Consider the following 57,671-nt stretch of genomic DNA (forward strand, 5'->3'; position numbering starts at 1 on the left):
TGGGGAATCAAAAGTATTTTTTGCCTCATCCACATATTTATTCAAAGTGAGCTGTAAAACATTCACAACTGCTCGAGATTGAAATCCTAAGAAACCAATATCTTCAGAATTTAAATCTAAAACTTCTAATTGGCTAAGCTGATGCTGCAATCTTTGGATATTAAGATTGTAACCTGATCTTTGATCATTAGAAGCACCTTCATTAGCTTCAGAAGGATAAAGAATCAAACATGTAGGGATCGAAGGAATAGAAGCACCTTCAGCAGACTCTTCTAAAGATTTTTTCACATTTTCTACTTCTGTAGATCCTTTTGAAGGGAGTTGATGTGCGTTATTAGCTACCTTAAAGAGTTCTTGTTGAGAACCACCTTTTAAGCATCTTCCTAACTGATCTTTTGCTTCTCGACATTTCTCAGAGAATTGACTTTTCTGTTCTTCGGATAAAGTAAGACCTTCTGCTAATAGTTTAGAAATATCCCAAGGACCATTTTTCATTGCGATACCAACGCAAATGGGACCAAACTCATCTCTTTGATTTTGGATAAATCCAGATAAATCGTCGTATTTCTCTTCAGATCCAACTTGATCATCTGGGGTGATCATACAAGTGCAAAGGCAATCAAAAAAGCATAGGAAAGGACTCCAACAATTATCTGCACACCAGGGTCTGCAAGAATCTTGACAGAACTGGCTTGTACGTTGAACTCTCGCAGAATTTAAAGCATCGGAAACAAGATCTCCAGCAGCTCGAATCGTATCTAATAATGATGGATCACCCACTTTCAAATTAAATTCTGAAGAGGATCCAGGTTGTGTTGTAATCCCATTTAAAGAAACTGTTTCTTCTGTATAGGCATCTTGATTTGAGCGGCAGCTCATGCTAATCCCAGGGCAGCACATAATTTACTCCATAAATAACAATGTTTTTACTAAGAATCCTCATACTGTTGATGATTCTTAATCCCATGCTAAATGGCTTTATGCACTTTTAAAGTCGTTTTGAAGAGGGTTCATAAGGGTTATTCATTCTTATGAAATTAGGGAGTATACATTGCTAAGTTTGAAGAAATTTTAAGAAACCAAAGCGTGGATTATCCTCATTTTCTGTGCTAAAAAGCATTTAGGCGGGCACATGGTATTCAAGAAATTATTTTAAGTCTATAATTTTTTTTTGAATTTAAGTAGTCTCTTATTCCAAGAAACCACTTAAACAAGTTTGATGAAAAGGATCTACATCCCGCTGTTAAATTTTTTCATAGCAGTAAATATCTCCTGCAGACCACCAGAGCTGGCGAGAAGTTGTCTTTGCTGGAAGATCTCATCATCATCCTCGCCATCGATCATTTTCTTTAGCCAATCACCCTCATGGTCAGGTTCATAATCTCCCATAGGAGTATTCACGCTATGTTGACGTGTGAGGACTTTGTGTCGTAATGGACTAGTCTTGCCTGTTGTAGTTGTTGAAGTAGTCGATATTGTGGTTTTAGCATAAACATGAGTTTTCTCTGAGGTTTGTTGAGACGTGATTGTTTTTTGTTTCGGTCTAGCACCACCAACAGCTTCAAGTGAACTTTTGGTTGGTGCAGGGGCGGTAGTTGAGGTCTGTGTCTGTTGTTGCTTTTGGGTATAACTTCGTAAAGATCTTTTATATATTTTTACAAACGGATTCTCTGGATCATCATGTTTTACTTCGGTAGTCCCATCTTGATCCACAGGAACATAACCACAGCAAAGCAAAATTAACATCATGAGTTTGATAAAGCTGTTTATATCGAAGGAGACAGATCCGCCACATGTCACCAGTGGAGAATTCTCTCCAGCAACTAAGCAGAGAAAGATTTCGAATATTACAGTAACTAGATGAGCATCTTTAGCACCTAGACACCCTATTGCTCCTGTTTCTAGTGATGCTACTTCAAGCTTGGAAAGATATTTTGTCATTTTTTTCTTATTATATCTTGTAGCTGTAGCCTGAGTATAGTCTTCATTTGATTGTGATTGGAGAAAAAATGAAGGTCTACGCAGGTCTAACTGCATTGGATCTGGCGTGGAAGGTAATGTTGAATCAGTTTTTGCTGCAGCCTCTAAAACCCAGCATTTTGGAGGGTGGGGTTTATGCTCAGGATTTTTCCACGCTTGATTTCCCATAATTTTAAGTAAAGTGGGTAAGACATTGTCTACGTTCTGCGGATCATCAAGAATATTCATACATTGATTATGGAAGTATTTTTGAGAAAGATTATTAAAGCTTCCTGTAAGCTGTTTTTTAGCTTTTTTACACTCTTGATCTAGCTTTTTCTCATCGTCTGTAGATAAATCTTGTCCCTGTTTTACCAGCTCATGAGCGTCCCAACTCAATTGTTGTATAGCCATAGCTAGGCTTAAAGGACCGTATTTATGATCCATATTTCTCATGATATCGGGAATATTAGTATCCACAGGCGTTTCTAAAATACAGCAGGCTTTAAAGCAGGCGCAAAACCAACTTCCAAAACATCCACAACGCTTAACGCATGGGTCATTGCAGTGATCATAACAGACCATACAGCCTTTTTGTACTTGAGGGTTATGAATGATATGTTGCGTTGTGTTTACTATCGTTTCGATTTGTGCGGCAGCAGATTCAACACCGTCTTCTTTTCCGAAAGAAATTTTTAATTCTGTTTTTGATTGGGTGGAATGTGGTTGTTGTGTAACTAACGGTATAGATTGCGGATTCGTACTTGATTGAGCTCCATCAGTTTGATCTTGAGTTGTTCTCTGAAAACTGCATGAAAAACCAGGAATACTCGGGAAACCAGGAAAGCACATATTATCACCTCTTTTAAAAGCTGTTCAAAGCTGTGCACTCGTGATGTATTTCTTACGCATAGCTAGCTTTCTAAATACATAAGGAAAAACAGCCGAAATCTGTCTTTTGAGTTCACAACTAATAAAAACGAACCTTTTTGTTTTTTCAGCGCTCATGGGGAAGAGCTCATAGAAATTTCCTATCTCTAAAAAGCTTTTGTTTCTGACCCTCAGAACTTTAAATGGGGGCAATACTATCAAATAATTTTTTTAAAATCTATTTTTTCAAAAAAAAACTTTACATTCTAGTTAAGTTGAAAGAGACGAGACTTGGGATTTTTTGTGAAATTTGTATTTTGAGAACGGAAGAAAAAATGGTTGAGACTAGGCTGTAGGCAGGAGAAATTTTTCTTTAGATAAAATTTTTCTTGTTGATTTTATTTCAAAAAATTCCTATGACCTTTCCCCTTATTATAACCAGAACGTGGTAAATCACGATGAGATTGCTGAAATATCTTGCTGAAGGTGCAATAGTTGCGATTGCACTCTTAGGTGTGTTGACTACAGCTGAAGCTGCAAAGAAAAAGCCCTTGCCAATGACAATGGCCTATTCTTTTGGCGATATTTTCTCACATTTGGAAAAAAGCAATGAAGAGACGTTGTTTTGCATTAACGTAGATAGCGTAATTCAACATAAGCATATAGGTTCTCCAGGTTGGTATCAAAGTAGGTTAACCAAGTTGTCCAAGCGTTATGGAGATTTTTTCCAAGCAAAAAAACAGGCCAATGAAGAGCAGATTATTATCGATACACTAACAAGGAAAGAATGTTTAGAAGCTAATGTTGCTGATCAGTTTTCCCGTATACTTTCTGAGTGTCGATGTTCTGTGTTGGGAATTTCTTCACTAGGAATTGAAGGGGTTGCTTCAACCTTAAAAAGTCTTAAAGACTGTGATCTAGAAATACATTCTCGAGCATTCTCTACGGAAGATTTTTTCTTAGAAACGGGAATAAAGTGTTGTGATTCTGCGTTAGTGCAGGAAGGAGTTTTGTTTTGTGGAGCTTCAGAGCTTTCGGAAGCTATGAAACAATTGTTTATTTATGAAAATAAAATACCAAAAAATATTGTATTTTTGAGTGATAATGCTGAAGAGATCAAATCTTTAGGTAGAGAGTGTATAGATTTTGGGATCTCATTTTTTGGTATAGTATATTATCCTGCTGCGGAAACTCTATTTTCCTATGTATATCCGTATTCAGCAGCTGTAGAGATTCAAGAAGAACAGGCATTGACGGTTATATCCGATGCTACCGCGCAATTATCTCTAGATTCTCTTAATCAAAAGAGTTAACATCATTTATCTGAAACAAGCCTTTAGTGTCCTCTCTGTCCCCCTGAGAGGATGCTTGGGGCCCTTTTTAATTTCTTTTCACATAGAAAAAAGTTCAACAGATAACTTTATATAAAAAGATATTTCCTCCTAAAGAAATGCTCCGTACAATGAGATGATTTTTTTCTTTGAGAGCATTGCTATGAAGATAGTATTTTTTATCACGTTTTTCTTTTCCATATTTTCCTTAGAAGCAAGTATTATCAAAGTTTCTGATGTGCAAGCTATCAATAAATATGCAAAAAAAGGTTCTTTAGTTTTACTAGCGTTAGATGAAACCGTTGTATTTCCTAAACAAATGTTAGGAACAACAGCATGGTTTCAAGAACGTTTGGAAAAATTGAAAAAAGAAGAATCGGATTTTGATCCTATTGAAAAAGTTTTTGGTGAAAAAGTTGCTGTGTCTTTCGCTATAGACTACGAGCTTATTCATCCTGAAGTTCCTAAGGCTATAGCTGCCTTATCATTATCTGAAGCTTGGGTAATGGGAGTTTCCCAATTATCGATACCCATAGCAAGTCATTTTCTCCGTTCTGCTGTTGCTTTAGGATTAGGATTTTCAGCATGCTTACCTGCTCGTAGTGACGGGTGGATGCAACACCTAAAAACATTCGGAAGACCTGAACATGCCATGTTTATAGAAGACCAGGTACTCTTTACAGGAGGTCTTATTAACACAATTACCATGGAAGAAGTTCTTTCTACTCTATTTGCAACTTTAGAGACTCTTCCGCAGCAAGTGATCTATTTAGATGCAAATAAAGATAATCTAATTTCTGCAGAGGCAGCTTGTAAACAAGCCAACGTCTATTTTATAGGTATGCACTACAGCCCAGCTGTAAAACGTATAAAAGAATATAAATCAGATATTGCGAATTTACAATGGCTTCAGCTACACAACCAACTTTCTGATAAGTATTTTCAAGCTTTGCTTACCTATGTGATTGGCCCCGAAGGCCAAGGATAAAGTCTTGAGAAAATTAAGGAAAAGTCTCCAAAAATAACATTGAGAGACTTTTCCTTAATTTTTAATCATTTAAAAAATAGAAAACGGAAGAGAAGGGATTCGAACCCCCGGTTCCTGTAAGAGAACTTCTGATTTCGAATCAGATGCATTCGACCACTCTGCCACTCTTCCTTGAACATACTAGTGTAGGCATTCCTCGCTAGGAAATCAAGCTCAACCATAATTTTCTCTATACCCCCTAAAGCACTAAAAACAAGATCGTATGGCTCTATTTTGCGTTTTTGTATTTCTATGTCTTAAAACAGATTTTCAAGGCTGTTTATTGAAAATAAAAGAGATGAAATCTCTTTTGTTTATATGGTGAGTATAAAAAAAATTAATTAGAATTATCAGTTTCTGGATAAGCGAGTTAATAAAATTAAACGTATAAAAATCATATTAAAAGTACATTTTTTAATTTAAAATGAATTATAGATTTTTGGATTTTTATTTTATCATGTCGCAGCCGCTATATACGAATAGACTTATCAGTGAAAAATCTCCGTATTTGCTTCTTTATGCTCATACGCCAGTGAATTGGTACCCATGGGGTAGTGAGGCTTTTGATCTTGCTATCGAACAAGATAAGCCGATTTTCCTTTCCATTGGTTGTGCACACTCACGATGGTGTCAAGTGATGCTTCAGGAGAGTTTTGAAAATCCTGAAGTCGCTGCCATGCTAAATGAGCATTTTATTAATATCAAAGTAGATAAAGAGGAACTTCCTCATGTGGCGAATCTTTATTTTGATCTTGCGCAAATGCTTTCTATCTCTGAAGAGCATCAAAATTCTTCTTCTTGGCCTCTGAATGTATTTTTAACTCCTGATTTATTGCCATTTTTCTCAGCAAATTACTTAGGGGCTGAGGTAAAATTAGGCGTACCTTCGTTTTCACAAACAATAGAGAAACTCAATTTGATGTGGCAGGATCCTGAAGAACGCGAGGTTCTTGTTCATCAGGCACATAAAATCCTTGAAATAGCTTCATTTATAGAGAGATGTTCAAGAAAAGAGATGTTGGAAGAGGGGACTTTGCGTAAGACAGTAGAGGCGCTATACAAGGATGTTGATCCTCATTATGGAGGAGTGAAGGCATTCCCAAAAACCCCGCCCGCGCTATTAAGTCAGTTTTTCTTACGTTATGGGGTGGAATATCAGGATAACAGAAGTTTATTTTTCGTAGATCGTTCTTTGGATATGATGGCTAAAGGAGGGATTTTTGATCACTTGGGTGGGGGATTTTACTGCTATACTATAGACGATAAGTGGTTGATTCCTTGTTTTGAAAAACGCCTTATTGATAATGCCTTATTAGTGCTTGATTATCTTGATGCTGGTATATGTCTTAAAAAACCTGAGTATCTCTCCATAGCTAAGCAAACCTTACGTTATATCCTTTCCGAGCTTTATAACTCTGAAGTGGGAGCGTTTTATACCTCAGAACACGGAGAACATTGGGGAACTTCTGAAGGGAGATATGCTACCTGGTCAGGAGAGGAAATTCGTGAAGTGCTTGGAGAAAAAGCTGAGCTGTTTTGTGAATATTATGGGATTTCTCGAGAAGGATTTTGTAATGGAAGAAATATCTTACATATCCCTTCTCATATCGATATTGAGGAAATCGCAGATAAATATGGGTGTAGTGTTGAAGAGTTTCATGAAATTATCGATAGGCTAAAAGAAAAATTACGTCTCCATAGAGATACTAAAGCGCGCCCTTTTAAAGATGATCAATCATTAACATTTCAAAACAGCTGGATGCTCTATACGTTAGCCTATGCAGGCAGAATCCTTGGAGATTCTTCCTATATAGATATAGCGAAGAAATGTGGGGAGTTCATCTGTAAGAATTTATGTAAGCATTCTACCTTAATGCGTCGATGGCGCGATGGTGATGCTAAGTATTCCGGAGGTTTAGAAGATTACGCAGGGGTGATTTTAGGAGCTCTCGCACTTTATGAGACAGGGTGCGGTGCACAATGGTTGCTACTGGCCGAAGATCTTATGAAAGAGGTAATCCTATCTTTTCGTTCAGAAAGTGGGGGATTTTACACTACAGATGGGAGGGATCCTGCACTACTTTTAAAACAGGAGAATCTCTCTGATGGAGAGACAATATCCGGAAATGCTCTTGTTTGCCAAGCATTGATAAAATTGCATATGCTTACAGAAAAGAAGCACTATCTTACTTATGCCGAAGATATCTTACAAATTGCCCAAGCTAGATGGCATACCCATAAATTTTCTTCTTTAGGAAATTTATTAGCAGCACAGGCATATTTTTCACGTAATCATCAAAAAATTCTTATTTCTTTAGCTAGCGATAGCGATCGTGAAGCTGTTTTATCTTGCTTTGCAGGATTATTTCTCCCTCAAGTTTCTGTTGTATGGATGAGTGCCAAAGATCGTGAATCTCTGGAAGAGATTCTTCCTGAATATGAGCACTGTCTAATCCCTAAGGAAGGACAAGCATCCACGGTTATTTGTCTGTTAGAATCAGGAATGGGAAGAAAATTTTCTAATATTGAAGAGTTTCGTTCTTATCTAACTTCAAAATAACTCTTTGTATTTCATGTATTTCACATGAAGATTTTTCTCTAAGTGGTCAAAATTTGGTTAATTTCTTATAGTTAATCCCTAGACACGTCAACCATTGGGGAGTAGCAAATCATGAAGAACAAAACACTAAGCGTTTTCTCTTTGGTGGGTTTAGTTTGTTCGCCGGGATTTTTATTGGGGCATGAAAGTTCTCTTCCTACGCAACGCGAGTATCAAAATCTTACTGAGAGAGTCCCTGAAGATCCTGCAGGAATTGCTATTCATGATCGTGTACTATTTAAAATTGATGAAGAGAATGTCGTCACTACTTTAGATGTTATCCAAAAGTTAAATCTGCTTTTTGCTTCTTCTTACCCTCAGCTCATAGATTCTTATCCAGCACGTTCACAATATTATACGGCGATGTGGCCGGTAGTCTTAGAGTCCGTGATTGACGAGTTTTTGATGGTTGCTGATGCTAAGGCTAAAAAAATTTATGTAGATCCTACTACGGTGAATCAAGAAATTGAAGCGATGTTTGGTAGGGATTTGTCTTGCTTTTACGTGCATTTCGATATGACTCCTGAAGATATATTCAATGTAGTAAATCGTACATTGATTGCTCAGAGAGTGATGGGCATGATGGTACGCTCTAAAGTTATGTTAAAAGTTACCCCAGGAAAAATTCGAGAGCATTATAATCAGTTGGCTCAGGAAGCAGCAAAGACTATAGTATGGAAATATCGCGTAGTCACAATTAAAGCGGCTACAGAATCGTTGTCAAGTCAGATTGCTGATAAGATATGTGCACGGCTAAATGAAACACAAAGTTGGAATAAAGAGCGCCTATCTGCTCTGGCACTTTCTCAAGGAGGACAGTTTGTCTGTTCCGAAGAGTTTATGCGTAATGATAAGGAGCTTTCCGATGCTCATAAAACAGAGTTATCTAGCGTGGACTATCCTATAGCTATTTGTAGTCAGCCTAAAGCACATAAATCTGGATACAAACTTTATGTGCTTCTTGATAAATCTACAATGGCATTGCAGTCTTTAGAAGAAATGGAAACGCAGATTAAGCAAACGTTATTTATGAATTATGCTGAAACGATAGAGAGCCAGTATAAAATGAAATTACGTTCTCGTTATGGCTTCGATTCTTCTATGATTGCTAAATTGCTTTCTGAAGAAGCTCCACCGCTATTTTCATTGCTTTAGGAGATCACTTGTCGCGTAGTTCTCCAGAACAACTTACTAAATTTTTAGCTCAGGTTCATGGTCGTCCTAAAAAAGGCCTTTCACAGAACTTTCTAATAGATGGAAATATCCTAAGAAAAATCCTTTCTGTTTCTTGTGTAGAGGCAGGAGATTGGGTTTTAGAAATAGGACCAGGATTCGGAGCTCTTACCGAAGTGCTCGTCAATCAGGGAGCTCATGTTATTGCTTTAGAAAAAGATTCCATGTTTGAGGAAACATTAAAGCAACTTCCTATAGATTTAGAAATTACAGACGCCTGTAAATACCCTCTATCACAACTGCAAACTAAAGGTTGTCAAGGGAAAGGAAGGGTGGTTGCAAACCTTCCTTATCATATTACAACACCTTTATTAACGAAATTGTTCTTAGAAATTCCTAACCAATGGAAAACAGTCACAGTAATGATGCAAGATGAAGTCGCCCGTCGTATTACCGCTCAGCCGGGAGGGAAGGAATACGGGTCTTTGACTATCTTTTTGCAGTTTTTTGCTGACGTGCGTTACGCTTTTAAAGTCAGCCCAGGCTGTTTTTTACCCAAACCTCAGGTATCCTCAGCAGTTGTCCATATGATAGTGAAAGATACCTTTCCTCTAGAAACTTCTCTTCAAAAGCAATTTTTTTCTCTCACTCGGGCAGCCTTCGGGCAGAGAAGAAAGCTTTTAGCGAATTCTCTTAAAGATCTTTATCCTAAAGAACAAGTTTTTGAAGCTCTAAATCAATTAAAATTTTCTGAAAAAACTCGTCCGGAAACACTTTCTCTCGATGATTATCTAAAACTTTTTCACCTTCTATCCTCATTTATTAAATAAGCTTCGATACCTTCTTAAGGAAGATTTAAGCTTTATATATTTAAAATATAAATTAAATATATGAAGTTTTAATTTCATCTTTTTATTAGTGATTTTTTTATTTTATAAAGGCATTTTTTTTAACGAAAAAGAAAGAAACAGAAAGCACAATATGGTATTATTTTTCGTCGAGATTACAGAAGAATGAGGGTTTAACCCTTAAGATTTTGTTTCTAATAAATATTTCAATAAACATTCTAGGAATCTCTCATGGAGACTTGGTTATATTATTCCAAAGTGCGTACGCGTAATTACATTCCCTGCCTTCCCATTTTATCTCCAATCATGTTGCAAGCGGATCAATGTCTTCCTACGTTATATTTATCACCCTTTAGCCGTTGCTGTGGAACGACTACATTTGTAGCTTCTGTAACAGGTTAGCTGATAAAAGAGGGTGTCTAGAAAATTTCATAATTTCCAAGCAAATCATATTTAGACAATACTCAGCTTGTTAGACGGGGATTTTTTTGTGCGGAAGTTAAAGTGGGTGAGAATACGTTTAACCATACTATCAGTATCTAGTCCTACCCTTTTTAATAAGTTATCTTTATCCCCATGAGAAAAAATAGCATCGGGAATCCCAAAGTGTAGGATATCGACTTTAAAACTATAGGTGGCTAGGAAATCATTAAATTCTGAAGCTAGACCTCCACGGATAGAGTGCTCTTCTATAATGATGACTTTAGAATGATGCATCAATAGAATGCTAAAGAGGTTATTATCAAAAGGTTTAATGAATATAGGATCAACAACAGTTGCAGAAATTCCGTGAGCGAGTAACTGCAATTTTATCGATAAGGCAGCGCTACACATATGCCCAAGACCTACGATCAATACATCCTCGCCCTGACTGAGGATTTCTCCTAATCCCGGATCGCGACGCATATTGACATCTGTAGCTATAGGGTCACCTTGAAGTGCTGCGATATTAGGATAGCGAATTGCACAAGGACGTGTCCATTGAAGTGAAGATTGAAGCAGTTGTTGGAAAACTATTGCGCTCCTTGGCTGGCAGATAATCATATTGGGCATAGCACGAAGAAAACACAAATCGTAAATGCCATGATGGCTGCAGCCATCGTCATAAGCTAAACCTGCACGATCTATAGCGAAGATTACTGGTAAACTTTGTAAACATACGTCATGGAATACATTATCCATAGCACGATGTAAGAATGTAGAGTAAATAGAACAAATAACAGGAACATTAGCTTTAGCAATTCCTGCTGAAAATGTTACGGCATGGCCCTCAGCAATACCAACATCAACAAAACGTTCTGGGAATTTCTCTTTAAACGTTTCTAATCGTGATCCCAAAGACATTGCTGGAGTAATAACATGTAAATTCGGAAAGCTTTCCCCAAGAGAGCAGAGTGTTTTTCCAAAGATATCAGGATAGGTAAGCTGTGGCTTAACCGCGGGAAGTAGCTTATCTTCTGCAGCAGTATTAAAATTTGCCTTTACTCCGTGATATTTAGAGGGGTTTTCTTGGGCGATTTCTAAGCCCTTACCCTTTTTTGTACAGACATGAATAAGAATAGGGAAAGGTAGATCGCGTACTGTTTGAAATAAAGATATTAACTTTTTTATATTGTGGCCGTCTACAGGTCCCATGTAGGCTAAGTTAAACTGCTCGAAAATAGGAATTGGACAAAAGAAAGATTTCAAGCAAGTAGATACTTTGTGTGAACGCCTGGCTATAGTATTACCATAACGTGGGATCTTCATTAACCACTTTTCTAGTTTTCTAGAAAGTAAGCTAAACTTGGGATGGTGTATCCAGCGAGATAAACTCTTGGACATGACACCCACATTTTGAGAGATAGACATGTTATTGTCATTTAAAATGACAATGAATTTAGATAAGTCAGGATTTATATTATTCAAAGCTTCTAAAGTTAGTCCGCAGGACAAAGCTGCGTCACCAAGAATAGGAAGAACATGAGTTCTAGAATTTTCTGTAGCCTTTGCCATCCCTAAAGCTAACGAAAGTGCGTTACCTGCATGACCTGAGAAAAAAAGGTCATGAACACTTTCGAAAGGGGAGGTAAATCCACTCAAACCATGATCATGACGGATCCGATTGAATTCTGTAGTATTTCTTCCAGTAAGTAATTTATGAGGATAGGCTTGATGACCGACATCAAAGATAAATTTATCCTCAGGAGAGGAGAAAACATAATGCAAAGCTATCGTTAATTCAATAATACCTAAATTAGAGGCTAGATGCCCTCCAGTTTTGGTAAGAACAGAAATAATTTTATGACGCATTTGCTCAGCAAGAAGAGAAAGCTCAGCAAAAGAAAGCTTTTTTAGATCTGCAGGAGAGGATATCTGACTTAAAATAGAGGAAATTTGAGAAGTCATGGCTTTGTAGTCATAGCAAATGTTTGTAAAACAGGCTGGTCTAATGTATCTTTTAGAATCGTGCCATTAGACTGTACGGAAAGAATATAACATTGTTGATCTTTGAGTAGGATCTGATCTAAACTCTCGTGTATTAGAGAAAACATTTTCTCATATGCAACTAAAATATCATCCAAAGAATCAAGAGAATCTAAGTGATTTTGTAAAGAACGAAGTTCTTGAGTTGCGGAATCTAAATCCTTAGGGGACATCGCTCACTCTACAATTAATGTGCGAAAGATTCTTCAGAAAGAAGATCTTCATTTCGCTTTTCTGATAACTCACGTACACGTTCTTCAGCTTTATGAATACGGGACTCACAAATGCGCATTAGCGCATCTGCTTCTTCATAAAGTTTTAAAGAAGAATCTAAAGAGGTTGAAGGTTGATTCATAAGATCTACGATCTCTTCTAACCTTTCCATAGCCTTTTCAAAGGGAATTTCTTCCATAGTTTAAGACTCTTGAGTTTCAAAATTCTGAATATCCGTTACAGTAAGAGTGGCTTCCCCATCCTGTAGTCGTAATCTTACACAACTATGTTTATGTAAGGTTTTTGCCGAGATAATAGCGAAATTTTCATTAAAGTCAAAGAGCATAGCATAACCACGTTTCAAAACATTTTTAGGATTTAATGAACTCAGTTGTTTAGAGACCGTGTGATATTTTTCCTGATTTCTTTCTACAAGGTGGTGTAGGGAAAGTATAAAATTTTCACGAGTACGAAAATAATACGCTCGATGCTCATATACAGTATTGATAAAAATACTAATCAAACGTTTCTTTAAAAGATTAAGAGAATGTTTTTCCTTAATAAATTGCTGATCTAATTTAATTTTAAAATGTTTTAATAGTATTTGCTTATGCTCTAAAGATTGATGGAAATATCTTAGGCGTTGATATAAAGCTCTATGAATTTGTTGTTTCCAAGGATCTAATCTTTGAGCAAACTGCTGTGTATTATGAAAAATAAGATTTTTTTTCATATGTGCGCAAAGATGTTTTAAAGCGAGTAGGCGATTGTGGAAAGCCTGAACGATCATTTTCCAAAGATCATGAAGGCGATACGTTATACGTTGTAACACATCACTTTGCAGCCACCGTGTATATTGTGAATAGCGCTGTTTGCATTGTGAAAGTTTTGTTTGTATAGACCGCTCTACGGATAAGCAAAGATAATCTAAAGATTGCTGCGCTGAATGGAAAAAATCTATGTGATCTAAATAACGCTTCCATTGCTGAATTTGTTTTGTTTTTCCTGAAAGAAGTTGCTGTGCATGTGCATTCAGGTAGTGTAAATAACTTTTAAATACTTGGATTTGCTCTTGACTACTTTGACAAACAATTTCTGCAGCAGCAGAAGGTGTGGGAGCACGGACATCTGCAGCAAAATCACATAGTGTATAGTCGGTTTCATGACCCACAGCGGAAATGATGGGAATCGAACTAGCATCTATCGCTTTTATGATGATTTCTTCATTGAAAGCCCAGAGATCTTCAATGCTGCCACCACCGCGTGCTAAAATAAGAACATCAGCTAATCGTTCTTGATTTATCACCTCAATAGCTTGAGAAATCTCTTTTGCTGCAGTTGTTCCTTGGACTGTTACAGGATAAATAAGAAGTTTGTATTGATAACAGCGACGGGAAAGAATACGTAGAATATCTTGAATTACTGCACCCGTAGGGCTGGTAATCACTCCGATACATTTAGGAATATTAGGAAGGGTTTGTTTTTTCTCTATAGCAAAATAACCTTCAGCAGCTAGACGCTTCTTAGTCTCTTCAAATTTTTGTAAAAGATCTCCCTCTCCAGCATAAACTAAAGCATGGGCTACAATTTGGTATTGACCTCGTGGAGCATATACGGTGAGTTTTCCATGAATGATTACAGAATCACCATCTTTAGGACGACGATCGAAATATTTACTTTTAAAATGGAAAAAAGCTCCGTTTAAAAAAGATTTATTATCTTTAATCCCGAAATATAAATGTCCGCTAGGCTGTAGCGAGACATTACTTAATTCTCCTTTCACGACGATGTGGCAAAAATTTGACTCAAGAAGATTCTTTATGGATTCTGTAAGAGTGGTTACTGCTTGAGGAGAAGATGAGGTTGTCATACCCTGGAATGCCAAGAGGTTTCAAGTTCTATTTATTTTAAAAATAAAGTACCTTCTTAGTAGAAAACTAGCAAGAGCGGTGAATTCGTGTCTATAGTGAGACATGAGCTTTAAGTAACAAATTGAGGACATAGATGGAACGTAAGAGTTATGTTTTTGGTAATTGGAAAATGTATAAGACAGTCAAAGAAGCTAAAGAGTACATAGCTGTCTTAGGCCCACTTCTTAAAGAAACATTACCTGCATCTGTAGTCGGCATTACTCCGGCATTCACGGCATTGAGCGCTTGTAGCGAGGTGATAAAAAATTCTAACTATCCTATTTGGTTGGGGGCTCAAAATGTTCACCAGGACACTTCTGGAGCTTTTACCGGAGAAATTTCCATGCCTATGCTTAAAGAATTTAACGTGGATTACGTTCTTTTAGGACATTCAGAATGTCGCCATATCTTTCACGAAGAAGATGCTACAATTGCTCTTAAAGTTGGGGCTGCATCCCGTGAGGGAGTTCTCCCTGTGTTATGTATTGGAGAGACTTTAGAAGTCAGAGAAAAAGGCACGACAAAAGATGTTTTATCTAATCAGTTGATATTAGGCCTGGCTCAACTTCCTGAAACGTCTTCTGTAATCATTGCTTATGAACCTGTTTGGGCAATAGGTACGGGTAAAGTTGCCTCAAGCGCAGATGTACAAGAAGTTCATGCGTTTTGTCGTGAGGTTCTTGCTAAGATCTTCTCTAAGGAAAAAGCGGATACAATTTCTATCCTTTACGGAGGTTCTGTAAAGGCAGATAATGCTGAGGGATTTGCTCATTGTCCGGATGTAGACGGTTTATTGGTTGGAGGAGCCTCTTTGGATCCTAAAGTTTTTGCCAGTGTTATAGAGAATTTTAATCTCTAGATTTTGTGGTATTAAAAAATTTATTGCCTTTTGAAGCCGTAGTTGATGAAAAATTTTCATAAATTATGTTAGGGTTTTGTCTGAGAATAGTGTTTCAAAGCAATAAAATGTTTTTCAATATGGTGATTAATTTAGTTTTATAAGAGAATGTCATTTGAGCCTTTTTAGGAATTTTTACAGTTTCTTGAGAAACCTGCGTAGAAAAAGCTTTTTTACATATTGAGAAGCGCTTTGTTTTTTGGAGACTGTAGGATAAGAAGACAATGAATTAAAGGGCTAGGAATTCATCCCCAAGTAAGTTTGTTGATTTAGGAGAAGCGTCGTGACTGGCTTGTTTTATTCATTTTTATTTATTTTTCTGCTTTTGTGCGTAATCCTTTGTGGACTGATTTTGATTCAAGAAAGCAAGAGCATGGGATTAGGCTCATCTTTTGGTGTCGACTCTGGAGATTCTGTTTTTGGCGTATCGACCCCAGATATTTTAAAGAAAGTAACAGCTTGGCTTGCCGTAGCTTTTTGTTTTAGTTGCTTACTTTTGTCTTTTGCTACAACACACTTAGGAAAAAATTCTCAAGAGCTCCCTGCAAATGCTCTGGAACAAGTTTCTCCAGATGGAGAGGAAATCCCTAACGAATAACATCTTTACAAAGATGATAAACCTTTATGTAAGGTGAGCTATTTATTCTTAGGAAATAAATTTTAAACAGTCATGATCTTATGAAAAAAATCTTCTATATATTGTGTTTCTGTGGTCTACTGCCTGTCACTACAATGTTTTCTGTAGAAGAAGTTCAGGAAGAGATAGAGCATCCTTCATCATTACCTACGGTCTGTCCCTTCTATTTAATAGAAGAAGCTAATTAGTAGCTTAATCTGTGGGTGATAAATAATGATTAGAGAATTAGAATACTATGGCAGCCATATATTGCGTAGAAAGGCTGATATAATTCCCGAAATTACTGCTGAGATTCGTCAGTTAGTTCAGGATATGTATGAAACTATGGTAGCTCATAAAGGTGTAGGCCTAGCTGCTCCTCAAGTAGGGGAAAGTGTAAGCCTTTTTGTTATGTGCGTTGAGGGGGAAACAGAGGACGGAGATTTGATCTTCTGTGATTTCCCTAGGGTATATATTAATCCTGTTCTTTCTAATATTGCTGAAGATCTTGTTATCGGTAGAGAAGGTTGTTTATCTATCCCTGGTTTGCGTGGGGATGTTTATCGTCCTCAAAGTGTCACCATAACGGCTATTAATCTTGATGGTCAAGAATTTACAGAGAATTTAGAAGGGTTTCCTGCACGTATCATCATGCATGAAAACGATCACCTTCACGGTGTTTTATACATTGATAAGATGGAAGAACCTAAAGATCCTAAGAAATTTAAGGCGGCATTAGAAAAAATACGACGTCGTTATAATGCTAATTTAAAAGAAGACGATCGAGCTTCTTAACTGAGAGTTATATTTATTATTCCAAGGATTTCTTTAAATCTTAACTAGGATCCTTATCTTTCTTATCCAGTATTATTTATTAAACGGGCGTTTAGGTTTATCTAGTTTTAGATAGAAGAAGAAGCGGTTATCCGCTTCTCGTTTTTCATATACGGAATATAGCTGCCAATGTTCAAAGACTTTTGTTCCTAAAATCATCTGGTATTCAAGATAACTTGGTGTACTTGTCCTATGCCAGCCATATCTTAATGTTAAATGGTAATTCCAACAGGGATGAGGACGAACAAAAACCTTTCCTAAAATGAGATTCCTACGATCAGATAGAGGAGAATTAAAAAGCTCTTCAGGAGAGCGGCTAACATCTAAGATATAGTTTTCCCTGTCACATTTAAGAAGGCTATATTTACTTCTATGAAGGAACTCTAGGGTTAAACCTATATTATCACTTCCTACCCATTGCCAAAGGAGATTCATGTGATCCCAGCAATGTTTTTTCCATATCCATTCAGCATCTAGAGATAAAGTATTTTTACGATCTAAAGGTAGAGAAATCGTACACGCTGTTTTTGGAAATGTTGATCTAGCAAATGTATTTTTAAAGATTTGCGTTGTCCAGAGTTTTGCCGATGCCCGGGGAGCACTAGGGGAAACCCTATTTAATATGAAAGACTCTACGCCAACTTTACATAAATGTAGAGAGGAAAAGGCATCATTTATAGAAAAGATATAGTGTTCATGATTTTTTGCTAAAGGATGTGTTGCCGAGGTAAAGGAAATAAAGGGTTCTACAATGTGTTTTGTATGAAGGTAATTTTTATATGCTGAGAAACGATAGTCTAAATTTACTTGTGCAGAAGCTTGAGTATGCCTTAAAGAAGTTTTTGGAACATTACTATAGTAAATTGCAGATGCGGAGACTGTCGGTGTTAGCGTTCCTATAAGCAAAGGAATTGTACGGTAGATTTTAGGAGATGCCGAAGCTCGTAATGAAGAAAAGTTAGATCCTGGAATATTATTGCTAAAGGCAAAGTTTAAATACCCACATTCGAACAGGTTCTCAATAAAGATTCCCGTGTTTTTAATATTCACAGGATGCTGTTTCAAAGATAAATAGGGAAGCTCTTGATTGACATTCTGGAAAGGATTAACTTTCACAGAAGAAGATAAGCTACCGTCAAATAATGTATCTCGCCAGGTAAGACTAACTTGTGTAGGACCGGTGTTTTTTAACGAGAAATTATTCGGAAAAATATCTGCGACAGTTTCCCAACTATCACTAACATGATATTCTCCTGATAATTTTGCTTGTTTTCGCGATAGAGAAAAGTTCCCATTAAAGCGATAGCGATCCCGAGGTTCTGCCATATCAATCGCTAGGCGATGGGCGTAGTAACTTTTCACATTAAAGACATTTTCAGGATTGTCTTTTTGAGAAAAATGCATGTTATAACCGATGCCAATGCCGTGCTTGAAAAAGCTATCTAGGAAAAATGTAGACTGGAAATGCCTTTTGGAAATCGGTGAATAGCTAACCCCTAGATACGACCCTAAGAAACCTCCTGTACCTCCACGGAAATTAATTGGAGGTTTAGGGATTTCCATAGGCATAATAGAAAATTGCGGAAGAAAGAGTATAGGAATATTACAGATGCTAAATGTTGTTTTTCCTATAGAGAGCACATTGTCAGAAGAGTATTCTAGATAATCTCCAGAAAGGCAAATATGTTTTCTAGGGCCCTCGGATGTGGATATATATCCCTTATGGATAATCAAAGTTTCGGGGGTCAATGTCATCATAGACCCACCTAAAAACCATGGATACATAGCAAATCTACCGTTTGTCAAAAGACATGAATCGGTATCTTCGTAATATTCTAGGTAATCACAAACTAATGTTTTTCCTCGATAATTAACCATCACATTGCCATGAGCAATTAATTTCATCCCACGGTCAGGAACATTATCTACATAAGCACGATTTGCCTGTATGCGAAGATTGTTATGAATATTAAGTACACCATCTTCGATATCTAAAGTTCCTGATAACCCTTTAAAATGGCTAAGATAAGAGACTTTTTTCTTTGCGGCTTCTTTATGTGTTAATGCGTCTACTGAAGATGAAAATACCAGGAGGGAGGATACAAGGAGGTAGGGGAAACAACGCTTCATACATCTCTCATTATTCTATGATTTTCATCAACAGCCCAGCTAGAATATGACTATTTTTTGCTTTCGTTTGTGTCATAAGCTGGATGAGTAAGCGGATATCTTCATGAGTTTTTGAGGCTACCAGAGTTTCAAGGATATCTAACATAAGCTTAGCTCGTGTTTCTGGAGCGATTTGATAACGAAGATAGGGAGAATCAGGATGTGGTTGTTTATCTTCCGTATCGATAAACAATAAAGTTTCTTGAATGAGATCTTGAGCATAACGATGTAAGGATAATTTTTTCTCAGGATCTTTAGTAAGATTATACAAAGCTAAATCAGCATAAGCACGAATTACGGGTTCTCCAGGGAGCTGAGAGGCCCGTGAAAGAATTTCTAAAGCTTGTTGATGTGAAGAATGTGCTAGAAAAGTTATTGCCTTAGAAGCGAGGATAGTTTTTTGACTTAACAGGATCTTTTCTATATAGGGAAGATACGCTTCTTTGGGAAGTTGCAATAGAGACATAAGAATTTGTTCTTCAGAACTTTGAATTGCTGATAAAGCTTTAGCGCGTTCCGTAGGATTTTGAGGAAGGATAATTCCTCGACATTTCCATGCTTGTGTAGCGCGTCCTTTAGAAAATGCTGGGATGAGTGCTTGGCTATAGTGCGGCTGTATTAACCATTCTGTAATGTAGTTAAGAAGATTAGGATGATCGCATCCTAAATGTATTAACGCCAAGCCTGCATTTAACTTTGCTTCGCTGTTTTTAGTATTTAAAAATACAGGAAGCAGTAGAGAAACTCCCACTTCTTTTGATAATAATCGTGCTGTGTAGAGAGCATTCGAGCGTTCTTCTCGCACCTGTTTTTCAAAAATAGGAAGAGCATCTTCTTCTTTGCCAATAGCAATTAATGCTTGAGCAGCAGCCAAAGATAAATCGGGATCATTTCTTTCCGAGAGTTTTTTTATAGCATTGTAGCTTTGACCATCTTTTAACATGCCTAAAGCATAAACAGCAGCTTCGCGATCCAAGGGAGAAGCGCTTGTTAATAAATGGCGCAATGTAGGTAGAAACCGTTTTTGTTGATACTCTCCAATGAGTAGGGCTGCGTAATTTCTTGTTGTACTTTTTGTTGATGAGAGCAACTGACGTACATAGGTGTCCGATTCTTCAGTTTCCAATCTTAGGAAGATAGCAGCAGAAAGACATTGGATTTCTTCTGGGAGTTTATAAATAAAAGAATGGAGGTAATCAATAACTTTAATATTTTTTAATCCTGCCAAGCGATAGGCTGCTTCTAAACGAATCACAGGATAGGCAGAGGCAAGAGCTTTGAATAAAAGCTCGTCCGATGTTTTTCCTAGGTGCGAAGATAAAGCAGATAATACTAGTAATTGCTGCAGGGGATCTTCTGTTTCCATAGCTTGTGAGAGGATTTCCAAAGATTCTGAAGAACCTACAATACCTGCACCTATAATTGTACTTTTTCTTATATAGGGGTCTTCTGAGCGTAGTCCTTGTATCAAGCAGCTCTCAGAGATTTTTCTTAATAAAGGAAAGTCGTGTTCCCCATGAGCATCTAAAGCTTCTAAATAAGCAACAAGAGCTTGTTCTACCGATTTTTGGCTAGTGTAAAGGATTTTATGGCTTATGGGATCAGGAAAGTTACCAAAGACTAAACTGGGAAAACCTAATAGTAGTCCTAGGGATGCGATTAAACGAGATAGTCCCATAAATTAACGTCGAACTCCAACAAGAGATGTTTCAATGTTTTAATAGGAAGACCCTGGACGTTATATGAGCAGCCCTGGATATTATCAATAACTAATCCCCCGCCTTCTTGAATGCTATAGCTTCCACATTTATCCAAAGTAGAAAATGCTTCAACATACCTTCCTAAGTATTTTTCAGGGAGCTCAGTAAATGTCACCTGTGTTGTTTCTTCTCCAGTTGCTAATTTCTGATCCTTGAGAAGAGCAATACTAGTAATTACGGAATGTGTTTGACCACTTAATGTTTTTAACATCTCAATAGCTTCATCATGCGAGCTCGGCTTATTAAAAATTTTTCCTTTATAGACGACAACAGTATCGGCAGTAAGGATCAAACCTTCGGGGTGGTGGTCTTTGACTATAGATTCAGCTTTCCCTATCGCTAATTCTCGTGAATATGCAATGGGATCACCTTGATAGGGAACTGCATGTTCTTCGAATTTTGATGAGATGCAAGTAAAGGGAATACGAAAATATTGTAGAATTGATTTTCTTCGTGGAGAAGAAGAGCCTAAGATCAATTGTGGTTCCATATGCCCTCAATAAAATATGTTCTTGACTATTATATAGCTTAGGCTAGCTTGCTGCTGCTTGTGTAGTCTGCCATAGTTCCATCAAAGAAATTGATCTTACCTTTATCGAAGATAAGGAGTTTTGTTGCACACTCTTCGATTAAAGTTCTATCATGAGAAACAAATATGGATGTCCCTTTATAATCATTAATGGCCCAGGCTAATGCAGAAACAGATTCTAGGTCTAAGTGATTGTTTGCTTCATCAAGAATAAGTACATTGTGATTTTCCAACATCATCCCTGCCATAAGCAAGCGTGCGGTTTCTCCTCCGGACAATGCCTTAATTTGTTTAAAGGCATCATCTCCACCAAACAACATTTTTCCTAAAACACTACGGATTTCTTGATCGTTAATACCTGTTTTGCGATTGCGTAACCATTCAAACAATGTTTCATCCCCGCAATTTTTTAAAACATCAGAGTGATTTTGGGGAAAATAAGAATAAGCAACTTGATGACCAATTTTTATAGATCCTTGATTAGGAGCCTCTACAGCAGCTAAAAGTTTCATTAATGTAGTTTTCCCAAGACCATTGTTTCCAATAATCCCTAGTTTATCTCCTTGATAGATCTCTAAAGAAAAAGGCTGAAATATGGGATCCTCATCATTATAACTTTTGGTGATACCTTCTATAGAAAAGACCACTTTGCCAGAAGCTTTTTCTGATAGGGGAAAGCGTATGTAAGGACGCTGAATATTAGATTTTTTTAATTCTTGAGGTTGTAGCTTTTTAATTTCTCTTAAGCGAGATTGCACTTGACTTGCTCGAGAGCCTGCCCCAAATTTAGCGACAAAATCTTTAAGCTGAGCAATTTTTTTCTCTTTAGATTTAATGTCGGCTTTCTCTTGATCTCTAGAAGCTGTTTTCATTTCTACCATGGCATCGTAATTGCCTGGATAGATGATGACAGTGTCGTAATCAATATCAGCAATGTGAGTGGTGATAGTGTTTAAGAAGTGCCTGTCGTGGCTAACAACAATTACAGTGCCGTCGTAATCTTTTAAAAAATTTCCTAGCCAGTTAATCGAATAAATATCTAAATGGTTCGTAGGTTCGTCAAGAAGTAGGGCTTCTGGATGTCCGAACAAAGACTGACATAAAAGCACACGAAACTGCAAATCTATAGGAATCGTCGACATTTTATTATTGAATAATTCTTCAGGAATACCAATGCCTGTGAGAAGTTCTTCGGCTTCAGATTCTGCTCGGTAACCATTTTCTTCACCGATGATTTCTTCCATTTCGCCAAGTTTGATACCAATGGCATCAGTGAATTCTTCTAAGTATAGAGCATCTCTTTTTTGCAGAGCATCCCATAGACGAGCATTGCCCATAATCACACAATCTATGACAGAAATGTCTCCAAAGCTATCAATATTTTGACGTAAGATGCCAATTTTTTTAGGTAAAGAAATTGACCCACGCGTAGGCTCTACGAAGCCTGTGATTATCTTTAATAATGTAGATTTTCCCGCGCCGTTAGGTCCCGTTAATCCGTAGCGATTTCCAGGATTGAAGACGACAGAAACGTCGTCGAACAATACCCGTGTGCCTAAAGTTTTGCCGATTTTGTCAAGTACAATGCTCATAGCATCTAGCATAACAAAGAGGATCTTAGAGCACAAGAGGTTTGCCTAAGGTTTAACTATGGGGGTGAGACTCATCATGAGTTTGCTTTTTAAGCTTCATAGATACATGAGTATAGATAGTTGTAGTTTCTAAAGAACTGTGTCCAAGAAGTGCTTGAATCGTTTTTAAGTCCATACCGTTCTCTAGCCAATGTGTGGCAATCGTATGACGGATTGTATGAGGTGTGATATTCGCTGACAAGCCTGATTGAAGAAGATATTTTTGAAACTTTCTATCAATAGAACGAGTGGTTAATCTTTTCCCAAAACGATTTAAAAAAATTGCTTGAGCATCTTGCTCTATAGTAGCTCTTTTGGGGTGATTTAAGTATTGTTGTAACCATTGGGCTGCATGAGGAGTAATAGGGACAAGACGTTCTTTTTTTCCTTTTCCTTGGATGCGGATAAGATTAGAATTAAAATCGATATCCCAGTGATTGATAGCTACGATTTCACTAATACGTAATCCTGAGCTATAAAATAGTTCCAATAGGCAACGATCACGAAACCCAGTATATTTCGATAGGTCAGGGATTGCCATAAGAATTTCCACTTGTTCATAAGTAATGGGTGAGGGTAATTCTTTAGGGAGCCTGGGCCCGTGAATTGTTTCTGTAGGATCCTCAAGGATGATGCGGTGTTTTATACAATATTGTGAGAAACTTTTAATTGTTGAGAGGCGACGTTTTATCGTGCGTTTTGATTTATTTTCTTGCATCAATTCTAAAATATAGAGACGTATTAGATCTTTTGTAAATAAAGAGAAAGAGAGCTCAGCAACTTTTCTTTCTTGAGCAAGTAAGCAAATAGGTACAGACGGATAGAGTTTATTCCGTCTTTCTAAGAAATTTTTGAAGTTGTTTAGATCTATACAATAGTTTCTTAAAGTATGAGGAGATGCTGTTTTTATGTTTTTTAGATAATCAAGAAAAGCATAAAAAGCTGAAATCATAGTTTTCCTAAGTACTTTTCTAAAGTATCTCCTTACTGAGATTTATTTAGAAGAGGGGTTTTTAGGAAAGGGATAACTACGGAATTCTTCAGCAGCAGCGACATTAGGGAAAATTTTCCGAGCTTCTAGTTCGAATTCTTTAGAATTTAAATAACGTGCAGAAAAGTGTGTGAGTACAAGTTGTTGCGCTCCAGCAGTCAAAGCTTGTGTGGCAGCTTGTTTTGCTGTCATATGGTAATGACTTTCTGCTAAATGACGATGTTCTTCAAGATATGTGCTTTCACATAACATAATTCTTGCATCTTTGGCTAAATCTACAACAGATTGGCAGGGGAGAGTATCGGCAATAACAGCAATGCTATCGCCTTTTCTGACATAGCTTACATCTTTAAGATATATAGTATTTCCATTTACGGTTACTTGATCATTGCGAATGAGGTCTTGCATAATAGGTCCGCGTAATCCTGAAGTTTTGATTTTTTCTGGAATAAATTTTATCGTATCAGGTTCTGTGATTCTCCATCCCAATGTGTCTACAAGGTGATCGAGTTTACGCGCTTCAATACGAAAATTCCCAAAATCTTCAACAATCCCTTCTTTATCTATAGGGTGCTCTACAACATTTATGATCTCATGATAGATAGTGCCATAACGTAATCGATCGAAGTATTTTTTCCCTGAAGCTGGGTAGTAGCAGTGTATAGGATGGGTAACTTTATCTAAGTTCAATCTCATAAGCATGGAACCCAAACCTAAACAGTGATCCCCGTGGAAATGGCTGATAAAGATTCTGGAGACTACAGTAGGAGCAATATTAGCAAAAATGAATTGTCTTTGTGTTCCCTCGCCTGGATCAAAAAGCAAACCTTCGTTATTCCAACGAAATAGATAGGCTCCTTGATTACGCGTTCGCGTAGGTTGTTGACTAGAGCAACCTAAAATAATTAATTCTCTACAGCTCATAAATTTAGGAGAAAGTTTCCGGGGAAAAAATAGAATAAACTAATCCAGTAAAAATACTCTACTAGAACTTACCTCTGGATATTATGAATTTTATTTTTAATTTAATCCACACAGTTGAAGTGATCAGCTATACTTCGAGGGTAAATAAGGTTTCGTTACAGTACTAGGATGTGTTTTGGGTTGGGAAGAATCAGAAGAAGATAGATTAGAAGATGCGCTAGGAGAGGAGCTTTTGGGTCGAATTAGATTTAAAACTGTTGAATTTTTTCTTCGTGGTTGAGGTGCTTCATCAGAAGATGTATCTTGCACTTGTGTCTGTTGAGGACGAGCTCTTACAGTTTTTCGTTGTCTTCTTCGGACTTTTCCTTCTTGTTCTTGGACATATTTTTTCTCATCATCTTTGATGATTTCATGAAGTAGACGGTTGTGTCGTGTATCTAATTTGGACAAATCTAAATCTCTAGGGCGTACAGAAACGGGAGGTTTTGATAAACAGCTCATGATTATGGGGAATAGGGCCATACCTACAAGAAGCGAGGCTAAGGCGGTAATACCAATGTAAATTCCTTCGAGAAGAAATGGAGTAGCTAGAAAACCTCCCATCATAACTGCTGTTAGCAAAGCTAAGATGACCATGCAAATTAAAGCAATAGGGTTGCTGCCTTTCTTACCTTCTACTTTTTTTGCCGTATCTGTTGTTATAGTGTGGTTGGTGTGGTTGTTTTGGACAGCAACATTGGGAGTGAATCGAGGAAAAGTCATGAAAGTCTACTTCATGGGTTTATTTTAAGAATGTGCAGTTTAGAAATTTCGGGAACGTTTGTAAATATACAGTTTTTTTTCTAGAAAGAGTTTAGAGCCGTTAGTTTATAAAGGAAACGGCTCTAAACTATGTCATAAGAGTTAATTAATGTCTGGAAAAGCAACTTTGAAAACATCGTCATAATGTGCAACAAAATGAATCTTCAGACCTTTTTTTAAATAGGCAGGAAGTTCTTCATAATCACGACGGTTATCTTCAGGGAAGATTAAGACATTTAACCGTGATCGACGTGCAGCTATGAGTTTCTCGCGAATTCCTCCCACTCCTAATACACGACCTGTTAATGTGATTTCACCTGTCATACCTAAGTTTTCTAAAATAGGTTTGTCCAAAAGTAAAGATAACAAAGAAGTCACCATCGTTACACCTGCTGAAGGACCATCTTTAGGTGTTGCCCCCTCAGGAATATGAATATGTACCTGAGATTTAGAGAAAAAGCTATAACCAGGAGCATAGCGTTCTAATGCGCTATGCAGATATGTCCAAGCAATCTGAGAGGATTCTTTCATAACATCTCCGGCTTGTCCTGTAAGATGCATATCAGTTTTCATTGAAGGGACTTGAACACTTTCAATATATAAAGTAGCTCCTCCTAGAGATGTCCAAGCTAACCCAGTGGCGACACCGACGGGTGTATTATCATAAAAACGATCGCTAGAGAAGATGGGCTTGCCTAAATAATCCTGAAGGTTACTTACATTAATTTTATATTGTATATGTTTTGGATGCGTTTTTTCCTGATTTTTAACTATTTTAAGAGCGACTTTCCTTAGGACTTTTTTAATATTTCCATTTAATGTGCGCACACCAGCTTCTCTAGCATAGTTATTAATCATGTGCTTTAAAGCTTCGGATTGGAATGCAATCTCACGAGCTGTTAGTCCCATTTCTTTACGTGCTCGCGGAACAAGATATTTTGTTGCTATCTGAAGCTTTTCCTCAAGAATATAACCCGAAAGACGAAGGATTTCCATACGATCTAAAAGCGGATCGGGAATAGTATCCAATACGTTTGCTGTTAGAATAAATAGAACATTGGATAGATCTACTCGTACGTCTAGGTAATGATCTAGGAAGTCTTTATTTTGTTCCGGATCTAAAACTTCTAATAAAGCTGATGCAGGATCGCCATGATAACTCGCACCAATCTTATCAACCTCGTCAATCATAATGACGGGATTCATAGCTTGACTTTGTTTTAATGCTTGGACCATTTTTCCTGGCATGGCACCGATATAGGTGCGCCGGTGTCCTTTGATTTCAGCCTCATCACGCATTCCGCCTACTGAAAAGCGGAAAAATTTGCGATGTAAAACTTTTGCTATACTACGACCAATACTTGTTTTACCTACTCCTGGAGGACCTACTAGGCAAATAATGCTTCCTTTAAGACCTTTCGATAATTTTCCTACGCTAATCAATTCTAGGATGCGTTGTTTGATATCTTCTAAACCATAGTGGTCTTTATTAAGAATCATTTCAGCTTTTTTGAGATCATGGTATTCTTTGCTCTGAATTCCCCAAGGAATGATAGTTAGCCAGTCTAGGTAGTTACGGCATACAGTATATTCTGCTGATGATGTTTCCAAGGTTTGAAGTTTTTCCATCTCATCTTGAATAACTTCCATGGCATAATCAGGAACCTGACGTTTTTTTAACCGGTCCATGAATTTTTCTAAATCAATGGCTCGGTCTTCTTTTTCTAGGCCTAGCTCCTTTTTGATCGTTTTCAGCTGTTCTTTTAAAAAGAATTCTTTTTGACTTTTGGTGATTGTTGCTTCGATTTTTTGATTGATACTACTTTGTAGACGGCTAAGATCTAGCTCTTTTTTAAGGAGGATCAAAGCTTTATCAATGCGATCGTGCATATTCGTTGTTTCAAGAACTTCTTGAAGCTCTTCCCTAGTCGCTGTTGTTAGTGCTACAGAAAAATCAGCGAGCTTTCCTGGTTCAGTAAAATCCGAGTGCCCAAGAAAGATTTGGAGTTCTTCTTTAAATAGGGGATTGAGCTTTAAAAGATCTTTAATTACAGAAACAATGCTAATAGAATATGCTTTTAGCTCTTCAGTTAGTTCTTTATTGTCTTTGTGATAGGAGACTCGCGCCTTAAGGTATTTATCTTTGAGAGGCTCTACAATGCGGATACGTTCTTCTATACTGAGTAATATTTGCGCGCTGCCTCCTTCTATAGGCATAATACGCAAGATGCGTGCTGCCACTCCTACGCGATAGAGTTGGTTGAAACCCACTTTTAAAATATCAGCATCTTCTTTTTTGGTAAGAACTAAACCTATATATTTTTGCGAAGACTTTGCTAGAAGCTTTAAAACTTCATAATAAGGTCCGGATTCTATGAGAATCGGAGCTGCCATGCCCGGGAAAAAAGGACGCTTATTTAGTGGGAGGATAAATAATTCGGAAGGTAAGGAACGATCATCTGATTTTTCTTCGACTTCCTCGGATTCATCTAAGAGTTTTTCTACTTCTTCAGGATTAGGATCCAAGATCTGAGAGTCGTTATTTATTGTAGAGTCCACAATTGTCCTTATACTAAAATCATCGGATACATTTATCTAAGTTGCTCTGATAACTTATTGATAGGAGCAGTTTCAACAATAAAGATCCTCTTTTCGATATATTACAAAATCATCGAAATTAGTGCACCTACACAACTACTAGAGAAATAGCAGAGCTAAGGAATAAGAATTAAAAAAGATGAGGGTTTAACGCAAATCGTTTTTCTTAATTTTTAAAAAAACAATTCTCGAATATTTTTGCCTATATGTTTCAGATTAAATAATTTCTCATTTTTTTTTATCAGATCTTAATTTAGAATAATTTTCAGATCATCGGGATCCCTCTTGTTACTAGCTATTTGGATTGTCTGAAATCTGTAAAAGATTTTCTGATAATTCAAGAACAATGTTGTCAGTTTTCTAGTTTAGAAGAGGTAGTCCGAATTCTCTTTGCAATAAAGAGGGTGAACGATCGTTCAATCAAAATAATAATATTTTTAGATTAAAGAAAAGTCTTAACTTTTTAAAACATAATAAATCTACTTTGGATTTATTGTGTTTGTATATTGAGTTTAAATTCTTCTAAATCTTCGGAATTAGTTGTTTTATTATTTATTTTATTATTTTTTTGATTAAAAGTTTTTTAGTTGCTATAGTTTACTTGTTCGATTCTAATTTGAATTATGCATTTTCATAGATACGTTATTATTGATACTTCCGGGTATCAACCATTTTTAGCTTATGTAGATCACCAGAAAGTGTTAAAACACTGGCATCTACCCGTTGGTCCAGATCAAGGATTGGTTCTAGAATTCATTTTTAAAAACAGTTCTTTATGCTTCCAGGGGATTGGGGTTGCTGCTGGTCCAGGGAATTTTTCTGCAACACGCATTGGGTTGTCTTTTGCTCAGGGATTGGCTTTATCTCGAAAGGTGCCTATGATAGGTTATAGTTCCTTGGAAGGATATTTGACCCCTAAGGACAAGGGAAAGGCTTTGATGCTTCCTTTAGGAAAGAAGGGTGGAGTGTTAACTCTTAGCTCAGATCTATCGGAAGATGGGTTTATTTATAAAAAGAACGGGGTTGGTCCCGGAATTTTATTGCCTTATGGAGAAGCTTCCGATTATTGTTTAGCAAATAATTGTTATCACGTCATCTCTCCTAATCCACAACTTTTCATTGATAGCTTTTCAAATAGAATCCATGTAGAAGAAACTGCGCCCTCGATTGACCATATTAGAAGAAATGTAGTTTCTCAACTTATGCTTTTCGAGTGTAGTCAGCAACTAATTCCGGATTACCGCAGCTGCTCCTGTTTTTTTTAGCTTAAAAATATTTTATCAGTAGGCACAATGGATTAAAAAATCAATCTTGCTGCTTTTCCAGTGCGTTACACGTCAACTAACTCTTGAAGGGTAATAGATCTGATGTTACAATCGAGGCGCCTCTAACATAGCAGAGTGAGACGTCTAGCTGTATTGTTTTAGGCTTAACAGTGATTATATATGCGAAATAAGGTAATGCATGCCCAGTGTTAAAGTTAGAGTTGGTGAGCCTGTAGATCGAGCTCTGAGAATTTTGAAAAAGAAAGTTGACAAAGAAGGGATCTTAAAGGCTGCTAAAGCACACAGGTTTTATGATAAACCTTCAGTAAAGAAGCGAGCTAAATCTAAAGCCGCAGCTAAATACCGCAGTCGTTAGAAAAATGTCCTATCTAGTGGTGTTTGATTTATGGATTACTATGATGTTTTAGGTGTTTCTAAAACTGCCTCACCTGAGGAAATAAAAAAATCTTATCGTAAGTTGGCCGTTAAGTATCATCCTGACAAAAATCCAGGGGATGCCGAAGCAGAAAAACGTTTCAAAGAAGTCTCAGAAGCCTATGAAGTTTTGAGTGATCCTCAAAAGCGTGAGTCTTATGATCGCTATGGGAAAGACGGGCCTTTTGCCGGAGCTGGTGGTTTCGGTGGTTCAGGTGGCATGGGCAACATGGAAGATGCTTTGCGCACCTTTATGGGAGCTTTCGGTGGAGAGTTTGGTGGCGGTGGAAGCTTTTTTGAAGGTCTATTTGGTGGTCTTGGAGAAGCTTTTGGCATGCGCGGCGATCCTTCGGGAGCTCGTCAAGGAGCTAGTAAGAAAGTCCATATCACCCTAACATTTGAAGAAGCTGCTCGCGGTGTAGAGAAAGAGCTCCTTGTATCTGGATATAAAACTTGTGAAACTTGTTCTGGTAGTGGTGCCGCTAGTGAAGAGGGAATCAAATGCTGTGATCGATGCAAAGGTTCTGGACAAATCGTTCAAAGTCGTGGCTTTTTTTCTATGGCATCAACATGCCCTGAGTGCGGTGGAGAGGGACGCGTAATTACAGATCCCTGTTCCAATTGTCGAGGACAAGGAAGAGTTAAAGACAAACGAAATGTTCATGTGCAAATTCCTGCCGGAGTTGATTCTGGAATGCGTTTAAAAATGGAAGGTTATGGAGATGCTGGACAAAACGGTGCTCCTGCTGGAGATCTTTACGTTTTTATTGATGTAGAAACGCATCCTGTTTTTGAGAGACGCGGAGATGACTTGATTTTAGAATTGCCTATTGGTTTTGTCGACGCCGCTTTAGGAATGAAGAAAGAAATTCCTACGCTCTTGAAAGAAGGTACGTGTCGCCTTACAGTTCCAGAAGGAATCCAAAGTGGCACGATTCTTAAGATCAAAAATCAAGGATTCCCTAATGTTCATGGTAGAGGACGCGGGGATTTACTCGTTCGAGTTTCTGTAGAAACTCCACAAAATCTATCAGAAGAACAAAAGGAATTACTCCGTAAGTTCGCAACTACGGAAAAGGCAGAGAATTTCCCTAAGAAACGTAGTTTCTTGGATAAAATAAAGGGTTTTTTTTCTGACTTCGCCGTATAGATAAGAGATAGAGTGAGTCTATCCGAGGAGCAGATATGGTAGCAATACAGCATCAACTAGGATCTTCTATTAAGGAAGTTCTGAAATTAGTCTGGAGCTTAAGATTTGCTGAAAACAAAATGCTCCTTCTTTCTCGACAAAGCGATTCCGGAGGAACTTTCCAGTTGTCCTGTGCTGGTCATGAACTTGCAGGAGTTGTCGCAGGAAAGAGTCTCATCCCGGGCAAAGATTGGTCTTTCCCTTACTATAGAGATCAAGGATTCCCTATAGGTTTGGGATGTGATTTTTCCGAGATCTTTGCTTCTTTTCTTGCAAGATTAGCCCCCAACCACTCTTCTGGTAGAATGATGCCCTACCACTATTCCCACAAAAGATTGCGTATTTGTTGCCAGTCCAGTGTTGTCGGCACACAATTTCTTCAGGCTGCGGGACGAGCTTGGGCTGCGAAACATACAAAATCTAAAGAAGTAGTCTATGTTTCTGGGGGAGACGGATCTACATCTCAAGGCGAATTCCATGAGATGTTAAATTATGTTGCCCTACATAAGTTACCGTTGGTTACAGTAGTACAGAATAACGCCTGGGCGATTTCTGTTCCTTTTAAAGATCAATGCTCCACAGACCTAGCTCGTTTAGGGGAGAGTTATCACGGTCTTTCAGTATATGAAGTGGATGGTGGTGATTACTTCGGTTTAGTGGATACATTTTCTAAAGCTGTAGATAAAGCTAGACACGCTTCTACTCCTGCTTTAATTCTTATCAAAGTTATGCGTTTAGAGCCGCATAGCAACTCTGATAATCATGAGAAATATCGTAGCCGTGAAGATTTAGATCATTGCATAAGTAACGATCCTCTAATTCGTTTAGAACGACAAATGATAGAAGAATGCGGTATTTCATCTGCTGAGATTTTAGAAATAAAATCTGAGGCAGAGGTAGAGGTTGCTCGTGCTTGTGAACTTGCTGAAGAGATGCCCTTCCCTAGTAAAGGTTCTACAAGTCATGACGTATTTTCTCCACATACGATTTCTCTGATTGATTATGAAGACTCTTTAGAAGCTCAGCATTTACGTGATACACAACCGAAAGTAATGCGTGACGCAATTACGGAAGCTTTAATTGAAGAAATGAATAGAGATTCAGGAGTAGTTGTTTTCGGTGAAGATGTTGCTGGAGATAAGGGGGGAGTTTTTGGTGTTACAAGAAATCTTACTGATAAATTTGGCATAGAACGCTGTTTTAATACACCATTAGCCGAAGCTACAATTATAGGAACTGCTATTGGTATGGCTATGGATGGTATTCATAAGCCTGTTGCTGAAATTCAATTTGCTGATTATATCTGGCCAGGAATTAACCAGTTATTTTCCGAAGCCTCTAGTATTTACTATCGTTCTGTAGGAGAGTGGGAAGTCCCTTTGGTTATTAGAGCTCCCTGTGGAGGATACATACAAGGTGGTCCCTACCATTCTCAAAGTATAGAAGCTTTTCTAGCACATTGTCCGGGAATTAAAGTTGCATACCCATCTAACGCTGCGGATGCAAAAGCTTTATTAAAAGCTGCTATTCGTGATCCTAACCCTGTGGTCTTTTTAGAACATAAGGCGTTATATCAACGGCGTATTTTTAGTGCTTGTCCGGTGTTTTCTTCGGATTATGTTTTACCTTTTGGTAAAGCGGCAATTACCCATCCAGGTTCGGATCTAACGATCGTTTCTTGGGGAATGTCATTGGTTATGAGTATGGAAGTTGCCAAGGAATTAGCAGCTTTGGATATTTCTGTAGAGGTTATAGACTTACGAACAATAGTTCCTTGTGATTTTGCCACAGTTTTAGAATCTGTGAAGAAAACAGGGAAACTTCTTATTGCTCATGAAGCTTCAGAGTTTTGTGGGTTCGGTAGCGAACTTGCTGCGACTGTAGCTGAACAGGCATATTCTTATCTTGACGCCCCTATTCGTCGTGTTGCTGGATTACATGCCCCTGTTCCTTATTCAAAGGTATTAGAAAACGAAGTTCTTCCCCAGAAGGAGAAAATTCTTCAAGGAGCCAAAAGCTTAGCAGAATTTTAATTGTTGTAAGCTTTTTGTAAGATAGATAGTAGAGGAAGTTCTGCTCTACTATTTACAGTAATATGTGTTAGAGAGTTTCCCCCAGTTTCTTCTTCTAAACGTATAGCCTCTAATAAAGCTAGACAACATTCTGAATGCCAAGCTGAGTATTCTTCTTGATCTGGTCCAATATTATTTAATCCTAGAAGTTCAAGTTGAATCGAGGTGATGTTGTTTTCTTTACAGATCCCGAATATCGTTCGATACATTCCTACTGCAGCTCTGAATTCTCTTTCATAATTGAAATCCCCAAAGTTAATCGCTCTGCGCTGTACATTACGTGTAAGAACAATGCTGGGAGGGTTTACACAGATGAGGTGACTTGCGGGTGGGATATCTGTGGTTTTATTTACCCAAGCTCCAGCAATAACCGATTCCGGAGGGAAGCTCGTAGACTCCGGTTTTGTAATATCATTCCAACAAACTTTCTCTATATGCGCACTTAAAGCTAAAGATCTTCCTAATAGTAGATGCTTTTCTCTACCCGCATTTGTCAGAATTAGTATTGCAGAATTTGTTTTCTTTAAGAAGGGGTCATCCAAGGGATGACCTTTTAAGAAACATACATTGAGATTAGTATTTTTACTCTGTGTAGTCACATACTCCGTATTTTTATTCATACGTCCTGCAGGATGTGTCCCAGTAATCACAAAGCGATTTTTTAACAGATTAGCTATGTATTGTGGTTTTAAGTTTGAAAATCTCGGAATTTGAATTTCAGGAACAGGTACCGGCACAATAGGGCTTACTGGAGGTGTAGTTTCTACAGGAGTTGGAGGCGGTGTCACAACCGGAGATTTTGATGGTGGTGTCGTTGGTGCAGGCGTTCCTCCGGGTGTAACTCCTGTAGGTTTTGGTTTGATTGGAGGGGAAGAAGGTGCTGGTATCGGTAGAGGGGTTTTTCTTAAACGCGAACCTAAAAAGAAACAGGTAAGAATCAATAAGGCAAGGCCAATAACAAGTAGAGGTAGGGCAATGGCTAATGAAGAACCTAAAGACAGGGAGACAATGCCTCCGATAATTAATGCAATTGCTAATGCAGTAATTGTCTGAAAAATGCGCGTAAGGCGTATTTTCAATTTTCCAAGATTCACGTGAGTAATTGGTGTTTCTGGAGTGGGATTTGTGCTTTGATTATTGGTGGGTGAAGTAGACACAAGCTTGCCTTAAGTTGAATATAATCAACGATATACTTAAGCCGTCTAGTTTAAGCGAAGCGCATAGGTTTCACAATAAAAAATTTTTTTATACAGAAATTTTATTGTGAATGAAAAATTTTTCTATAGTTCAGAAATAGAGTTGATTAAGGAGAAATTCCCCACTGTTTTTGTTTTTTCTAGCCTAATACCGAGAAAAAACAGAAGAATGAGCATTAGGGTAAGTTTTTCCGGAGACATAGGAGCGGGGGATAGGGATGTCAGAAAACTATGACTATGAAGAAGCGGGTGTGAGATGATCCAGGAAATACAAATTTTTGTTGCAGGGGCTATAAACGGAAGAATCAAAGATAAAAGAATTAGAGAGAAAATTGGGAGGATAAGTAAGGGGAAAAATAGATTGTAGATTAGACCATCCAAAGGAAAATGTCCAAAGAAGTTCACCGTAGGGAAAAAGAGAAAGATCTGCGAGGCTAGCGCTATAGATAGAGCTCCCCAGAAATAGCGAATAAAGGGAAGTAAATACTCAGGAGCTATTTCTTTCCAGGGTGTATAGAAAAAACGAAATAGATGAGGGAAGAAAAGTAAAATGCCCAAAGTAGCTAAAAAACTTAGAGCAAAAGCCGGAGATAGGGGAGAGAATACTAAAGAACACAAGATACATCCGATCCCTAAACGATTCAGACTAGAGCAGTGTCCTGAAGAAAACGGAGAAAAACAAATTAGCGCTAGGGAAATCCATGCTCTCCATACCGAAGGAGACCAGGGGAACAGAAGAGTTAGTCCGGAAAGTCCAATGAAAGTAAGTAAATATTTTATTTTTGATGGGAATATACCGAAAAGAAAAAACAGAGCGGAGGCAAATAAGGAAAAATGCCATCCAGAAATAGCGAATAAATGAGCTAGTCCTTTATTTTTGAAAATTTCTTTTAGATGTTTTGGTAAGGGAGTGCCAAGAAGAAGGCTAGAGGCGAATTGTCCTGATTCTCCAGAAGAAAATAAATGTAAAATGCGTTTACGACATGATTCTCGTAATTTATGTTGAATACATGTTATTTTTCTTGGCTGTATTTCTTCATAGCAACCATTAGACTTAAAAACAATTTGAGATGTATGATCTAACGTCATTCCTTCGATGTAGTATTTTTTATTTAGTTCTAAATATGCATCTATAAGAATAATACAAGGAACATGACGGTATTTTTGTCCGCAGGAATATTGTAGGTGAACAGCTTCTCCAAAATATCTATTTTCTTTTCCAGATTTAATGATAAAGCTTCCCGATGATTGCCCTTTATGAATAGAAGAAGATCCTGATAGAGTTATTAGGGGTATAATCCAGCAAATTCCCATAAAGAGTTGGTGTTTACGTTGTTGTTTGGGAATAAAAAGAGAAAGAGCTAGGAGTAGGAATGTCCCGCATAAAGGATGAGGACGTGCTACAGTTCCTGTTAGCCAATAGAGAGCGCAGATTAATAGAGGATGTTGTTGTTGAAAGTATCGACAAGAATGAATTAGCTGTATCCATAGGGAATAAAAAGTTTGAATAAGGACAGAGGATGAAAAAGTTTCAAAACGTTTTAACATCGGTTCATTCTTTTCCCACTCTTGAAGTGTATTCTATAGAGCAATTACGTGAAGAAATGTCTTGGGCAGAGATTTCCAAGAAAGCTCCTCGTTTGCCCCGAGGCTGGTACGAGCTGATGGGACTATCAAAAAAGGATAGGTTAGATTTTTGCCAAGAGTATTGGCTTACTGTTTTGGGAATTAATGATAATCAATTTCCAGGTATTTGTCGTTTTTTTTCTCTATTAGATAGTCTAGATGTTTATATTTATCGCTCTGCTAATGAACCCTATGATACAAAGATGCTCTATACTTTTGGCGATGGCCGTTGTGGTTTTCAAGGTGAACCTCCTTTATTAGAGATCGAGGGGCATTGCTTCCCTAGATTAGGAGATAATGATTATCAGAAGTTTTTCATGATTCATAATGGATTTGGAAAATGGGAAGATGAGGGAATCTTTTCCTACCGTTTTTTAGCCAAAGTGCAACATAAATTACGAGAGCTATTGTTGCGTTTAAAAAAGATCTCTCCTGAAGATAATTGTGCGTCTTTGGGGATTTTTCCTTTCTATGGTTATGAAGAACCTTTGGCCTACCAATGTTTTCTGTTTGATCCCGAAGTGCGTAGGGATTGTCCTTCACCGAATGTATTTTTGAGTGAGGATAGTTTACTTCATAGAAGTTTAGAAAGTATTGAGCTTTTACATTTAACTACAAGTCATTATCCTTCCTTCCTTTCGTGGTTAGAAAACTACTTACATAGTGAAGAGGTTTATGGTGGATGAATGTAGAGAATACGTATTAGATGTCGAAAATGTGGAAGTTTGTGTGGATTCTCAAAATGCTGATGAACTGACATGTGTATGTATTGTGAAAAACACTTCTGGAATACACGTTCGCCCTGCAGGCGCCATTGTTAAGCTGTTTGATGGTGAAGATTGTGAAGCAAGCTTTACTTATGCAGGGAAAACGGTAAATGCGAAAAGTATAATGAGCATACTCATATTGGGAGCGCCACAAAATGGAGAGATTTTTGTGCGTATTAAAGGAAAAGATGCTAATCGAGTATTGCAGAAAGTGCAGAATGCTTTTGATTCAGGTTTTGGAGAGTTGTAGATGAACAAGCCCACGCCTTCTGTAGAACAAAATGAAGAATGGCGAGTTCCAGGAATGACCTTAGTTTCTGGGGTGGCCATAGGGAAAGCTTTTTTCCTAGGAACCTCTCCTTTGCAAATTCATGAACTTACCTTACCTCAAGAGGAAGTAGAACATGAAATACATCGTTACTATAAAGCATTGAATCGTTCTAAATCTGATATTGTTGCCTTAGAACAAGAAGTTCAAGGAAAACAAGGTCAACAAGAAATATCCTCAATACTACAGGCTCATTTAGAGATAATAAAAGATCCTATTTTGACTGAAGAGGTGGTGAATACTATCAGAAAAGATCGTAAGAATGCTGAATACGTATTTTCTTCTGTCATGGGAAAAATAGAAGAATCTTTAACAGCTGTACAAGGAGCCTCTTTAGCTGTAGATCGTGTTCAAGATATTCATGATATTTCTAATCGTGTGATTGGTCATTTATGTTGTCAACATAAGAGTTCTTTAGGGGATGCAGATCAAAATATCATTGTTTTTTCCCAAGAGCTTAATCCGTCAGAAGTTGCTAGTGCTAACCCCTCTTATATTCGAGGATTCGTTTCCTTGGTTGGTGCTCCGACGTCACATACCGCCATTGTTTCCAGAGCAAAAAATATTCCCTATTTAGCAAATTTTTCTCATGAAAACTGGGAACGTATTCAAGAATATTCCGGTAAGCTTGTGCTTATTGATGGTATTCGTGGCGAGATTATCTTTAATCCTAAATCAAAGACTCTTGAGAATTGTTATAAGCAAAAAACCAAAGCTTACAGTATAAAATCCTACCCACAAGCATCACCGCATGCAATAGTGTCTTCTCATGCTGCTAGTCTTGAAGAGTTGCGTATGCTTTCAGAATTTTTTCCTCAAACATCTATTGGTCTATTTCGTTCTGAATTCTTGGCGATTGCTGAAGATAGGTTGCCTACGGAAGAAGAACAAGCTGTGGTGTATAAATCTTTAGCTTTATTTCCAGAGCGTGTGTCTGTTTTACGTCTATTTGATTTCGGAGAGGATAAGCTGTGCCCTGGTCAAGATCCTATTCAAGAACGTTCAATACGTTACTTATTGAAGAACTCGCAAATGCTTGATGATCAGCTTCGAGCTATTTTAGCAGCTTCGGCATTAGGCCCTTTAAAGATATTAATTCCCGGCACGGCCGATGTTATAGAAATTATAGAAGTGAAACGTCGATTAGAAAATGTACGCCGTTCGTTTACTAAAGATCATAATATAGAAAACATTGTCTGGGGGAGTATGATAGAAATTCCCTCAGCTGTATTGATGATCGATGAGATTCTTCAAGAATGTGATTTTATTTCCATAGGTACCAACGATCTTATGCAATACACCTTAGGAAATAACAGAGAAAGGGTTTTACCTTATTACCTGGATAATCCACTACATCCCTCGGTAATGCGAATGATTCGCCATGTAGTATCTAATGCTAAGCAGCATGATATTTATACATCTATTTGTGGAGAGGCAGCAGCAAATCTATCTTTAACACCATTTTTCTTGGGATTGGGAGTTCAGGAATTGTCTGTTGCTATGCCAGCTATTGTAGAACTAAGAGAAAAAATAGCTTCTTTGAATTTGAGCAATTGTGTAGAGCATACCGAGAAATTATTAAGAGCAAGGACCTGTGCAGAAGTTCAGGCCCTACTATCTTAAAAAGGCATTCCTCCGCGCATTACAGACATCTCTTTATCCATAGCTTCTTTGGCTTCTTTAAATGCTGAACGAAAGAGATCTTCAATAACTTCAGGTTCTTCAGGATCAAGGCATGTGGGCTGTACTTTGACAGAAACAATATCACATTTGCCATTGATCACCACAGAAACGAGTCCATTACCTGCTTGTCCTTCATAGCGTTTTTGTTCTAGAGAAGCTTCCATTTCTAGGAATTGCTGCTCCATGATTTTTGCTTCCTTTTTCTTTTTAGCATATCCACTGCCCATGATTACTCCTTAGTTAAAATTCCTGAAAACTCAACAACAGCAAATTGTAAAATCGTATCTATAGTAGCTGATCCTACTAAAGAAGGGGAAGCCTCTTTTTGATAGGAAGGTTCTTTAGGAGTCGGAGATTTTGAAGATGGAGATAAGAAACTTTGTTCTTCGTAGTGCTTTTCAGGTTGTACAAGTTTAGGAGATTCTTGCTGTTGGGAGATATTTCTAGGTGTATCAAAAGTTGATGTTTTAAGTTGGGAAAACAGAGTTTCTAAAGAAGGACGTTGGCATATCCGAATTAGATGAATAATTACGGTTTCTAAAAATGTTTTCTCAAAGATAGTTTGTTGTAGATGTTTCGCTGACTCTCCGAGAAAGTCAATAATTTCTAATAAACATTCGCTAGAATACTGCCTAGCTGTTGCTGATAGAGGGGAATTTATCTGATCTTTATTAAGAAGTACATCGCGATAGAAAACAGTGAGATCATGAAGAAAGGTTATTGGCGCTACTCCAGAATTTATTGCGGTAGTCACGGGAAATAAAGCTTCGGCATATTTTTGTGTCCGGATGTACTCCGCCAAAGTGCACAGAGTATCCTGAGAGACTACACCTAAAGCATCAGATACAGATTCTTGAGATAAGGATTTAGGAAATAGCCCTATGACATAATCATAAAGAGACTCCGCATCGCGTAGGCTTCCTTGAGCTGCCCTAGCAATAGGAAGAAGAGCTTCCCGAGAAGTCTCTACGGAGTTTTCTTGAGATATGGATACTAACTTATCTACAATCATTGTCTCGGGAATTCTTTTTAAGTGCATTTTTTGACAACGGCTTAAAATTGTTCCAGGAATTTTATAATTTTCTGTAGTGGCCAAGAAAAATTTTACATGACTAGGAGGTTCCTCTAAAGTCTTCAATAGAGAATTAAAAGCCTCTTTTGTCAGCATATGTACTTCATCGATGATATAGATTTTGTATTGCGATTTCGCCGGAGTAAAGAGGACCGTTTCATTGATCTGACGAATATCTTCGATACCCCTATGGGAAGCACCGTCAATTTCTATAACATCTAGGGAGGTTCCTGAAGAAATTTCTTTGCAAACACAACAGTGATTGCAAGGTTCGTTGTTAGAAGTTGGTTCTATACAATTCAATGCTTTAGCAAAAATTCTTGCTAAGGTTGTCTTCCCAGTTCCACGAATTCCTGAAAATAAATAAGCGTGCGCTACACGTTGAAATTGTAAGGCATTTTTTAAAACAGTAACTACAGCATCTTGTCCGAGAATTTCGGAAAATGTTTGGGGACGGTACTTTCTAGAAGAAACTTGATATGTTGTAGATGTCATTTATTGAGCCTCAAAAATTCTTGCGAGGAGTTTTTTTATTTAATTCAGGTGACTATTTTTCCTGGGATTCCTAGACTAGGTGTCCCAAAAATGCGCTCACTAATGAATTTGCAATTAGGGACAGCTTTTCTATGTTCACTATAGTATAAAGGGTTGGAAATTGTCCCTCTTTAATGAATATATTGGTGCATTAGATAGAATATAGTGTTGTTTTGATAAGGTATGGAGTACCATGAAAAATCGTCATTGTTTATTTGTAAAAAGATGAAATTGCTAGTTTTGAATAAAAAATGGTGTTTTGTTCTTTGGTGTGATAGCTAAAAAATAATAGATATATCCTGTATTGAGCATATGATCAAGCAAATGGAAGACCGTAGGCAAACTTACCGTAGTACTACTGCTGAAATAGATCAGCCGTGGTCAAGGTATCTTTTATATTTTGGTATTACGGCTATTTTTGGTTTAACGTTATTCTCTTTTATCTACCTTAGAGTTCTTCATATTCCTGTATATAAAGAGGGGGATATTGCTCAGGTATCTCTGAGTTCTCCTATCGACTTTTCTATAAGTTGGAACGTACATGCATTTTATAGTAAGACTGCCGAAGTTCCTGAAGTATTTGGAAAGGTCTACCGTATTTCTGAAAACACGTGTTTTGAAGAACCCGAAGAAGAAGAAACACGGCGGTGGCTAAAAAAAACTCAAGATTTTCTTGGCTCTGTGGGATTTATAGATAACTCTACGGAAACTTGTCTTCAAGATCTTCATTTGCGTCCCTCGGCCCTGAAAGAAAGAGATCGTTTGCTAGGAATCCATGTAAGCGCTGATTCTAGGGAAGTTATACATCAATGTGTTGCACATGTGGATAATTTCTTAAGGTCTGAAAATTGTCCCGCATCTTGCAGATTGCATATCATAGATAATCTAAAAGAAAAGTCTTTAGCTATCGCTGTTGATAAGGAGAAATCTGGCTATGTTAAAGGAGATTTACTTGGAACACGGCGATTAGAGCATTTTCCGAAGGGCAGTTCTATTATAAGGCAATATCAAAGAATTAATGGGAGAGATGCAAAAATCCTTCGCTGCTTACGTCACCAACTCGTATCCTCAACAACACTATTTTCTTACCGCGGAGCTTTAGGAGTTCTTCTTTTAGTGGTGATTATTTTAATTTGGGGCTACCGTTCATTGGTAACGTTTTGTCCTGAGTTATTGATGTCACCAAAACGTTTTATGCTCTATATTGCTATCTTTTCTCTATCGTTGATCGGAGTAAAGATTACAGAGATTCTTTGTGCATTAGGTCCACAAAGTTGGGAAATTTATCTTTCCTATCCACTGATTCTTCCTTTTACAGCTATTCTCTTAGGTCATCTTGTAGGCCTTCCTCTTGCAGGAGCTTCATGCACATTTTTAGGAGTTCTCTATACTTTAGAATCAGATATTTGGAACAATAGTTGGTTCCTTGCTATGAACTTATTAAGTTCATGGAGGATTTTATGCACATTGAACCGAGTAACGCGTCTATCTTCACTGTTTTGGTGTTGTATGAAGTTGTGGTGGGTATCTACAGCAATTTTGACAGGATTCCGCTTGTTCTTCAGTGCCGCATCTATAACAGCTTTCCGTGCTGATTGTTTAGGAAGTTTTATTTATAGCTTAATTACTGCTTTAGGTGTTGGAGCATTAATTCCTGTATTTGAATCTTCTTTCGGTGCCTGTACTCATAACCATTTATTAGCATATTTAGACTCTGATTATCCTTTATTAAAGAGACTCTTCGAACAGGCTCCTGGAACTTACCAGCATTCAGTTTTAGTGGGTATTCTTGCAGAATCCGCAGCTAATGCTATTCATGCTGATGGGCTTTTCTGTCGTGTTGTCGCCCAATATCATGATATCGGTAAGTTAATTAATCCGGGATTCTTCCTTGAAAATCATCAGATGCTAGGAACATCAAAAAGCAGTCTCTCTCCAATAGAGAGTGCGAAAATGATTATCCGGCATATTCCTGAAGGAGTAGAATTGGCAAGAAAGGCCGGTCTTCCTGACTCTTTTATTCGTATTATTGAAGAACATCACGGCACATCAGTACTTCTTTCTCCTTATCATCGTCATTTACAAAATAATCCCAATACGGGAGCATCAGATGAAGAACTTTTCCGTTATCCAGGAAGAAAACCTTCCTCTAAAGAATCTACAATTATCATGATTGCAGATTCGTTTGAAGCAGCTGCGCGTTCTTTAGAGGGAACAAGCATGGTAGCTTTACGGGATCTTGTAGATAAGATTGTATCTGGGAAAATGCATGACGGACAATTTGCAGATTCTCCAATAACTTTGGATGAGCTTACGACCATCTGTGAGACTATGGTCAAAACGCTCTATAGCGCTTTGCATTCCCGTGCAAAGTATCCTGAAATGGCTTTGAAGCCTTGTGTCTAATAAAAGCTTGCGGATAGATTTTAAGTATCCACATTATCTAGCTTTCTCGTTGAGCAGTATTTTATTCCCGCCGCTATCCCTTTACTAATACCAAAAATAGCTTTTGATAAGCCTACAATTAAAAGGATGGGGATAAGAAGAATAAGTAGAGGTAACATAAATCCTAAACCACCCAGAACACTAATGATAATGGGTAAACGCATAATCCGTGCTGTTTCTCGGCATTGGGGGCATTTTGTATTTGGGGTAAAATCATTTACTTCTTTGAAAGCAGCTCGAGCCTGCACATATCTGCGGTAGAATACCCCAGCGTAAATCAACCCTACAATAGGAATTAAGACCATAGGAATATGCTGAAGCCTAGTCATCATAGCTTCTGGAGCCATGGGAGAACCATGAATTATCTCGGGTAATATGACAGTGGACGTTTGACAAATGCTACCGTTTTCGTTTACGTGCATATGTTGAGGAATTTGAACTATTCCCATAAATCCCTACTTATTTAATTTAAAAATTTAGAAGAAGTCGTAGTGAATTATATTTCAATGAGAACGATAATTTTAACTAAATGAAACTATTTTATTTCCATTTGTAAATTAGTTCTATGGCTTTTATTGAAGATAAGAAATTTTGATACAGTTAGCCTTGTTGTTTCGAGAGGCGATTTAATAAATGGTTAAGGTATATTAACAAAAGAATATAAAAAATAGTTTAATAAGATGATATTTCTTTTATTAACAATATTTTAATTCAAATGCTCTATCTAAAACTCAAATTCACTAGATTGAGGGCATTTTTTATTAAAATGCCCAACGGCTATCATAGAATGGATTTTATAATAATTAGTAGGATTGAGAGCCTCGGCAGTGTGAGGCAATTTTTGAATAGAGATTCATGATTAGTAAAACGGATCCCACAAGAATCATGATTGGGAATAAGAGACCCAATCCACCAAAAATAGAGATACTGATAGCAAGATTTAAATGACTTGGATCCAGCCTAGAACAGGTTATATTTGTGCATTTTTGGCTGGGAATATAGTTTAATTTCGCGTATTCCTTTTTCATCAAAGATTTTTGATATAGGAGACGACCCGCAATCAATAAACCTATAATTGGAATACAGGAAACAAGCTTCTGAACCCGATGTAATTTGGTATCTGGATCCATTAGATATCTTGGAGCATGTAATACAGAAGATGCTTCTATATCCGATGTATAACCATCTTCATTGGTATGTACGTGTGCTGGAATAATTGTGCTAATAAGAGGCATAAGGGAACTACCTTCTTTGAATTTAATTAGGGGATAAGGCTTTCTCTAAAGTTTTTCTTTTTATTAGAGAGCAGATATGTTATTTTCAAAATTTTTTTCACCTATTCTCAATAAAGAAAAAATAAGCGCAAGTATTTTAGCGTAAATTCAAATAAAAAGATAGAGTTTTTTCAAAATTTTTAAAATCAAACATAGAATAGCTCCGATAATAAGAAAGGGAGTTAGCAGCCCTATACCTCCTAAGATTCCAAATGCAATTAGAGGAATATGGTATTTAGGATGTAAACGAGAGCAAAGTTTATCAGCGCAGCTTTTATTGGGTGTGTAATTTAAAATTGAATAAGCAGTACGCATTACCGTGAATCTACGATAGATTAGGAAAATTGTAAAAATGAGTCCTGAAATTGGAAAGACTAGGAAGCGCATGCTAATTTCAGGAAAATATGCTGTTTTACACACAGTGATTTTTGTTGTAGGAACCGGTATCAAAGTATTCCTGTTTGTAGTGTGTATATGAGTAGGCAGGGTAACGTACGAGGTAAACATCATATTGCCTCATGAATTTTATGATTTATGATTGCAACATTGTTTATTTTAATTACTTATTAACGCTATTTTCATTGGGATATTCCGATAACGTTTATCACAGTCTGCTTTAGATATAGTTTTAAGCTATATTTTTAGATTAAATAGAGATTAAGAGTTTATCTTGAGCCATATTCGATGTGTTTAATGGGAGTAAAAGTTTTTTCCAAGCTTCGATATTTTTTGCCGCAGTAATGCTTAGACGCCCTTGAAGAGGGTGGTAAGGGGGAGGAAGTACTTTGGTATAAGGTAATTTTAAGTGTAACCTAATAACAGCCGCTTTGGCAACAACAATAGCGTCATATTTTCCACTTTCTAGTTGCTCAAGTCTCTCTTCTATTGTACCTCGAATATCCAGAATCTGTCCTTTAGGAAATAAGGTTTTTAGCATTTCTCCCCGACGCAAAGAAGAGCTCCCGAGTCTAGGGTTTTTAGGAAAGCGTTTCCAAAGGTAACGTTCGCCATACACTAAAAGGTCCGAAGAGTCTAAACCTTTCGTTATTGCTACAACGGAGGTTGTCGATGGATCGGGTAGGTCTTTAGCGGAATGCACGGCAAGATGGCAGTTGCCTCGAAGGACAAGCTTATCCACAGCATCTGTGAAAAATTGTGAATTTTCTACAAGACGTAGAGGAGTGATTTTGTCTTTATCTCCACGAGTATTTGCTGTGTGTATCTGAATCCAAAGTTTAGGAAACCACGAATGAAGAAGACGAACACATTCGTGTACTTGAGCTTGTGCTAAGGTAGATCTTCGAGAAGCTATGCGTAAAGGACGTCGTCCCACGCAAAAATCAGAAAGAAAAGGATCAGTGTAGCAATCGTATAGCATCTTTTATAGTTTTCACCCCTCGAATATCTAAATGATCTTTAATTTCAGAAGATAATCCCGAAATTTGTCCTTCCGGAATGACCGCGCCTTTAAAACCCATGAGCTTACTTTCTTTAAGACGTCTTTCTAAATGAGTGACGTGACGAATTTCACCCCCCAGACCTATTTCTCCAGTAAACGTATAGTTTTGAGGAGAAAGGCGATTATACAGCGATGACACTACTGCGAGTCCTGCTCCTAAATCTGCAGCGGGCTCTGTAATTTTTAGCCCCCCAGCGATGGATAGAAAAACATCAGCAGTATGGAATTTTATTTGAGCGCGCTTTTCTAGAACAGCTAAGAGTAGTAAAAATCGATTCTGATCAAATCCTGAGGTTTTTCTAATCGGATTTGCAAATGGAGAAGATGATGCCAAAGCTTGCATTTCGATAAGAAGAGTTTCAGATCCTTCGATAATAGGAATAATTACGGAACCCGTGGTTTCTGTAATTTTTTCTTGTAAAAAGAGACCAGAAGGATTGGTAACTTCTTTTAATCCGTCAGCATCCATAGATAAAATAAGCAATTCATTCGTAGGGCCAAAACGATTTTTCACAGAGCGTATCATACGATAATTGGCGTGTGAATTACCTTCAAAGTATAAAACGGTGTCTACAAGGTGTTCTAGTACTTTAGGACCAGCAATTTCTCCAGATTTTGTTACATGACCTATAATAAAAGTTGTGATCTGTGATTGTTTAGCAATATGCATCAGTTCAGAAGTCACTTCTCGTACTTGAGCTACAGATCCTGGAGAAGAATGCAATGCAGGATTAAATATGATCTGGATAGAGTCGACGATTAAGATATCAGGGTTGAGTGTTGCTACTTGTTGTTTAATATCATCGAGATTTGTTTCGGGAAATAGATAGATGTTTGCATTGGAAATTTTTAAACGTCGTGCTCTTAAAGAGGTTTGCGTTACAGATTCCTCTCCACAGACATAGAGGACTTTAAGACCTCGATTAGCAAATTTTGCTGATGTTTGTAAAAGTAAGGTAGATTTTCCAATTCCCGGATCGCCACCTAATAGAGTAAGACTACCACGAACAGCGCCACCACCTAGAATCCGATCCCAGCCCGGTTCTCCTATGCATAAACGTTCTTCCTCGCGAAGCTCTACAGTATTCAAAGATACTGCAGTTGCTTGCGATCGAAAACGTCTTCCATTTTGAGAAGGGGAGGTGATTTCTTCAATAAATGTATTCCATTGTAGGCATCCTGGACATTGACCTAACCATTTTGGTGTATTGGTTCCGCATTCATTACAAGTCCATTGTGTTTTTATCTTCGTAGTCATGGGCATCCAAAGCTTCTTGAGCTGCTAGTTTTTCGGCTTCTTTTTTCGATAAGGCAAATCCTTCACCCCACACTTCATCATTAATTATTACCCGAATATGGTAACCAGGGGCACCTTGTTGAGATGTCCACGGGGCGCATTGGTATACAGGTAACGTACGCAATTGTTTTTGCGTGAGCTGTTGTAGACGATTTTTAGGATTTCCAAGCATAAGGGGAAGGATATCCTTTTTTGAGGGCAACAAAGGTACGGTAATTTGTCTTGCTGGAGCTAAGCCTCCATCTAGATAGACAGCTCCTAAAATAGCCTCAAATAAATTGGCATAGGCCGAGGTTCTGCCTCGCTCATTTTGAATCCTTTCTCCTTTGCCTATAAGTAGGTATTCTCCTAATCCTAATGCGTCAGTATATTGGCAGCAAGAAACTGCATTTATCAAAGCTGCACGTGCTGTGGACAGTGTGCCCTCATCCATGGAAGGAAATAATAGGAATAAGTGTTCGGTTACGATTAAGCATAACACGGCGTCTCCTAAGAATTCCAAACGCTCGCTATCTTCGGTAATAGTCACAGTCTCATTCCTATAAGAAGGATGTGTGAGAGCAGTAACTAAGAGTTTCGGTTGAGTAAATGTAAAATTTAATTTAGCTTCAACTTCTTTAATGTTGATCAGATTATTCATAAAATTATGAAATGTTGCCCTATTAAAATATAACGCATTAGTTATCGGAGTTTTTTTATAGGCGGAAAAGGGCTTAAAGTCTATAGTACTTTTGGTTACACTCTCTTAAATGGATAAGTATGAGGATTGTTCTGCATTTAGAACACCTGCGCCATTTTCACAATCAAGGTAGTATATTATTCGAAGATCTGGTCTCTGCGGACGAGTGTTTTGCGCTAGAAATAAAACTAAGACACTTCGTGGAATCCATCTCCAAAAATACACTAGATGCGCGCTGGAGAGACAATATTTTTCGCACCCTTCCTGAAGTGGCAGCTTTGGTTAAAAAGCGACATTTGGATATTTTTGCTGCTAATCTTGTCCACCGACCTAGATTATTATTAGTCAGTGATTTTTGGGTTTTCCCTGAAGATAGCATTAGCGAAAGGGAAGAAGATTGTCAGTTACTCTTATCTCTATCAGGAGATAAGGTAGGTCAGGGAGTCTTTTTTGTTGGACCCTATCCTACGGAGCTTTATTTTCCTGAGAAAGGAGAAACGGCTCTTTTACTTGCTTTTTCTTCCGCAGGAATTCCTATTTCCTAAAGACATTTCTCTCTTTTAGATAAATATACGAAATTGTTTGCCTAGAGCTATTTTTATGTTATGAATGCATAAGATCGCGATTTGTTTTTAGGAACTTTTATGAAGCATCTTCCGGAGAAAATAGAAACTCTTTGTAACCCTATAACAGCAAAGAATATCTTGACTTGGCTATCTAGTGATTTTGGTAAAAATGACGAGGATACTATAGCTGAGCTTCTAGAAAACAATCCGCAGCGTCTTGAAGAACTATTTGGGAAAACTCTTGTCTTTGGTACTGGAGGATTGCGTAGTCCTATGGGATTGGGCACCAATAGAATTAATATCTTCACATTGCGACGTGCTACTCAAGGTTTGGCACAAGTATTAAAAAAACATAACCCTCATCCAGGGGATTCTATTCGCGTAGTCATCGGTTATGATACGCGGCATCATTCCTTTGATTTCGCTCAGGAAACTGCGAAAGTTCTCGCGGGTAATAAAATTCATGCGCTTATATTTGAGGATCCTGAACCTCTAGCCTTGGTTTCTTTTACCGTAAGATCTCAACAGGCTTTAGCAGGAGTGATGATTACTGCTTCTCATAATCCTCCAGATTATAATGGCTACAAGGTCTATATGGCTTCAGGAGGGCAAGTATTACCTCCTTTAGATCAGGAGATTATTCGAGCATCAGCAGATGTTGAAGAAGTTTTATTCGTTGATTCTTTAGAAGATCCCTATATTCATTTTGTGGGAGAAGAATATGAGGCTTTATACACCGAAACCGTACACCAATTACAGCTATATCCTGAAGATAATCGTCTTTCAGGACCGGCAATTCACGTAAGCTATTCCCCACTCCATGGAACTGGAGTTACTATGATTCCTCGAGTTTTAAAAGATTGGAATTTTCCTATGGTTAAGCTTGTTGAGAAACAAGCGCTTCCTGATGGAAGTTTTCCTACGGTAGATTTGCCTAATCCTGAAGATTCTGAAGCGCTAACTTTGGGAATTGAGCAAATGATAAAGAATCAGGATGATATTTTTATAGCTACAGACCCTGATGCAGACCGTTTGGGAGTTGTATGCTTGGATGAGAACCGCCCCTATATATTTAATGGAAATCAAATCGCCTGTTTGCTTGCCGATCATATTTTGCATGCTTGGTCAGCTCACTCTCCTTTGGGTAAAGAAGACAAGGTGGTTAAAAGCTTAGTAACTACAGAAATGCTATCGGCAATCACAAAGTTTTATGGTGGCGATATTGTGAATGTAGGGACCGGATTTAAGTATATTGGAGAGAAAATAGAAGATTGGAGAAATCAACTAGAAAGGTATGTGTTTGGCGCTGAAGAATCCTACGGCTATCTCTACGGCACACATGTAGAAGATAAAGATGCTATTAGTACATCAGCATTAATCACAGAGGCTGCTTTGCAGAAAAAACTTCAGGGGAAAACTCTTCGAGAGGCTATTTTAGATTTATATGAGACTCATGGATATTTTATGAATAAAACAGTTTCCTTATCTTTTGAACCAGATAAAGAAAGTTTCATGAAATCGCAAATAGAGAAGTTAGCAGCTCTTGATCCTTCTACTATGTCCTTAGTAGGGGATAGCGTGGTAACATTTGAAAATTATCATCAGGGTATAGGAATTAATACGACCTCGGGGACTACTTATAAACTCTATCTTCCGAAGATGTTCATGTTGTGTTACTACTATAATAGTGGGGGTAAGATTATAGTGCGTCCTTCAGGTACAGAGCCTAAAATAAAATTATATTTTGAGCTTGTAAATCGTTATGATGTGGTAGCAGAAAAGAAACAAGAACAAATCCAAAGAGAACAAGAAAGTCAGAAAAAATTAGAAAATTTTATTTCCCAATTTAAAGAGAAGTTTTCTTCGTTACAGGCCGAATAATAAAATGAAAATCCCCTTGTAGTAATATCTTCGGCGCATCTACACTGGCAATGCAGAAAGGTGGCTGGATTTTTGTTCTCATTCCGTCTCTTTTTGATACCGAGATCCGAGTTGAAATTTGCCCGTTATGAAATAGAATATCTCCAAACCGTGTTCTTGATGAATTCAAGACAGATATGAAGGACTTCCTTTATGACCTTTGTACCCTATACTTTACCTGAATTACCCTATGATTATGATGCTCTAGAACCAGTGATTAGTGCAGAAATTATGCGCTTACATCATCAAAAGCATCATCAAGGTTATATAAATAATTTAAATGATGCTTTGAAAAAATTAGATGTTGCCGGTGCTCAACAAGATCTGACACGTCTTATTTCTTTAGAGCCTGCCATACGTTTTAATGGCGGTGGGCATATCAATCATTCCCTATTTTGGGAAATGTTGGCTCCAGTAGATCGGGATGGAGGTGTGCCTCCAAAATACGGATTGCTCAAGCTAATTGAGAAATTTTGGGGAACTTTCGATAATTTCTTAAAAGAATTTATTGAATTTGCAGCTCCTATTCAAGGATCTGGGTGGGCATGGCTAGCTTTTTGTCCCCAAAAACAGGAACTTATGCTACATGCAACAGTTAACCAAGATCCTCTAGAGGCGACCACTGGTAAGGTACCCCTTCTAGGAGTGGATGTCTGGGAGCATGCTTACTATCTCCAGTATAAAAATGTTAGATTAGATTATTTAAAAGCAATTCCTCGAGTAATTAACTGGGGTTATATTGAAAACAGATTTTCTGAATTAACTAATTAAAAGAGTATTTTTAATTGAAGGGTTAATAACTTTAATTTAAAATTACTCCTGCTAAAAAGTTTGGATTGGGTAGCTTGTGCGTTTATTTTCTTACGACAAACCTAAGATTAAAGTGCAAAAGATAAAGGCTGATGGTTTTAGCGGTTGGTTGAAGTGCACGTATTGTCACGAGATGATTCATGCGAATGAATTGGGACAAAATTTTAATTGTTGTCCCAAATGCTCTTATCATTACCGTATTACCGCGGCCGAGAGGATAAAACTGCTAGCTGATAAAGATTCCTGGCGCCCTCTTTATACAAATCTCAAGTCGCAAGATCCGTTAAAATTTGTTGATACCGACACGTATCCAAATCGTTTAACTAAGGCTAGAAAAGATAATACAGAAAGTGAGGGAGTGCTTGTTGGTGTTTGTGCCATAGGCGAACATCCTGTAGCTTTAGCTGTCATGGATTTCAATTTTATGGCGGGATCCATGGGTGCTGTCGTTGGCGAAAAACTCACACGACTGGTAGAGAAGGCTGTAGTATCAAAGCTTCCCGTAATTATTGTTTGCGCTTCCGGAGGCGCAAGAATGCAAGAATCTGTGTTTTCTTTAATGCAGATGGCGAAAACTTCCGCAGCTTTAGCAAAATTACACGAAGCAGGTCTACCTTACATCTCTGTTTTGACTAATCCTACATCTGGAGGAGTCACAGCCTCTTTTGCTTCTTTAGGCGATGTGATTATTGCAGAACCTAAAGCTCTTATCTGTTTTGCCGGTCCTCGAGTCGTTGCCCAGGTTATAGGTGAAGATCTTCCTGAGGGTGCTCAAAAATCTGAATTTCTTCTCGAACATGGAATGATTGATAAAGTGGTTGAGAGGAAACAATTGAAGAGTACTTTGCAGAGTTTACTTGATTACTTTTGTGCTCAAGAATACACTGGCGGCCAAGACAAAGCACCTAGGGATCTATCTAAGACCCTTAAAGAAATTTTTTTATTGACAGATGACAGTGAATGAAACATCATACCCGATACTCGTAGTAACCACGGCGCTGTTTTTATGACTATATTTTGTGAATTAGAATCTGGGGTAGATCTTCCAGAATATTCCACAGAAGGCGCTTCAGGAGCAGATCTTCGAGCTAATATTGAAGAACCTGTTGCTGTGTTGCCGGGCCAACGCGTATTAATTCCTACAGGAATAAAAATGCAAATTCCTCAAGGTTATGAAGTGCAAGTGCGTCCACGCAGTGGTTTGGCTTTGAAATATGGAATTATGGTTGTTAATTCTCCTGGAACAATAGACGCCGATTATCGCGGAGAAATTTGTATTATACTTGCAAATTTTGGAGAGAATACTTTTATTATCGAGCCTAAGATGCGTATTGCTCAAGCTGTAGTTGCTCCTGTAGTCCAAGCAAAGTTTATAGTCGTGGATCAAGAAGAAGGATTAACGACAACATCTCGAGGAAGTAGAGGTTTTGGGCATACCGGAGAGAAGTGACATGCCTTTCTATTGTGAGAGTCAACCTGATTTTTCTTTGTTTTCTCTTTTATCCCCCAATCTTATTATGTTTTTGAATAAAAACTCTCGGGAGGAGATTCTGCAAGACCTTACAGATCTTGCAGGTGCCGCAGGCTTGCTTGAGAATAAAGAAGATTTCTTTCAAGCTTTAGTGACTCGTGAAAATATCATGTCTACAGGTATTGGCATGGGAGTGGCAATCCCTCACGGTAAATTACATAGTTGTTCTGATTTTTTTATTGCTATAGGTATCCATTCTCAGGGGATTCTTTGGGATGCAATAGATGGAGCTTTAGTACGTCTAGTATTTTTGATTGGAGGCCCCGATAACGCTCAAGCTGATTATCTCAAGCTGTTATCCACACTGACTCTTTCGCTTAGAGATGAATCTCGACGTGAGAAGTTGCTGCAAGTTACAACGATTGAAGAAGTGATGAATGTGTTTTTAGGAATGTAGTGGTTATGGATTTAAAATTAGAAGAATTAGCTTCTTTATTAGATGTTTCTGAAAATACTGTCCGCCGATGGTTGGATCAAGGCGCTATCCCTAGTTATAGCATGAATAATGAACATAGATTCAATCGAGAAGAAATAGAGGATTGGATCCTACATAATCAAGCTCTAGTAGGATTAGAAAAAGATGAAAAACAAGAAGAAGAGTTTCGGGATCTTTCTCTAAAGTATAGCTTATATAAAGCAATTTATCGTGGAGGAATTATTCGCGATGTATCTGTAAAAAATAAAGCTGAAGCCCTCCAATATGCCTCTTCCTACATAGCAGAGAAATTTAACTTGGACGCTAGTGTGCTTTTCGAGATGCTTACGCATCGTGAAAATCTAATGTCTACAGGTATTGGAGAAGGAATTGCTCTTCCTCACGCTAAAGATTTTTTAATTAATGCCTACTACGATGTCGTTGTTCCTATGTTTTTATCAACAAGCATTGATTTTGGTGCTCTTGATGGTAAGCCAGTGAACGTATTATTTTTCCTTTTTGCTTCGCAAGATAAAAGTCATTTAAATTTAATAAATAAAATCGTGCATCTTGGAATGTCTTTAGAAGCTCGAAGTTTCTTAACAAATTATCCAGAAAAAGAACAACTCCTTGCCTATATTAAGAATTGGGAATCGCAAATCCATTAACTATCAATCTCTATAAAAGATTTGCAACTCCGAGTTGTGAAAAAAGTCCTATTGTTGTTATGGTGATTTCATAGGCTGATCTAGGAGATTATAGCAGCATGATGAGTTCTAAGCGTACTTCGCAACTTGCAATGCTTTCCGTTTTGTTAACTTTTACCCACTCTGTAGGTTACGCAAGTGCTGCAGTTGCTCCTTTTGAAGTTAGCTCGGTATATTCTGAAGATTCTTTAATTGCATTGGAAAGCAAGAAAAGCAAGAAAGAACGAAGAATCCAAAAGATTCAAGAGAATAGACGTGCGAGACAAGAAGCAAAAAAAGCTGCAGAAGCTAAAAAAAATGCTAAAGCTGTAGATAAAAAATCTAATAAGGTCTCCTTCGGATTTAAAGGAAAATTCAATCAAGACCGTCAAGAACAACAACATGCTTTTCCTAAAAACATCAAGCAGGGTATTGAGTATTGTTGTGAAGAACTTGTTCAATACGGAAGAGTCAATCTATTAACTCGCGGTGGGAAGTATTCCAAAAGATATAATAAATCTAATGACTGCGGTAAAAATACTATTCTAAATGAGCAATCTGTAAAGACAACGCCTCGTTTATCAGCTAGAGAAAAAGCCAAAATTAGAAAAAGAGGCGGTACAATAGTACGCGCAGCTCCTAATACTGAGTCTCCTAGATCATTATTGAAAACTATGGTTGTCAGTGGAGAAGTGAAAGTCGCTTCGGAGAACGAAGAAAAAGTTCAAGTTGTTCATGATATTAAAGAAGGCCCAGTATTACCAATTTTTGTTCGTCCCGATGCGAAAGTTGTCTCTCATGAAGAAAGAAGTAAGCTTATCCAAGACTTAGCTAGAGAACAAAGAGTTGCTAAGAGAAAATCTTCTAGAGAAGCTCTAGAAGCTCATGTAAAAGAAAGTAAAATTCCTAGGGATGGGAAAATCACCTCAACACTACGTTACGATGTTGAAAAGGCTGCGGCTGTTAAAGTTAGACGCAATGCCTCTGTAAACCCTCAAGTTCGTGCTCAGAAAGCATCAAATAATCGAAGGGACGCACGTAATGGACAGAATCAACAAGAATCTGCACAAAATGTAAAACGTGGTTCTCCAGATCAGCAAGAGCAAATTGCTAACAATACACCTACAGATGATTTCTACAGTGTATCTTCTGCAGCAGGAAACACTAACGTAAATAGTTATCTTAATGCGAAGCAATACCGTTGTGATTCCTCTGAGACAGATTGGCCTTGTTCTTCATGCGTTGCTAAACGTCGCACACATACAAGTATTTCTGTGTGTACCATGGTTGTTACAGTTATAGCCATGATTGTTGGAGCCATCATCATTGCGAACGCTTCGGATTCTGGAACAACCCCTCCAAATCCTACACCACCTAGTCCTCAACCTAATCCTTAAAGATCCACTTAGAATGTGAGTTCTAATACGAAAGAGACAGAACCTTAGTGGTTTCTGTCTTTTTTTGTTTTTGTAAATTCTGTTTTAAATATAGTGTATTAGTTTTTATAATTAATTAATTTGAATCAAATAAGTATTATATAATTAAAGTGTTTCATTTATTTTTGTTTTATTATGTCTGAGCCCAAGCCAATATATCAAAGTCCTGCTTTAAATCAGGTAGAGATCGGAAAGTCATTTCTAGATAACAATCCAAAAATTGCTAAGGCTATTCAAGCTACAGGGATAGTGCTAGCTATCTTAGCTATAGTTGCTTCTGTATTTTTGATTATGGGAACACCCATAGGTTTGCCAATTTCTATGGCATTAGGAGGAGTCTTACTTGGAGTTGGCGGCAGTATGCTATTTACTTCTGTGAACTCTTTGGCTCAAACTATGAAGAGGGCCGCTGTTGAGCATAAGCGTAAGAAGATTTTACTCCAGGAAAAGCCTGAAATAAAACCAAAAAATGAAACTTTAGAAGGATTGTGGCCTAGATATGATCGTATGGTTGACGGGTTTGCTCATTTAAATATGGAAATAGGCAAACATGAAAAAAGTGTTCTAAAGCAAATCGGTAGAAAAGAGGGTCTCGAATTTATAGAGAGTTTCGATCAAATCACTAGCGATTACTTAATTTGTGCTAGTTTACTTAAAGGACGTCAGACCATTTATTCCGAAGAGGATTACGCTCAGCGCGATGACAGTTATCCTAGTGTTGGTAAGAAAAATCAATTACTCATTAAATTGGGAGACAGTATCACTTCTAGATTATCTAAGGGTGGTGGGGTCTTTTCTTTAAAGATGCAGGAATTAAGTAGTACGATGTCGAAAGTTCATGCGGGAGTAACTCTAGGTTTAGTGGCCGGAGGTATTGCTGCTGTAGGCGTGATTGCTGCAATCATCCCTGGAGGGATCCTTGCTTTACCGATGATTTTAGCAGCTGCTATAGGAATCGGTCTTGCTGTTTTAGGTTTGTCTTATGCAATAAAAACAATACTAAAGCGATCAAAGACAAATAAAAAACAATTATTTAAAGATCTTCAATCTACGATTGATATTAAAGATCTTAAAGATATGACCAGAGATCAAGCTGTTCTTATGAGCATGCTGAAAGTCTCCTTGCAAACTGATCAGAGGATGACTTTGGATAACAGGGACTTTTATAGGCACTATAACGAAGTGAAAGATACATTAGAGTTCTTAAATGAACATTTAGCAGAGATGGAGTTTAGGTATAAGCACCTAAGTAAAGAACATCAGCAACGAGCTACTAAGTTGGAAAGGGGATTATCTATCCTTTCCGATAGAAAGAATGCTCAAGAAGGTAGTGATTATAATCCTCAGGTACCAGCAAGTGATCAAGAAGATTTATTGAATGATACTGGAGGATTTGATGAATTAGTTTCTAAAGGGATAGATGCTGCTCGACGTAGACGACAAGTCGATAGGGATGCTGTGACATTTATAGGTGATTACGAACAACATTTAGATGATGATGAGTTAAGATTTGGTAGCGGATGGAGTCCCTCAGGTAAACGTGCCCTTGAAAAAATGTGGTCAGCAAAGCCACCAATAATGAATGAGGAGGATTATTTCATTTTAAATGAAGACGTGAATAAAGTGCTTTCCTCTTATCGTAATGATATACAAGCAATGAAGTCGGATATTCAGAAGGTTGAGCAACTCTTTATTCAAATGCAAGCTGGGAAAAATAGACTTGAGAACTACTCAGAACAAATCATAGGTATTTGGACTGATGTAAGTAGCAGTTGCCACACGATTCTTAATCATTTGGTAGGAATGCAAATGCGGCTGGTAGCTTTTATAGAATCTGGGGGGAGAGTCCGTCCTAATGTAAGGAATCTTTCTAAAGGGAAGACTCCCTATTAAGAAGAGTGTCTCCTTTTAGGAGAATCTTTCTGTTCAAATTTATCCCAACGATTTAATTGCTCTTGTAGTGCACGAGCTTGAGGAGAGTTGGGATTACTTTCCATGCATATTACTAATTCCTGACGTTTATCATTTACCATAGAATCTAGGTTTTGAGATAAATCATGAATTTGCGCTTCTTTTCTAGATATGGCCACGTCATAATCATTTTGTAGTCTATCATATAAGTCACGCATATTCGGAATAAATGAATTCCGTATATTTGCAAACGCTACGCGGAATTTTTCAATAGATTCTACTCCTAAATTCGATATGTCTTGAGAAATCTCATTAGTTAATGAGGTGCCAAAAAATTTATTTTTTACAGGTAAATCTAAGATAAGGGCAACCGAAATGAGTAGAAGGATTATGCTTAAGCTGATACCAAAAATTAGCCAATTGCCATAGAGTATAGCGTAGCTCATTAAAGCTATCACTCCTAAACACGTAAGTATCGATATAGCAAAACACACAGTAGTGCGTAGTATTAAATGAGCACGATAACTGTCCCAGGGAAGGAGGAGAACTACCTTTTGTTCTATAGATATAGGTGCTAATGTCATGGGAATGTGACTCAGTTTATTAAATTGGGATTGCTTTATGGGGAAGAAAAAATTTCTTGAGTTGAATTTGATATTTCCTGCCAAGTTTGTAGTCTTACCAGAAGGCGGTGTTCTTCTTGTTTTAACTGTTCTATGCGCCGTTCCTTTTCTATGATTGAATAAATCAATTTTGAATAAGCAGTTTGAAGTAACTGGAAAGAAGATAGGGACGATGTTTTGTTTTTTACTAGAGTTATGGTTTGCTGAACTTTAGAGGGTAGGCATTTGATTAAATAAATCATGCTAATAAGTAAAAGAATACAAACCAGAGAAGCAACCATTAAAGTCACACCACTGATTATTTC

53 protein-coding genes and 1 tRNA gene (2 of these 54 only partly in view) are annotated in these 57,671 nt (G+C 37.6%); 27 read left to right on the plus strand and 27 right to left on the minus strand.

The genetic code is table 11. The annotated features are described in order from the left end of the window. On the minus strand, window positions 1-900 hold the 5' portion of the coding sequence (locus C10C_RS01550; RefSeq protein WP_117274077.1) for a hypothetical protein. It extends 435 nt beyond the left edge of the window; only the first 900 of its 1,335 coding nucleotides appear in the window; it begins with the start codon at window positions 898-900; its stop codon lies off the left edge, out of view. A gap of 330 nt (window positions 901-1,230) precedes the next feature. Continuing rightward, window positions 1,231-2,811, minus strand: coding sequence for a hypothetical protein (locus C10C_RS01555; RefSeq protein WP_117274079.1), 1,581 nt, complete (start codon window positions 2,809-2,811; stop codon window positions 1,231-1,233). Between the two features lie 476 nt (window positions 2,812-3,287). Here C10C_RS01555 and C10C_RS01560 point away from each other — a divergent pair, with 476 nt between their 5' ends. Together C10C_RS01560 and C10C_RS01565 are read left to right on the plus strand one after the other, a co-directional pair. Further along, on the plus strand, window positions 3,288-4,142 hold the full coding sequence (locus C10C_RS01560; protein WP_117274081.1) for a DUF2608 domain-containing protein: 855 nt from the start codon (window positions 3,288-3,290) through the stop codon (window positions 4,140-4,142). Between the two features lie 181 nt (window positions 4,143-4,323). Then, entirely contained in the window at window positions 4,324-5,148 is an 825-nt protein-coding gene (locus C10C_RS01565) for a DUF2608 domain-containing protein (protein WP_117274757.1), read from the plus strand. An 84-nt stretch (window positions 5,149-5,232) separates the two neighbouring features. Here the strand turns inward: C10C_RS01565 and C10C_RS01570 are convergent. Continuing rightward, window positions 5,233-5,319: transfer RNA gene (locus C10C_RS01570), tRNA-Ser, on the minus strand. Window positions 5,320-5,644: 325 nt separating this feature from the next. On the opposite strand from C10C_RS01570, the gene C10C_RS01575 reads away from it, so the two are divergent. The 4 genes from C10C_RS01575 (at window position 5,645) to C10C_RS05205 (ending at window position 10,209) form a co-directional block, all read left to right on the plus strand. Further along, window positions 5,645-7,747, plus strand: a complete 2,103-nt coding sequence (locus tag C10C_RS01575; RefSeq protein WP_117274758.1) for a thioredoxin domain-containing protein — start codon at window positions 5,645-5,647, stop codon at window positions 7,745-7,747. A 111-nt stretch (window positions 7,748-7,858) separates the two neighbouring features. Continuing rightward, a complete protein-coding gene (locus C10C_RS01580) occupies window positions 7,859-8,941 on the plus strand; it encodes a hypothetical protein (RefSeq protein WP_117274083.1) in 1,083 nt (360 codons plus the stop codon). 8 nt (window positions 8,942-8,949) lie between these two features. Continuing rightward, the gene (rsmA, locus tag C10C_RS01585; protein WP_117274085.1) at window positions 8,950-9,789 is read left to right on the plus strand and encodes a 16S rRNA (adenine(1518)-N(6)/adenine(1519)-N(6))-dimethyltransferase RsmA; all 840 of its coding nucleotides are present in this window, start codon (window positions 8,950-8,952) and stop codon (window positions 9,787-9,789) included. Window positions 9,790-10,038: 249 nt separating this feature from the next. Further along, window positions 10,039-10,209, plus strand: a complete 171-nt coding sequence (locus C10C_RS05205) for a hypothetical protein (protein WP_174222221.1) — start codon at window positions 10,039-10,041, stop codon at window positions 10,207-10,209. 51 nt (window positions 10,210-10,260) lie between these two features. Here the strand turns inward: C10C_RS05205 and C10C_RS01590 are convergent, their stop codons facing one another. The 4 genes from C10C_RS01590 to xseA are packed head-to-tail and all read right to left on the minus strand — an operon-like array spanning window position 10,261 to window position 14,356. After that, window positions 10,261-12,195 (minus strand): 1-deoxy-D-xylulose-5-phosphate synthase, encoded by a 1,935-nt coding sequence (locus C10C_RS01590; RefSeq protein WP_117274086.1) that lies wholly within the window; start codon window positions 12,193-12,195, stop codon window positions 10,261-10,263. After that, a complete protein-coding gene (locus C10C_RS01595) occupies window positions 12,192-12,446 on the minus strand; it encodes a hypothetical protein (protein ID WP_117274089.1) in 255 nt (84 codons plus the stop codon). The genes C10C_RS01590 and C10C_RS01595 overlap by 4 nt, the downstream gene beginning before the upstream one ends. Before the next feature lie 14 nt (window positions 12,447-12,460). After that, window positions 12,461-12,685, minus strand: coding sequence for an exodeoxyribonuclease VII small subunit (locus tag C10C_RS01600; RefSeq protein ID WP_117274091.1), 225 nt, complete (start codon window positions 12,683-12,685; stop codon window positions 12,461-12,463). 3 nt (window positions 12,686-12,688) lie between these two features. Further along, entirely contained in the window at window positions 12,689-14,356 is a 1,668-nt protein-coding gene (gene xseA, locus C10C_RS01605; RefSeq protein ID WP_117274094.1) for an exodeoxyribonuclease VII large subunit, read from the minus strand. A 134-nt stretch (window positions 14,357-14,490) separates the two neighbouring features. Between xseA and tpiA the strand changes: the two genes are divergently transcribed. The 4 genes from tpiA (at window position 14,491) to def (ending at window position 16,705) form a co-directional block, all read left to right on the plus strand. Next, window positions 14,491-15,255 carry a triose-phosphate isomerase gene (gene tpiA / locus C10C_RS01610; protein ID WP_117274097.1) on the plus strand — a complete coding sequence of 255 codons (765 nt, stop codon included), beginning with the start codon at window positions 14,491-14,493 and terminating at the stop codon, window positions 15,253-15,255. Window positions 15,256-15,577: 322 nt separating this feature from the next. Further along, window positions 15,578-15,892, plus strand: a complete 315-nt coding sequence (gene secG, locus C10C_RS01615; RefSeq protein ID WP_117274099.1) for a preprotein translocase subunit SecG — start codon at window positions 15,578-15,580, stop codon at window positions 15,890-15,892. Between the two features lie 80 nt (window positions 15,893-15,972). Next, window positions 15,973-16,119 (plus strand): hypothetical protein, encoded by a 147-nt coding sequence (locus tag C10C_RS05210; RefSeq protein ID WP_174222222.1) that lies wholly within the window; start codon window positions 15,973-15,975, stop codon window positions 16,117-16,119. A 25-nt stretch (window positions 16,120-16,144) separates the two neighbouring features. Then, window positions 16,145-16,705 (plus strand): peptide deformylase, encoded by a 561-nt coding sequence (def, locus tag C10C_RS01620; protein WP_117274102.1) that lies wholly within the window; start codon window positions 16,145-16,147, stop codon window positions 16,703-16,705. A 72-nt stretch (window positions 16,706-16,777) separates the two neighbouring features. Here def and C10C_RS01625 read toward each other — a convergent pair whose 3' ends face one another. The 8 genes from C10C_RS01625 to lon form a co-directional block, all read right to left on the minus strand. Beyond that, window positions 16,778-18,874 carry a CT351 family outer membrane beta-barrel protein gene (locus C10C_RS01625; RefSeq protein ID WP_117274105.1) on the minus strand — a complete coding sequence of 699 codons (2,097 nt, stop codon included), beginning with the start codon at window positions 18,872-18,874 and terminating at the stop codon, window positions 16,778-16,780. A gap of 10 nt (window positions 18,875-18,884) precedes the next feature. Continuing rightward, window positions 18,885-20,591 (minus strand): HEAT repeat domain-containing protein, encoded by a 1,707-nt coding sequence (locus tag C10C_RS01630; protein ID WP_117274107.1) that lies wholly within the window; start codon window positions 20,589-20,591, stop codon window positions 18,885-18,887. Continuing rightward, on the minus strand, window positions 20,573-21,163 hold the full coding sequence (locus C10C_RS01635; RefSeq protein WP_117274110.1) for a Maf-like protein: 591 nt from the start codon (window positions 21,161-21,163) through the stop codon (window positions 20,573-20,575). Before C10C_RS01635 ends, C10C_RS01630 begins: the two co-directional genes overlap by 19 nt. Before the next feature lie 38 nt (window positions 21,164-21,201). Next, window positions 21,202-22,794: an ABC-F family ATP-binding cassette domain-containing protein gene (locus C10C_RS01640; RefSeq protein WP_117274759.1), complete on the minus strand. Its 1,593-nt coding sequence runs from the start codon at window positions 22,792-22,794 to the stop codon at window positions 21,202-21,204. A 52-nt stretch (window positions 22,795-22,846) separates the two neighbouring features. Then, window positions 22,847-23,785: a tyrosine recombinase XerC gene (locus C10C_RS01645; RefSeq protein ID WP_117274113.1), complete on the minus strand. Its 939-nt coding sequence runs from the start codon at window positions 23,783-23,785 to the stop codon at window positions 22,847-22,849. Between the two features lie 42 nt (window positions 23,786-23,827). After that, a complete protein-coding gene (locus C10C_RS01650; protein WP_117274115.1) occupies window positions 23,828-24,748 on the minus strand; it encodes a ribonuclease Z in 921 nt (306 codons plus the stop codon). 123 nt (window positions 24,749-24,871) lie between these two features. After that, window positions 24,872-25,510: a hypothetical protein gene (locus tag C10C_RS01655; protein ID WP_117274118.1), complete on the minus strand. Its 639-nt coding sequence runs from the start codon at window positions 25,508-25,510 to the stop codon at window positions 24,872-24,874. 141 nt (window positions 25,511-25,651) lie between these two features. After that, a complete protein-coding gene (gene lon, locus C10C_RS01660; protein WP_117274120.1) occupies window positions 25,652-28,108 on the minus strand; it encodes an endopeptidase La in 2,457 nt (818 codons plus the stop codon). A 662-nt stretch (window positions 28,109-28,770) separates the two neighbouring features. Here lon and C10C_RS01665 point away from each other — a divergent pair. The 4 genes from C10C_RS01665 (at window position 28,771) to C10C_RS01680 (ending at window position 33,069) form a co-directional block, all read left to right on the plus strand. Beyond that, the gene (locus tag C10C_RS01665; protein WP_117274122.1) at window positions 28,771-29,412 is read left to right on the plus strand and encodes a tRNA threonylcarbamoyladenosine biosynthesis protein TsaB; all 642 of its coding nucleotides are present in this window, start codon (window positions 28,771-28,773) and stop codon (window positions 29,410-29,412) included. 199 nt (window positions 29,413-29,611) lie between these two features. After that, window positions 29,612-29,788 carry a 30S ribosomal protein S21 gene (gene rpsU, locus C10C_RS01670; RefSeq protein WP_006343002.1) on the plus strand — a complete coding sequence of 59 codons (177 nt, stop codon included), beginning with the start codon at window positions 29,612-29,614 and terminating at the stop codon, window positions 29,786-29,788. Between the two features lie 30 nt (window positions 29,789-29,818). Next, complete coding sequence (gene dnaJ / locus C10C_RS01675; RefSeq protein ID WP_117274124.1) at window positions 29,819-30,997, plus strand: molecular chaperone DnaJ; 1,179 nt, start codon at window positions 29,819-29,821, stop codon at window positions 30,995-30,997. Between the two features lie 35 nt (window positions 30,998-31,032). Beyond that, window positions 31,033-33,069: an alpha-ketoacid dehydrogenase subunit alpha/beta gene (locus tag C10C_RS01680; protein WP_117274126.1), complete on the plus strand. Its 2,037-nt coding sequence runs from the start codon at window positions 31,033-31,035 to the stop codon at window positions 33,067-33,069. Here C10C_RS01680 and C10C_RS01685 read toward each other — a convergent pair. Together C10C_RS01685 and C10C_RS01690 are read right to left on the minus strand one after the other, a co-directional pair. Next, the gene (locus C10C_RS01685) at window positions 33,066-34,265 is read right to left on the minus strand and encodes a macro domain-containing protein (RefSeq protein WP_117274129.1); all 1,200 of its coding nucleotides are present in this window, start codon (window positions 34,263-34,265) and stop codon (window positions 33,066-33,068) included. The genes C10C_RS01680 and C10C_RS01685 overlap by 4 nt on opposite strands. 123 nt (window positions 34,266-34,388) lie before the next feature. After that, on the minus strand, window positions 34,389-35,852 hold the full coding sequence (locus C10C_RS01690; RefSeq protein WP_117274130.1) for a ComEC/Rec2 family competence protein: 1,464 nt from the start codon (window positions 35,850-35,852) through the stop codon (window positions 34,389-34,391). Here C10C_RS01690 and C10C_RS01695 point away from each other — a divergent pair. Genes C10C_RS01695 through ptsP form a run of 3 tightly spaced genes read left to right on the plus strand, consistent with a single transcriptional unit; the run spans window position 35,825 to window position 38,648 of the window. Then, window positions 35,825-36,616, plus strand: a complete 792-nt coding sequence (locus C10C_RS01695; RefSeq protein ID WP_117274131.1) for a hypothetical protein — start codon at window positions 35,825-35,827, stop codon at window positions 36,614-36,616. The genes C10C_RS01690 and C10C_RS01695 overlap by 28 nt on opposite strands. Then, a complete protein-coding gene (locus C10C_RS01700; RefSeq protein ID WP_117274760.1) occupies window positions 36,609-36,947 on the plus strand; it encodes an HPr family phosphocarrier protein in 339 nt (112 codons plus the stop codon). The genes C10C_RS01695 and C10C_RS01700 overlap by 8 nt, the downstream gene beginning before the upstream one ends. Beyond that, window positions 36,948-38,648 (plus strand): phosphoenolpyruvate--protein phosphotransferase, encoded by a 1,701-nt coding sequence (ptsP, locus tag C10C_RS01705; RefSeq protein WP_117274132.1) that lies wholly within the window; start codon window positions 36,948-36,950, stop codon window positions 38,646-38,648. It abuts the gene before it with no gap. On the opposite strand, the gene C10C_RS01710 is transcribed toward ptsP, so the two are convergent. Both C10C_RS01710 and dnaX read right to left on the minus strand, forming a co-directional pair. Further along, on the minus strand, window positions 38,645-38,935 hold the full coding sequence (locus tag C10C_RS01710; protein WP_117274133.1) for a YbaB/EbfC family nucleoid-associated protein: 291 nt from the start codon (window positions 38,933-38,935) through the stop codon (window positions 38,645-38,647). The two genes, ptsP and C10C_RS01710, sit on opposite strands and share 4 nt — an antisense overlap. A gap of 2 nt (window positions 38,936-38,937) precedes the next feature. Further along, a complete protein-coding gene (gene dnaX, locus C10C_RS01715; RefSeq protein WP_117274134.1) occupies window positions 38,938-40,275 on the minus strand; it encodes a DNA polymerase III subunit gamma/tau in 1,338 nt (445 codons plus the stop codon). Window positions 40,276-40,626: 351 nt separating this feature from the next. Here dnaX and C10C_RS01720 point away from each other — a divergent pair, with 351 nt between their 5' ends. Beyond that, window positions 40,627-42,720 carry an HDIG domain-containing metalloprotein gene (locus C10C_RS01720; protein ID WP_117274135.1) on the plus strand — a complete coding sequence of 698 codons (2,094 nt, stop codon included), beginning with the start codon at window positions 40,627-40,629 and terminating at the stop codon, window positions 42,718-42,720. Between the two features lie 20 nt (window positions 42,721-42,740). On the opposite strand, the gene C10C_RS01725 is transcribed toward C10C_RS01720, so the two are convergent. From C10C_RS01725 to rnc, 6 genes are all read right to left on the minus strand, one after another. Then, the gene (locus C10C_RS01725; protein ID WP_117274136.1) at window positions 42,741-43,208 is read right to left on the minus strand and encodes a hypothetical protein; all 468 of its coding nucleotides are present in this window, start codon (window positions 43,206-43,208) and stop codon (window positions 42,741-42,743) included. Between the two features lie 354 nt (window positions 43,209-43,562). Next, complete coding sequence (locus C10C_RS01730) at window positions 43,563-43,994, minus strand: hypothetical protein (RefSeq protein ID WP_117274137.1); 432 nt, start codon at window positions 43,992-43,994, stop codon at window positions 43,563-43,565. Between the two features lie 147 nt (window positions 43,995-44,141). Beyond that, entirely contained in the window at window positions 44,142-44,543 is a 402-nt protein-coding gene (locus C10C_RS01735; protein ID WP_117274138.1) for a hypothetical protein, read from the minus strand. Between the two features lie 136 nt (window positions 44,544-44,679). Beyond that, window positions 44,680-45,411, minus strand: a complete 732-nt coding sequence (locus C10C_RS01740; protein WP_117274139.1) for a hydroxymethylbilane synthase — start codon at window positions 45,409-45,411, stop codon at window positions 44,680-44,682. Beyond that, window positions 45,389-46,750: a DNA repair protein RadA gene (gene radA, locus C10C_RS01745; RefSeq protein ID WP_117274140.1), complete on the minus strand. Its 1,362-nt coding sequence runs from the start codon at window positions 46,748-46,750 to the stop codon at window positions 45,389-45,391. The genes C10C_RS01740 and radA overlap by 23 nt, the downstream gene beginning before the upstream one ends. Further along, window positions 46,716-47,429: a ribonuclease III gene (rnc, locus tag C10C_RS01750; protein ID WP_117274141.1), complete on the minus strand. Its 714-nt coding sequence runs from the start codon at window positions 47,427-47,429 to the stop codon at window positions 46,716-46,718. Before rnc ends, radA begins: the two co-directional genes overlap by 35 nt. Window positions 47,430-47,548: 119 nt before the next feature. Between rnc and C10C_RS01755 the strand changes: the two genes are divergently transcribed. From C10C_RS01755 to C10C_RS01795, 9 genes are all read left to right on the plus strand, one after another. Next, window positions 47,549-48,013, plus strand: a complete 465-nt coding sequence (locus tag C10C_RS01755) for a DUF5070 domain-containing protein (protein ID WP_117274142.1) — start codon at window positions 47,549-47,551, stop codon at window positions 48,011-48,013. Window positions 48,014-48,112: 99 nt separating this feature from the next. Then, the gene (locus C10C_RS01760) at window positions 48,113-49,915 is read left to right on the plus strand and encodes a phospho-sugar mutase (RefSeq protein ID WP_117274143.1); all 1,803 of its coding nucleotides are present in this window, start codon (window positions 48,113-48,115) and stop codon (window positions 49,913-49,915) included. Window positions 49,916-50,107: 192 nt separating this feature from the next. Further along, window positions 50,108-50,725, plus strand: coding sequence for a superoxide dismutase (locus tag C10C_RS01765; RefSeq protein ID WP_117274144.1), 618 nt, complete (start codon window positions 50,108-50,110; stop codon window positions 50,723-50,725). Window positions 50,726-50,801: 76 nt separating this feature from the next. Next, the gene (accD, locus tag C10C_RS01770; protein WP_117274145.1) at window positions 50,802-51,728 is read left to right on the plus strand and encodes an acetyl-CoA carboxylase, carboxyltransferase subunit beta; all 927 of its coding nucleotides are present in this window, start codon (window positions 50,802-50,804) and stop codon (window positions 51,726-51,728) included. 42 nt (window positions 51,729-51,770) lie between these two features. Further along, window positions 51,771-52,214, plus strand: coding sequence for a dUTP diphosphatase (gene dut / locus C10C_RS01775; RefSeq protein ID WP_117274146.1), 444 nt, complete (start codon window positions 51,771-51,773; stop codon window positions 52,212-52,214). Window position 52,215: 1 nt separating this feature from the next. After that, window positions 52,216-52,692: a PTS sugar transporter subunit IIA gene (locus C10C_RS01780; protein ID WP_117274147.1), complete on the plus strand. Its 477-nt coding sequence runs from the start codon at window positions 52,216-52,218 to the stop codon at window positions 52,690-52,692. A 5-nt stretch (window positions 52,693-52,697) separates the two neighbouring features. Next, complete coding sequence (locus tag C10C_RS01785) at window positions 52,698-53,378, plus strand: PTS sugar transporter subunit IIA (protein WP_117274148.1); 681 nt, start codon at window positions 52,698-52,700, stop codon at window positions 53,376-53,378. A 98-nt stretch (window positions 53,379-53,476) separates the two neighbouring features. Further along, on the plus strand, window positions 53,477-54,793 hold the full coding sequence (locus tag C10C_RS01790; protein ID WP_117274149.1) for a hypothetical protein: 1,317 nt from the start codon (window positions 53,477-53,479) through the stop codon (window positions 54,791-54,793). 174 nt (window positions 54,794-54,967) lie between these two features. Further along, window positions 54,968-56,725, plus strand: coding sequence for a stage II sporulation protein M (locus C10C_RS01795; protein WP_117274150.1), 1,758 nt, complete (start codon window positions 54,968-54,970; stop codon window positions 56,723-56,725). Here the strand turns inward: C10C_RS01795 and C10C_RS01800 are convergent. After that, the gene (locus tag C10C_RS01800) at window positions 56,722-57,327 is read right to left on the minus strand and encodes a hypothetical protein (protein ID WP_117274151.1); all 606 of its coding nucleotides are present in this window, start codon (window positions 57,325-57,327) and stop codon (window positions 56,722-56,724) included. The genes C10C_RS01795 and C10C_RS01800 overlap by 4 nt on opposite strands. 35 nt (window positions 57,328-57,362) lie before the next feature. Beyond that, window positions 57,363-57,671, minus strand: partial view of a hypothetical protein gene (locus C10C_RS01805; protein WP_174222224.1) — the 3' portion only. 228 nt of this gene lie beyond the right edge of the window; 309 of the gene's 537 nt are visible here — the last part of the coding sequence; its start codon lies off the right edge, out of view; its stop codon occupies window positions 57,363-57,365.

The sequence above is a fragment of the Chlamydia poikilotherma genome, assembly GCF_900239975.1.
Classification (GTDB): domain Bacteria; phylum Chlamydiota; class Chlamydiia; order Chlamydiales; family Chlamydiaceae; genus Chlamydia; species Chlamydia poikilotherma.

Bases quoted from the DNA above. Each gene is read 5' to 3' on its own strand.
- C10C_RS01555 (WP_117274079.1), bottom strand. From the start codon at position 2,811: ATGTGCTTTCCTGGTTTCCCGAGTATTCCTGGTTTTTCATGCAGTTTT.
- C10C_RS01560 (WP_117274081.1), top strand. From the start codon at position 3,288: ATGAGATTGCTGAAATATCTTGCTGAAGGTGCAATAGTTGCGATTGCA.
- C10C_RS01565 (WP_117274757.1), top strand. From the start codon at position 4,324: ATGAAGATAGTATTTTTTATCACGTTTTTCTTTTCCATATTTTCCTTA.
- C10C_RS01575 (WP_117274758.1), top strand. From the start codon at position 5,645: ATGTCGCAGCCGCTATATACGAATAGACTTATCAGTGAAAAATCTCCG.
- C10C_RS01580 (WP_117274083.1), top strand. From the start codon at position 7,859: ATGAAGAACAAAACACTAAGCGTTTTCTCTTTGGTGGGTTTAGTTTGT.
- C10C_RS05205 (WP_174222221.1), top strand. From the start codon at position 10,039: ATGGAGACTTGGTTATATTATTCCAAAGTGCGTACGCGTAATTACATT.
- C10C_RS01590 (WP_117274086.1), bottom strand. From the start codon at position 12,195: ATGACTTCTCAAATTTCCTCTATTTTAAGTCAGATATCCTCTCCTGCA.
- C10C_RS01595 (WP_117274089.1), bottom strand. From the start codon at position 12,446: ATGTCCCCTAAGGATTTAGATTCCGCAACTCAAGAACTTCGTTCTTTA.
- C10C_RS01600 (WP_117274091.1), bottom strand. From the start codon at position 12,685: ATGGAAGAAATTCCCTTTGAAAAGGCTATGGAAAGGTTAGAAGAGATC.
- xseA (WP_117274094.1), bottom strand. From the start codon at position 14,356: ATGACAACCTCATCTTCTCCTCAAGCAGTAACCACTCTTACAGAATCC.
- tpiA (WP_117274097.1), top strand. From the start codon at position 14,491: ATGGAACGTAAGAGTTATGTTTTTGGTAATTGGAAAATGTATAAGACA.
- C10C_RS05210 (WP_174222222.1), top strand. From the start codon at position 15,973: ATGAAAAAAATCTTCTATATATTGTGTTTCTGTGGTCTACTGCCTGTC.
- def (WP_117274102.1), top strand. From the start codon at position 16,145: ATGATTAGAGAATTAGAATACTATGGCAGCCATATATTGCGTAGAAAG.
- C10C_RS01625 (WP_117274105.1), bottom strand. From the start codon at position 18,874: ATGAAGCGTTGTTTCCCCTACCTCCTTGTATCCTCCCTCCTGGTATTT.
- C10C_RS01630 (WP_117274107.1), bottom strand. From the start codon at position 20,591: ATGGGACTATCTCGTTTAATCGCATCCCTAGGACTACTATTAGGTTTT.
- C10C_RS01635 (WP_117274110.1), bottom strand. From the start codon at position 21,163: ATGGAACCACAATTGATCTTAGGCTCTTCTTCTCCACGAAGAAAATCA.
- C10C_RS01640 (WP_117274759.1), bottom strand. From the start codon at position 22,794: ATGAGCATTGTACTTGACAAAATCGGCAAAACTTTAGGCACACGGGTA.
- C10C_RS01645 (WP_117274113.1), bottom strand. From the start codon at position 23,785: ATGATTTCAGCTTTTTATGCTTTTCTTGATTATCTAAAAAACATAAAA.
- C10C_RS01650 (WP_117274115.1), bottom strand. From the start codon at position 24,748: ATGAGCTGTAGAGAATTAATTATTTTAGGTTGCTCTAGTCAACAACCT.
- C10C_RS01655 (WP_117274118.1), bottom strand. From the start codon at position 25,510: ATGACTTTTCCTCGATTCACTCCCAATGTTGCTGTCCAAAACAACCAC.
- C10C_RS01665 (WP_117274122.1), top strand. From the start codon at position 28,771: ATGCATTTTCATAGATACGTTATTATTGATACTTCCGGGTATCAACCA.
- rpsU (WP_006343002.1), top strand. From the start codon at position 29,612: ATGCCCAGTGTTAAAGTTAGAGTTGGTGAGCCTGTAGATCGAGCTCTG.
- dnaJ (WP_117274124.1), top strand. From the start codon at position 29,819: ATGGATTACTATGATGTTTTAGGTGTTTCTAAAACTGCCTCACCTGAG.
- C10C_RS01680 (WP_117274126.1), top strand. From the start codon at position 31,033: ATGGTAGCAATACAGCATCAACTAGGATCTTCTATTAAGGAAGTTCTG.
- C10C_RS01695 (WP_117274131.1), top strand. From the start codon at position 35,825: ATGAAAAAGTTTCAAAACGTTTTAACATCGGTTCATTCTTTTCCCACT.
- C10C_RS01690 (WP_117274130.1), bottom strand. From the start codon at position 35,852: ATGTTAAAACGTTTTGAAACTTTTTCATCCTCTGTCCTTATTCAAACT.
- ptsP (WP_117274132.1), top strand. From the start codon at position 36,948: ATGAACAAGCCCACGCCTTCTGTAGAACAAAATGAAGAATGGCGAGTT.
- C10C_RS01710 (WP_117274133.1), bottom strand. From the start codon at position 38,935: ATGGGCAGTGGATATGCTAAAAAGAAAAAGGAAGCAAAAATCATGGAG.
- dnaX (WP_117274134.1), bottom strand. From the start codon at position 40,275: ATGACATCTACAACATATCAAGTTTCTTCTAGAAAGTACCGTCCCCAA.
- C10C_RS01720 (WP_117274135.1), top strand. From the start codon at position 40,627: ATGATCAAGCAAATGGAAGACCGTAGGCAAACTTACCGTAGTACTACT.
- C10C_RS01725 (WP_117274136.1), bottom strand. From the start codon at position 43,208: ATGGGAATAGTTCAAATTCCTCAACATATGCACGTAAACGAAAACGGT.
- C10C_RS01730 (WP_117274137.1), bottom strand. From the start codon at position 43,994: ATGCCTCTTATTAGCACAATTATTCCAGCACACGTACATACCAATGAA.
- C10C_RS01735 (WP_117274138.1), bottom strand. From the start codon at position 44,543: ATGATGTTTACCTCGTACGTTACCCTGCCTACTCATATACACACTACA.
- C10C_RS01740 (WP_117274139.1), bottom strand. From the start codon at position 45,411: ATGCTATACGATTGCTACACTGATCCTTTTCTTTCTGATTTTTGCGTG.
- radA (WP_117274140.1), bottom strand. From the start codon at position 46,750: ATGACTACGAAGATAAAAACACAATGGACTTGTAATGAATGCGGAACC.
- rnc (WP_117274141.1), bottom strand. From the start codon at position 47,429: ATGAATAATCTGATCAACATTAAAGAAGTTGAAGCTAAATTAAATTTT.
- C10C_RS01755 (WP_117274142.1), top strand. From the start codon at position 47,549: ATGAGGATTGTTCTGCATTTAGAACACCTGCGCCATTTTCACAATCAA.
- C10C_RS01760 (WP_117274143.1), top strand. From the start codon at position 48,113: ATGAAGCATCTTCCGGAGAAAATAGAAACTCTTTGTAACCCTATAACA.
- C10C_RS01765 (WP_117274144.1), top strand. From the start codon at position 50,108: ATGACCTTTGTACCCTATACTTTACCTGAATTACCCTATGATTATGAT.
- dut (WP_117274146.1), top strand. From the start codon at position 51,771: ATGACTATATTTTGTGAATTAGAATCTGGGGTAGATCTTCCAGAATAT.
- C10C_RS01780 (WP_117274147.1), top strand. From the start codon at position 52,216: ATGCCTTTCTATTGTGAGAGTCAACCTGATTTTTCTTTGTTTTCTCTT.
- C10C_RS01785 (WP_117274148.1), top strand. From the start codon at position 52,698: ATGGATTTAAAATTAGAAGAATTAGCTTCTTTATTAGATGTTTCTGAA.
- C10C_RS01790 (WP_117274149.1), top strand. From the start codon at position 53,477: ATGATGAGTTCTAAGCGTACTTCGCAACTTGCAATGCTTTCCGTTTTG.
- C10C_RS01795 (WP_117274150.1), top strand. From the start codon at position 54,968: ATGTCTGAGCCCAAGCCAATATATCAAAGTCCTGCTTTAAATCAGGTA.
- C10C_RS01800 (WP_117274151.1), bottom strand. From the start codon at position 57,327: ATGACATTAGCACCTATATCTATAGAACAAAAGGTAGTTCTCCTCCTT.